Annotated in this window: 41 protein-coding genes and 1 pseudogene (1 of these 42 cut by a window edge); 25 read left to right on the plus strand and 17 right to left on the minus strand. The window is 71.7% G+C overall.

Annotation, left to right across the window (positions count from 1 at the left end; all coding sequences use genetic code 11):
- The 7 genes from ACIOGZ_RS28555 to ACIOGZ_RS28585 form a co-directional block, all read left to right on the plus strand.
- Positions 1-169, plus strand: partial view of a hypothetical protein gene (locus ACIOGZ_RS28555; protein WP_400987969.1) — the end only. Its footprint begins 401 nt before the window's first position; 169 of the gene's 570 nt are visible here — the last part of the coding sequence; its start codon lies off the left edge, out of view; it ends in the stop codon at positions 167-169.
- A 2-nt stretch (positions 170-171) separates the two neighbouring features.
- On the plus strand, positions 172-1,110 hold the full coding sequence (locus ACIOGZ_RS28560) for a phosphotransferase (RefSeq protein WP_400987971.1): 939 nt from the start codon (positions 172-174) through the stop codon (positions 1,108-1,110).
- Positions 1,107-1,796: a hypothetical protein gene (locus ACIOGZ_RS28565; protein WP_400987973.1), complete on the plus strand. Its 690-nt coding sequence runs from the start codon at positions 1,107-1,109 to the stop codon at positions 1,794-1,796. Before ACIOGZ_RS28560 ends, ACIOGZ_RS28565 begins: the two co-directional genes overlap by 4 nt.
- A gap of 78 nt (positions 1,797-1,874) precedes the next feature.
- On the plus strand, positions 1,875-2,861 hold the full coding sequence (locus ACIOGZ_RS28570) for a hypothetical protein (protein ID WP_400987975.1): 987 nt from the start codon (positions 1,875-1,877) through the stop codon (positions 2,859-2,861).
- Positions 2,849-3,031 (plus strand): hypothetical protein, encoded by a 183-nt coding sequence (locus ACIOGZ_RS28575; protein WP_400987977.1) that lies wholly within the window; start codon positions 2,849-2,851, stop codon positions 3,029-3,031. Before ACIOGZ_RS28570 ends, ACIOGZ_RS28575 begins: the two co-directional genes overlap by 13 nt.
- Positions 3,028-4,944, plus strand: coding sequence for a hypothetical protein (locus tag ACIOGZ_RS28580; protein WP_400987979.1), 1,917 nt, complete (start codon positions 3,028-3,030; stop codon positions 4,942-4,944). The genes ACIOGZ_RS28575 and ACIOGZ_RS28580 overlap by 4 nt, the downstream gene beginning before the upstream one ends.
- Positions 4,945-5,504: 560 nt before the next feature.
- Complete coding sequence (locus ACIOGZ_RS28585; protein ID WP_400987981.1) at positions 5,505-6,479, plus strand: hypothetical protein; 975 nt, start codon at positions 5,505-5,507, stop codon at positions 6,477-6,479.
- Positions 6,480-6,596: 117 nt separating this feature from the next.
- On the opposite strand, the gene ACIOGZ_RS28590 is transcribed toward ACIOGZ_RS28585, so the two are convergent.
- Positions 6,597-7,649, minus strand: coding sequence for a hypothetical protein (locus ACIOGZ_RS28590; protein ID WP_400987983.1), 1,053 nt, complete (start codon positions 7,647-7,649; stop codon positions 6,597-6,599).
- Positions 7,650-8,019: 370 nt separating this feature from the next.
- Between ACIOGZ_RS28590 and ACIOGZ_RS28595 the strand changes: the two genes are divergently transcribed.
- Both ACIOGZ_RS28595 and ACIOGZ_RS28600 read left to right on the plus strand, forming a co-directional pair.
- On the plus strand, positions 8,020-8,175 hold the full coding sequence (locus tag ACIOGZ_RS28595; protein WP_400987985.1) for a hypothetical protein: 156 nt from the start codon (positions 8,020-8,022) through the stop codon (positions 8,173-8,175).
- Positions 8,176-8,481: 306 nt separating this feature from the next.
- Complete coding sequence (locus ACIOGZ_RS28600) at positions 8,482-8,697, plus strand: hypothetical protein (RefSeq protein ID WP_400987987.1); 216 nt, start codon at positions 8,482-8,484, stop codon at positions 8,695-8,697.
- Positions 8,698-8,942: 245 nt separating this feature from the next.
- On the opposite strand, the gene ACIOGZ_RS28605 is transcribed toward ACIOGZ_RS28600, so the two are convergent.
- Entirely contained in the window at positions 8,943-9,161 is a 219-nt protein-coding gene (locus tag ACIOGZ_RS28605) for a helix-turn-helix domain-containing protein (RefSeq protein ID WP_400987989.1), read from the minus strand.
- Here ACIOGZ_RS28605 and ACIOGZ_RS28610 point away from each other — a divergent pair.
- On the plus strand, positions 9,151-9,384 hold the full coding sequence (locus tag ACIOGZ_RS28610; RefSeq protein ID WP_400987992.1) for a tetratricopeptide repeat protein: 234 nt from the start codon (positions 9,151-9,153) through the stop codon (positions 9,382-9,384). The genes ACIOGZ_RS28605 and ACIOGZ_RS28610 overlap by 11 nt on opposite strands.
- 57 nt (positions 9,385-9,441) lie before the next feature.
- Here ACIOGZ_RS28610 and ACIOGZ_RS28615 read toward each other — a convergent pair whose 3' ends face one another.
- Complete coding sequence (locus tag ACIOGZ_RS28615) at positions 9,442-10,200, minus strand: hypothetical protein (RefSeq protein ID WP_400987994.1); 759 nt, start codon at positions 10,198-10,200, stop codon at positions 9,442-9,444.
- Positions 10,201-10,630: 430 nt separating this feature from the next.
- Here ACIOGZ_RS28615 and ACIOGZ_RS28620 point away from each other — a divergent pair, with 430 nt between their 5' ends.
- Entirely contained in the window at positions 10,631-11,215 is a 585-nt protein-coding gene (locus ACIOGZ_RS28620) for a hypothetical protein (protein ID WP_400987996.1), read from the plus strand.
- Positions 11,216-11,635: 420 nt separating this feature from the next.
- Here ACIOGZ_RS28620 and ACIOGZ_RS28625 read toward each other — a convergent pair whose 3' ends face one another.
- Positions 11,636-13,027, minus strand: a complete 1,392-nt coding sequence (locus ACIOGZ_RS28625) for a transcriptional regulator (RefSeq protein WP_400987998.1) — start codon at positions 13,025-13,027, stop codon at positions 11,636-11,638.
- Positions 13,028-13,429: 402 nt separating this feature from the next.
- On the opposite strand from ACIOGZ_RS28625, the gene ACIOGZ_RS28630 reads away from it, so the two are divergent.
- Genes ACIOGZ_RS28630 through ACIOGZ_RS28640 form a run of 3 tightly spaced genes read left to right on the plus strand, consistent with a single transcriptional unit; the run spans position 13,430 to position 15,385 of the window.
- Positions 13,430-14,131 (plus strand): 6-carboxytetrahydropterin synthase, encoded by a 702-nt coding sequence (locus ACIOGZ_RS28630; protein WP_400987999.1) that lies wholly within the window; start codon positions 13,430-13,432, stop codon positions 14,129-14,131.
- A complete protein-coding gene (locus ACIOGZ_RS28635; RefSeq protein WP_400988001.1) occupies positions 14,128-14,847 on the plus strand; it encodes a 7-carboxy-7-deazaguanine synthase QueE in 720 nt (239 codons plus the stop codon). The genes ACIOGZ_RS28630 and ACIOGZ_RS28635 overlap by 4 nt, the downstream gene beginning before the upstream one ends.
- Positions 14,837-15,385, plus strand: a complete 549-nt coding sequence (locus ACIOGZ_RS28640) for a phosphoribosyltransferase (protein ID WP_400988003.1) — start codon at positions 14,837-14,839, stop codon at positions 15,383-15,385. Before ACIOGZ_RS28635 ends, ACIOGZ_RS28640 begins: the two co-directional genes overlap by 11 nt.
- A 177-nt stretch (positions 15,386-15,562) precedes the next feature.
- Here ACIOGZ_RS28640 and ACIOGZ_RS28645 read toward each other — a convergent pair whose 3' ends face one another.
- Both ACIOGZ_RS28645 and ACIOGZ_RS28650 read right to left on the minus strand, forming a co-directional pair.
- A complete protein-coding gene (locus ACIOGZ_RS28645) occupies positions 15,563-15,808 on the minus strand; it encodes a hypothetical protein (protein ID WP_400988005.1) in 246 nt (81 codons plus the stop codon).
- A 796-nt stretch (positions 15,809-16,604) separates the two neighbouring features.
- Complete coding sequence (locus tag ACIOGZ_RS28650) at positions 16,605-17,417, minus strand: leucine-rich repeat domain-containing protein (RefSeq protein WP_400988007.1); 813 nt, start codon at positions 17,415-17,417, stop codon at positions 16,605-16,607.
- Positions 17,418-17,983: 566 nt separating this feature from the next.
- On the opposite strand from ACIOGZ_RS28650, the gene ACIOGZ_RS28655 reads away from it, so the two are divergent.
- Positions 17,984-23,380, plus strand: a complete 5,397-nt coding sequence (locus ACIOGZ_RS28655) for an SNF2-related protein (RefSeq protein WP_400988009.1) — start codon at positions 17,984-17,986, stop codon at positions 23,378-23,380.
- 71 nt (positions 23,381-23,451) lie between these two features.
- Entirely contained in the window at positions 23,452-23,814 is a 363-nt protein-coding gene (locus tag ACIOGZ_RS28660) for a hypothetical protein (protein WP_400988011.1), read from the plus strand.
- Positions 23,815-24,022: 208 nt separating this feature from the next.
- Here the strand turns inward: ACIOGZ_RS28660 and ACIOGZ_RS28665 are convergent, their stop codons facing one another.
- The 4 genes from ACIOGZ_RS28665 to ACIOGZ_RS28680 form a co-directional block, all read right to left on the minus strand.
- Positions 24,023-24,931, minus strand: coding sequence for a hypothetical protein (locus tag ACIOGZ_RS28665; protein WP_400988013.1), 909 nt, complete (start codon positions 24,929-24,931; stop codon positions 24,023-24,025).
- 190 nt (positions 24,932-25,121) lie between these two features.
- Positions 25,122-27,368: a hypothetical protein gene (locus ACIOGZ_RS28670; protein WP_400988015.1), complete on the minus strand. Its 2,247-nt coding sequence runs from the start codon at positions 27,366-27,368 to the stop codon at positions 25,122-25,124.
- Positions 27,369-27,515: 147 nt separating this feature from the next.
- Positions 27,516-27,794 carry a hypothetical protein gene (locus ACIOGZ_RS28675; RefSeq protein ID WP_400988017.1) on the minus strand — a complete coding sequence of 93 codons (279 nt, stop codon included), beginning with the start codon at positions 27,792-27,794 and terminating at the stop codon, positions 27,516-27,518.
- A gap of 164 nt (positions 27,795-27,958) precedes the next feature.
- On the minus strand, positions 27,959-28,153 hold the full coding sequence (locus tag ACIOGZ_RS28680; protein WP_400988019.1) for a hypothetical protein: 195 nt from the start codon (positions 28,151-28,153) through the stop codon (positions 27,959-27,961).
- Between the two features lie 414 nt (positions 28,154-28,567).
- Between ACIOGZ_RS28680 and ACIOGZ_RS28685 the strand changes: the two genes are divergently transcribed.
- Complete coding sequence (locus ACIOGZ_RS28685; RefSeq protein WP_400988021.1) at positions 28,568-30,703, plus strand: HEAT repeat domain-containing protein; 2,136 nt, start codon at positions 28,568-28,570, stop codon at positions 30,701-30,703.
- Between the two features lie 30 nt (positions 30,704-30,733).
- Here the strand turns inward: ACIOGZ_RS28685 and ACIOGZ_RS28690 are convergent, their stop codons facing one another.
- On the minus strand, positions 30,734-31,012 hold the full coding sequence (locus tag ACIOGZ_RS28690; RefSeq protein ID WP_400988023.1) for a hypothetical protein: 279 nt from the start codon (positions 31,010-31,012) through the stop codon (positions 30,734-30,736).
- 99 nt (positions 31,013-31,111) lie between these two features.
- Entirely contained in the window at positions 31,112-32,197 is a 1,086-nt protein-coding gene (locus ACIOGZ_RS28695) for a hypothetical protein (protein ID WP_400988025.1), read from the minus strand.
- Between the two features lie 787 nt (positions 32,198-32,984).
- Here ACIOGZ_RS28695 and ACIOGZ_RS28700 point away from each other — a divergent pair.
- Positions 32,985-33,146, plus strand: a complete 162-nt coding sequence (locus ACIOGZ_RS28700) for a hypothetical protein (protein WP_400988027.1) — start codon at positions 32,985-32,987, stop codon at positions 33,144-33,146.
- 122 nt (positions 33,147-33,268) lie between these two features.
- On the opposite strand, the gene ACIOGZ_RS28705 is transcribed toward ACIOGZ_RS28700, so the two are convergent.
- Together ACIOGZ_RS28705 and ACIOGZ_RS28710 are read right to left on the minus strand one after the other, a co-directional pair.
- The gene (locus tag ACIOGZ_RS28705; protein WP_400988029.1) at positions 33,269-33,829 is read right to left on the minus strand and encodes a hypothetical protein; all 561 of its coding nucleotides are present in this window, start codon (positions 33,827-33,829) and stop codon (positions 33,269-33,271) included.
- A 219-nt stretch (positions 33,830-34,048) separates the two neighbouring features.
- A complete protein-coding gene (locus tag ACIOGZ_RS28710) occupies positions 34,049-34,615 on the minus strand; it encodes a hypothetical protein (protein ID WP_400988031.1) in 567 nt (188 codons plus the stop codon).
- 158 nt (positions 34,616-34,773) lie between these two features.
- Here ACIOGZ_RS28710 and ACIOGZ_RS28715 point away from each other — a divergent pair, with 158 nt between their 5' ends.
- The 7 genes from ACIOGZ_RS28715 (at position 34,774) to ACIOGZ_RS28745 (ending at position 40,664) form a co-directional block, all read left to right on the plus strand.
- Positions 34,774-35,040: a hypothetical protein gene (locus tag ACIOGZ_RS28715; protein WP_400988033.1), complete on the plus strand. Its 267-nt coding sequence runs from the start codon at positions 34,774-34,776 to the stop codon at positions 35,038-35,040.
- Positions 35,041-35,241: 201 nt separating this feature from the next.
- Entirely contained in the window at positions 35,242-37,875 is a 2,634-nt protein-coding gene (locus ACIOGZ_RS28720) for a TOTE conflict system archaeo-eukaryotic primase domain-containing protein (RefSeq protein ID WP_400988035.1), read from the plus strand.
- Between the two features lie 42 nt (positions 37,876-37,917).
- Positions 37,918-38,271, plus strand: coding sequence for an ASCH domain-containing protein (locus tag ACIOGZ_RS28725; RefSeq protein WP_400988037.1), 354 nt, complete (start codon positions 37,918-37,920; stop codon positions 38,269-38,271).
- 175 nt (positions 38,272-38,446) lie between these two features.
- A complete protein-coding gene (locus ACIOGZ_RS28730; protein ID WP_400988039.1) occupies positions 38,447-39,061 on the plus strand; it encodes a hypothetical protein in 615 nt (204 codons plus the stop codon).
- 190 nt (positions 39,062-39,251) lie between these two features.
- A complete protein-coding gene (locus tag ACIOGZ_RS28735; RefSeq protein WP_400988040.1) occupies positions 39,252-39,542 on the plus strand; it encodes a hypothetical protein in 291 nt (96 codons plus the stop codon).
- A complete protein-coding gene (locus tag ACIOGZ_RS28740; RefSeq protein ID WP_400988042.1) occupies positions 39,476-39,991 on the plus strand; it encodes a hypothetical protein in 516 nt (171 codons plus the stop codon). Before ACIOGZ_RS28735 ends, ACIOGZ_RS28740 begins: the two co-directional genes overlap by 67 nt.
- Positions 39,992-40,103: 112 nt before the next feature.
- Positions 40,104-40,664 (plus strand): AAA family ATPase, encoded by a 561-nt coding sequence (locus tag ACIOGZ_RS28745; RefSeq protein WP_400988044.1) that lies wholly within the window; start codon positions 40,104-40,106, stop codon positions 40,662-40,664.
- A 17-nt stretch (positions 40,665-40,681) separates the two neighbouring features.
- On the opposite strand, the gene ACIOGZ_RS28750 is transcribed toward ACIOGZ_RS28745, so the two are convergent.
- From ACIOGZ_RS28750 to ACIOGZ_RS28760, 3 genes and pseudogenes are all read right to left on the minus strand, one after another.
- A complete protein-coding gene (locus tag ACIOGZ_RS28750) occupies positions 40,682-41,086 on the minus strand; it encodes an Lsr2 family protein (protein WP_400988172.1) in 405 nt (134 codons plus the stop codon).
- Positions 41,087-41,203: 117 nt separating this feature from the next.
- Positions 41,204-41,992, minus strand: a pseudogene (locus ACIOGZ_RS28755) (transposase domain-containing protein); the annotation flags it as partial.
- Positions 41,993-42,292: 300 nt separating this feature from the next.
- Positions 42,293-43,639, minus strand: coding sequence for a M14 family zinc carboxypeptidase (locus ACIOGZ_RS28760; RefSeq protein ID WP_400988046.1), 1,347 nt, complete (start codon positions 43,637-43,639; stop codon positions 42,293-42,295).
- Positions 43,640-43,821 lie beyond the last annotated feature (182 nt).

A 43,821-nucleotide genomic window follows, 5' to 3' on the forward strand; every position in this document is an offset into this window, starting at 1 on the left:
GAAAGAGAAGTCCGTCTCCGGCCACATGGCCAGGCTCCGCACCCTGCTCGGCGCCGCGAACACCCCGCACGCGATCTACTCGCTGCACGCCCTGGACCAGCTACCGGCACACCACCCCTGCCCGTGCCGTTACCCGTTCGCCGCCCACCGCTCGCAGGACAAGCGGTGACCATGACCCCGGAAGAAAGCCGACGCATCGTCTACGGCGCGGCCCGGGCCCAGGGCCTCGACCCGACCGGCGCGCAGCCGCTCCAGCCGGAACACGACCACGTGTACCGGCTCCCGCACGCCGGAGCCGTCGCCAAGGTGCACGGCCCCTCCACCAGCCGCCGGGACGCGCTGCGCCAGCGCCGTGCCGCCCGCTGGCTGCGCAGCAAGGGCATCGCCACGCCCCGGCCCGCCGGCATCCACGTCAACCCGATCCAGTGCGACAGCCCGCTGGGGCCCCTCCAGGTGACCTTCGCCGACGACCTGGGAGACACCCCGACGACCCCCGGACAACTCGGCGCCCTCCTACGGAAACTGCACAGCCTCGACAGCCCCGATTTCGAGCTGCCGGTCTTCGACCCCTTCAAGCGCGTGGCCGACCGCATCGAGGCGCTGCCCGCCGCTGTGCTGCCCTCCAGGGAGCGCACACGCCTGCACCGGTTCCTCGCCACTGCCCGCACCGCCTGGCAGGCCCTCGAGTGGCCCGACCACGGCGGTCTTCTCCACGGCGACGTCGGCCCGGCCACCAGCATCCTGGCGCCTTCCGGCGCGCCCACGCTGATCGACCTGGAAACGCTGTCCGTCGGCGGGCCCTGCCTGTGGGACGCCGCCGCGATCTCCTGGCGCCGCGATGTCTTCGGCGCCCCGTCCAGGGAGCATGCCGAGTTCACGGCCGAGTACGGCATCGACGCGTCCCGATACGACGGCGGGCGCCCCTACGAGGTGATGTCCAGGATCTTCGCGCTCCGCGGGTACCTGACGGCCGCCGAGTACGCGCTCACCGAACCCGACCGGCAGTCCCAGGCCGACCTGCGGCACAGCAGTGTCGCCGACCCGCTGCCGCCGTTCCCCTGGAACTGGAGCCTGGACAGCCGGCTCCCGGAACCCAAGCCCGCACCGTGACCGCTGCCCCCGATCGACGCGGCTCCGCGAAGCCGAGCGCCGCTGGGTCGATGTTCCTGGCCGGCCCCGCGCGCCAGCAGCCGGCGCGGCAAGGGTGGCCGTCGATGTTCCTGGCCGACCCCTACTCCCACGACCGCGATCAGCCCTCCTCCGGGCACCGCGCGTCGGTTCCACCGCAGAAGGTCTCCGGTACCGGCTGCCCGATCTGTGGCGCCCGACTCCACATCTCCCGCGGCGCGCTGCACCTCCTGGCGTTGACGGCCCAGGGACTGACGGCCCGAACGATCTGCCGCCGCTCACGCCAATCCCTGGACCGGGTCACGCTCGACCTCGCGGCCGCGGCCGCCGAACTGGGCGCGGCCAATCCCGAGCACGCGGTCGACATCGCCCTGCGAGGCGGTCTCCTGCCCTTCGGCAGGCACTGGCTCTCACAGGCGAAGCCGCTGTCGCAGGCGGACCTGACGGCCCTGCGTCTGATGGCCGACGGCCTGACCTCCCGCGAGATCGGCCAACGCACCAGACGTACCGCCCGCGCCGTCGACACCGGGCTGCAGCGGATCCTCACCCGCCACGGCTGGCGCACGAGAGGGCAGGCCGTGGAGAGACTGCACGCCGCCGACCTCCTCGACCGGACCCACCCGTGCCGGTGCGTGAACGACACCAGCCCCGGAACAGCAACCACATAACGACCTCCACCGAACCCCAACAAGCCGACGGACGCTCAGACCCCGTACTCCGCTTCGCCCCTCCGGAAGGCCCTTGCCATGACCACTGACGCCCTCCCCGCACCGCCCGGTCCGCTGGAACGGGTTCTCGGCCTGCACCTGGCCCACCTCCACGCCACCGTCGAACCGGGCGTCACTTCTCAGCTGCCCTTGCGACCAGACGCCCTGGAGTCCGGGCGCAGCACCGCGCTGCGTGAGGCCGTGGAGGCGGGCTACAGGCCCGCGATCGCGCGCTACTACGGTGCCGGGCGCCGAGAGTGCGACGAGTGGCTCTCCTGCATCATTGAAAACGCGCCCGGGCGTGGGTTCGTCGACTCCGGCCCGGGGTCGGCGCACCGGTACCAGATCGTCGAGGAGCAGGCGGCCGACGTGCTGCTCGCTGCTACCCATGTCCTGGACTTGCCGGTGCTCACCGATCGCACGCGTGAGTACCTGCACGTGCGGTTGGGCTCGGTCAAGCATGAGGTGAAGGCCGGGCGCCCGGCGCCGCCGGTTCCCGGACGAGGTCGCGTCCCGGACGTGGCCGGGGCGCCGTGCCAGCTGTGTGCGCTGGTGCGCAGTGCGCTGCTCGACCGGGGCGCCCCGATGGCGAGGCGCAAGAGCGAGTGGTGCGAGCGGGAGTGGCGCGGCCGTGTCGCCACGGCCCGGGCTGAGGCGTTCCTGGAACGCATCGGCCGGCCGGGCCCGCCGACCGCGACCGTGCTGATGGACGCGCAGATCATCGCGGAGATGAGCGCCGTCGAGGAACACACCGGCCAGCTGGCCCACCTCGTCGAACTCGCGACCACCACGTCGCTGCGGCTGCGCTGCGTCCCCACCCGGCATTCGCTGCTGGTTTCCCGCGTTCTGCTCACCCTCGACGGCGGCACTCTGGTCGCCGAGCTCTCGCCCAAGCACGTCGCCTACGACACAGGATCGCCCGACGACCTCGACGACCGGGTCCGAGCCGCGTTCTCGGCTGAGGCCACCCTCACCCTGCGGCGGCGCGCCGCCGCAGGGCCGTTGAGGCAGCCGTGGCTGTGGTGACCCGGCGGCCGCTCGCCGCCCGGGCCTGGCCCTACCAGCAGCAGGCCGACAGCGGGCAGCACGCCGCCGGGATGGCCGCCGCCGGCGAAGGCGCCCCGACCCTCCCGCTCGCGGGAGGACCGGTGCGCTACCGCCTGCGCGCTCTGAACACCCGGCTGGAGGCGCGGTGAACGCCGCTGCGCACCTGCCGGACGGCTACGCCTGGGCAACCGGCCTCGACCACGCCCAGGCCCTGCTCACCGACGCGACCATCCCCCTCCTGGCCACCGGCGAGCAGGAGCGCGACGAGCGGATCGCCGCCGTCCTCACCCGCTACGGGCCCGCCGCCGGGCCGCTCCCGCGCCCGGCCCGGGCGTGCGCCCGCGTCGTGTCCACCGGCGACGACCCGCGCCTGGGCCGGCTCGCCGCCACCGCGCTCGGCCGCCCCCACCACCACTACCCGACCCTCACCCAAGCCCTCACCGACCCCGGCCCGGCCGGCGGCAGCGTCCTGCTCACCGCCGACCCCGCCCACCTGACCCTCGCGCATCTGCTGCCCGCCCTCGACACCTGGACCCGCCACGGCACCCGCCTCGGACTGCTCACCGGCCGCGACACGCCCGCAGCCCTGTTCCTCCTCGCCAAGATCCTCGCCGCCCCCTCGACCCCGGACGGGACTTCCGCGCTGATCGACGGCACCACCGGCCGCTCCCGCCACCTCCACCGGCCCGGCGCGCCCCGGCTCACCACCGCCGACGCGATCGGCTCCCCCTGGCGCACCCTCCTGATCGACGCACACGGCTCCGCCGCCCACGCCCACCTCGGCACCGCCGTCCTGTGCGGCCTGCCCGGCGACGCCGAACGCACCCGCACCGGCCACCTCGTCCCCGGCGGCTGCACCCCCACCCAGTGCAAGACCGCCCCCTCCAGCGGCCTCACCGTCCACCACCCGCACGACCTGCACGCCGACGCCCTCGGCCTCTACATCTGCAACGCCATCACCCTCGGCCCCGACGAGCAGTACCCCACCACCGTGAACCTCGCCCTGGACGCCGTCGACGGACACCCGGCCGCCATCTTCGGGCTGCTGCGCGGCGACGCCGACACCACCACCGAAGACCCCCACGCAGCCGCCGACCTCCTCCACACCGGGGCCGACCTCGGCGCCGTCACCATGGACGCCAACCGCCGCGCCGCCGAACGCGGCCTCACCGGAGGGGCCGCGATCCTCCTCGGCGACCCCGACCACCACCCCCACCCAGTACGCAGCGACCGCCCCGCGCCTCCCGCGCCCCGCACCAGCCACCCCCGCCCACCCGCCGCCCCCACCCCCGAGCGGGACCGGGAACTGACCGACTGGACGCAGCGCACCGCCGAGGCCACCCTGTTCGAGGCCGCCCTCGGCGACTCCCTCGCCCACCGTCCAGACCCGGGCCTCGACCAGTGCCTACGCTCCATGGCCGACGTACGCGCCGCCGCCCAGACCCTCCTGCGGCGCACCGCCCCCACCAGGCGCCTCGACCACGAGGAACTGGAACGCCTCGCCCACCAGTGGGCCGAGCACGCCCTCGCCCTGCTCACCCGCACCCGCGGCGGCGCGTTCGGCCGCCAGCTCACCGCGCTGCGCGCCACCCACCGCATCCACGGCACGACGCCGGCTCCCCCGTGCCCGCACTGCGCGATGCCGCTGACCGCGCAGCACCTCACCAGCGTGCTCGGCCCCTGCGACCGCATCGCCGTCACCTGCCCGCGCTGCGGGCCCGCCCACAGCCACCCCACCGGCCAGCCCCCGCTGACCGTCCACGCCCCCGCCGCCGTCCACCCCGGCCGACCCTTCACCCTCACCGTCGACGGCCCCGAACGCGGCCTGCTCGCCGTCCACTTGAGCCCGCGCAGCAGCCGCTCCGGCAGCTACGCCCACACCACCACCGACCTCGCGCCAGGGCCACTGACCGTCGGCCTCGACGTCCCCACCGGCCTGGTACCCGAACTCGACCGGCTCTGGCTCGTCCACGCCGACCGGTTCCGCCTCTCCCTCCACCAGCGGCGTGTGCCCGTCCTACCCACCGAGTGCAACCCTGGCAGGACCACCCGCACGTCGTAACCCCCGGCCAGCGCCCGCAGTTGGCCCAACACCACGTGCCCCGCTGGCCGTCGACGCGGACCGCATCCTGGAGCATCTCGGAACGCCCGGGCCCGTCCTTGCGGTGGACACCCTGGCTCAGGCACACCGCCACTGGCCCAGCCACCTGCCGCCATGGGACCTCGTGATCGTCCACAACCCGCTCCTGGCCGACGACGCACGATCGGGTCTCGAGCAGGTGCCGGCACGCACCCGCCTGTACCTCACCGCCGTCGAGGAAGCGGTGACCCGTGACCGCGGGGCCCAGACCGGCCTGGAGGAGTCCCATGTCGGGCCGCCGCCGCCTTGGTCGGCCTCCACGGCGACAGCACGGCGCTCACCCACCTCCTCGCAGCCACCGCCGAGCGGGAACCGTGGCTCGCCGACTACTTCTGACAGCGCCGACCACACCCCGCCCATCCCGCCGAACGTTGAACTCGCAGAAAGGAGAAGCCGGTTGAACCGCAGCCCACCCCGCGCGACCGCGCACGCCTGGCCCACCCAGTCCACCCGCTCCCACGCCCGTTCGGAGACTCACCGCCATGACGCCCGCCAAGCACTTCCCGCCCGAGCTGCACGACTGGGTCGCCGGCCATCTGCCCGGCCTGGCCGCGAGCGAGGACCGCTCCTGGCCGCGCAGCAACTCCCTCGTGTGGCACGTGAGGGGCGACTGGGACGCCTACGTGAAGATCAGCCCCAACGACCTCGACTTCGAACGCGAAGTCGCCGGATACGCCTACGCCGAAGCGCACCTGACCGACCAGGAGGCACCGCGACTGCTGGCCTGCGACCCGCACCTGCGCACGATCCTCAGCTCGCCGCTGCCCGGCCGCGTCGTCCGGGACCTGCCCCTGGAGACCAGCACCGAGCTGCGCCTGCACGAGGACGCCGGGCGGCTGCTGCGGCGCTGGCACGACGCGTCCGAGCCCGGCACGGACGCGGACCGCGCCGCGGTGCGCTCCGACATGCAGGACAAGGCCCAAGAGGCCGCCTTCCGGCGCTACTTCGCTGAAACACGGAATCCCGGTACGAGTTCACCACCGCATGCCGTCCGTCAACTGCCAACGGGTCCAGACCGGAGGCCGCCCTCGCTTCTTGCCCGCCGCCAGCACCGGCTCCAGCCGGACCCACTGCCCCGACGACCAGCAGCCGCTCTGCTTCCTTCGCGGCGTCACCCTCGAACGGGGCGAGCTACTGCTCGACCGGCCCGAAGTGGTCGTGCATGGCCGCGCCTTCCCCTTGCAGGGGCTGCATCGGCTGTCCGGGCCTGCTCGGCCGCGTCCTCCCACGCCGTGCCGGATTCGCGCGCGTTGGCGACGGAGGCGACCCGGACGTGGTGGGTGGAGGGGAAGTTTCTGATGCTCTCCAGCTCGGTCCACCGGAGGGGCGAGAGCCTCGTCACGGCCACGTTTGCTCCGACCTGCTGGGCAGCAGGCGGGCCCGCAGATCCGCGACGAAGGCTGACACGAACCCCGACTCCGGGTACTCGGCGGATCCGCCGCTGGGCCGCGCAGTAGTAACCGTACGACACTCGCCAGTCATCGGGCGCGGTGCTCGTCACCCCCGCCGTCCCACCACCGCGGCAGGCACGCGGGTCCACCCGTACTGGGCCGGGGCGGTTCTGTGCGGGTTGGTCAGGAGAGGTGATCGGGAAGCACGCCGTCGAGTACTCCGCGCACGACTCCGGCGACCGCTCGGGCGCCGTCGGCACTGACCGCGCCGTGGACGGTGACCGGCATGCTGCTGGGCGACTCGTCGGCAGGCAGGTCGGGGCGCAGGGTCCAGATGCCGCCGTGGATCTCGACCCACAGGCCCTCTCCGTTCCCCCACGTGCGGCCGTCCGGCAGCGGGGCGACCCTCAGGCCGACCGGCCCGGAGTAGGAGGCGATGCCGGATTCCTCAAGGGCGGCGCGCAGTACGGTGATGGCCTGCGCCCTGGTGGGGAGGTCGGGTTGCATGGGTTGCGGGTCGTGCAGTGCGAGGGTCGCCGCGATGAGGGCGGCATCGGTGAGGGACTCCCTGACCGCGTCCGGCGCCGGTCGGCCCTGGCGTTCGGCTGCGGTGAGCCACGTGTCCAGTACGCGGGCAGCGTCCTCGACCACCGGCACGGTGTAGTAGGCGGCCTCGTCCTCGGCACAGAGCTCCATCACGCTCTCCAGGGAAGCGTCGCTCGGCGGGGCCAGGTCGGGCTGGGGTGCCGCTGCCGGGGCATTGCCGGGGCGCGGCCCGAACGTCTCGCGGAGGTAGCGGATCTGTGCGGCGACGGTCTCGGCGATGGTGTCGGCGACGCCGGGCCGGAACTTCTCCCAGTCCGTTTCGGGGTCGCCGCCGCGGGGGTCGCCCTGCTCGTAGGGGTCGACGTGGACCTCGGCGGTCTGGTGGTAGTGGTCCGGGTCGTTGCGCGTCTTGTACTGGCTGGTGACGGTCACGGTGTCAGGCCGGAGGCCGGGACTGAGCTGGATCTCGATCCGGTCGAACCGCTCGGGTGCGTCGGGGGTGGGGAGGATCTCCAGTTCGAGGATCCAGCGGTCCTCGGCCGGGTCCTCGCTGTACCGGAAGTCGGGGTCGTAGGCGTCATGGAGCCACTCGGTCAGCTCGTGCGGGGGTCCGGCCAGGTCGCCCAGGACTTCGTGCCGCTTGATCGCGTCGGCGCCGGTGAGGATCGCGTGGGCCTGTCGCAGTCGCATGTACATGATCCGTTCGGTAGAGCGTTGATGGGGTCACACGGTCGCCCTCCGGTTGCCGGAGACCGACCACACTGCGCCTGGCTCCGAGCTTTACCGAGCGTACCGAGCTGTGCGGGCGCCTGCCCGGATTCCGGTGAACTCTGGTCCCGGCCAACTGGTTTGGCCAGACCGTCGCTCACCCCGAGATTGGCGACCCCCGCACCGAGGAGGAGGTGAGCAGCAGTCGAGCGGGAGTACCTGGCCCTGCTGTCCGACCTCCCCGACGACAGGCTCCGTCGCTCCGTGACCGGCGCGCGGGTCTTCGCTCAGCAGCGCCGGCCGACACACCAAGGCCGAAGCCCTCGCCCGGAAGGCATCGGCCCTCCAGTCCGTGACCTGTCTCGCCGCCGGTCTCGCCCGCAGCCTCAACGTCCTCGGCCGGCCCGCGGAGGCGCTGCAGGTCCTCACCGACGCCAATGCGGACACCCCCCAGGACCGGCGGGCCCGCGCCTCGGCACGCAGCTCAACGGACAGGACGGTCACGTAGGACGACCCCGCCCCCACCGGTGGCCGCGATCAGGGCCCCGGCACGGCTGAGGATGAACCGCGGACGGATGCCACGGAGCAGGACGGCGTTCCCACCCGCCCCGAACCGGCGGCGTCCGGTACGGCTTCTTCGGCGTCGCCGTTCAGGGAACCGGATGCGGATCCCAGCTCGGCAGCCGAGAACACACAAAGCTCGGATCAAGGCGCTGGCGCACTCAGCGATGCCCAGGCTGCGCCATCCTCGCAGGACACGACCCGGACCCTGCAGGAGCTCTGCCTGCAGATCCTCGCCACCGCGCAGGCCCCGATGCGCAGTGGCGATGTCCTGGCGGTCATCCTGCACCTGCAGACCCTAGGCCGGACCACCAAGCTCCTCAAGGTGAAACACCAGAAGGAGACCGTGCGCACGGCACTCAAGCGGCTGGCGGAGAAGGGCCAACTGGTCAAGACCGAGCCCGGGCTGTACGCGACCGCTCGCGACGATGCGCCGTTCGGTGCAGCGCAGAAGGCGGAGGCCGCCTAACGAGAGGCCGAGCGACAAGTCCCCTGATACGAGACGTCAGAGGGGAGAGGTGCCGCCGGCTTAGGCCCCGGCGGCACCGAGCGGTCCCCTGATACGTGGTCCGCATGCCCGAGCGTAGCCGAGGGAGGTTCCGCTCGGGGCCCGTGCGGCCTAATTCGCGTTTCCCGGGTTCCGGCGGCCCCAGCCGGTCGCCCGTCCGGGCGCGCGGGAAGGCGCTTTCACACATGCGTTCCTTGCGTTCCCTTTCAGAGCGCGGCGGCGGGGGCTCGGGTGGTGGCCGCAGGCCACAACACCGCGTCGAGTCCGTCCTCCAGCAGGCTGATGGTCACCACGCCCGCCCAGCTTCGACCGGCCAGCAAATTGGCGATCACCTGACGGTTCACCCCGGTGAGCGCCGAAACCTCCCACAGGCTCCAGCCCCGCTCGTCGATGTGCCACCGGAGGCCGCGCGCGATGAACAGCATGACGCGGGCGCGGGGGCGCAATGGCCCGGACTACCACCCGGACAACCACCGGGCCCTGGAGGCCGCCACCGCCCTGGGCCGCGCCCTCGCCGTCCAAGGCCGACGCCCCGAGGCCACACAACAGCTGACCCGCTGCGCCACCGCCTGGCGCGAGCACTTCGGCGCCCGGCACCCGCACACGGTGGCCGTCGAGGCCGACCTCGCGGCGCTGACCCGCCTCTGACGGCCGGTCCGCAGACAGGGCCCACACCCTCAGCCTGCGGACACCGGGCAAACCGTCCTACCGCTGTACCCGGTTGTCGGTCGCCAGCACGTCGCCCGGCACCGTCGAGCCCACCTGGCGCCGCAGCGCGCCGATCGCCGGATCGGAGATGGAGACGGTGAGCCGGTAGGGCGGCTGGCCGGTGATGGTGTTGTGCGAGTCGGTCGGTGCCATCAGCCGTTGCTGGACGGCGAAGCCGTCGAAGCCCGGGCACAGGGCCTCGGTCGGGAGCGTCACCTGTACGAACGCGCCTCCCTCGGGCCCGGCGTGGACGGTACCGCCCGGGTCGGACGGGGCGTCGTCGTCGCCGTGCGTCAGCGGGAGGCCGCGGGCCCCGCCGACCAGGCCGTCCGGGCCCTCGATCTCCACCGCCACGCCGTGCGGACCCAGTGGCGCCGACAGGTCCAGCGCGCGCTCGCCGGCGCCCGGGCCGAGACCCAGGCCAATGGTGAAATGCCCGGGGTCCTGTGCCGCGCCCCGCGAGAACCCGTAGGAGCTGAGGACGAGTTGGGGTCCCGGCGGCGGGGCGTCGGCCAGTGACCCGGCGAAGGTGAAGGACGCGGGCGCCGGCTCGAAGTGGTGGAAGCCCTTGGTACCGCACCTGGTGCCGTCGGAGACCCCGCCGCCGGGCAGCGCGACGTCCACAGTCGGCCGGGGCGATCCGGGCACCGGCCGCGGGCTGCGCATCGACAGGCCGTCCCGGTTCAGCACACCGGCCGGGTCCGTCCCGACCGCGACGGCCAGCAGCGCCGCGAAGACAGTGGCTGCGATCAGCACGGTGCGCCGGCGCCCGGGCCGGATCCACCGCGAGCGCGCCGCGCCGCGGGCCGCCCCGGGCGCGGCCCCGGGCGCCCAGCGGCGGCCGCCCAGGTCTACCGGCGGCTCTTCCCGCCACCGTGCGGCGAGCATCCGGGTCCGGGCGGTCGCTCCTCGAACCGGCCTGGTTCCTCACTCTTCTCGCACTGTGACCCCGCGCTGGCGCAACAGCGCCACCACCTCCTGGTAGTAGGTCAAGCCGCGGTTGTCCACCGCCCCAGAACTGGGCTGCGGATGGACCTGGGAGGCGATTCACCGGGTCCGGCCTCGTGTGCCGCTCAGCTGCCCAGAGTGCGGTCACGGTCTCCACGGGAAGGTCTCCCCCGCGCCACGGCGGCTGAAGTACTTCGCCCATGACCCTGGTGCCCCGCGATGCGAGCTTGCCGAACAGATGCTCGACCACCACCTGCTGAAGTTGGAGATCGTCACCACTGTCCGGGCGGCCGGGGCTCACGCCGAGCTGGAAGCCGCCAGCCGGGGCTGGCGCACCGACGTGCTCGCCACCGCGGCGGACGGCCGCCGCGTCGGCTGGGACGTGCAGCTCGCGTCGATCACCGCAGCTGAGATGGAGCAGCGCGCCGCGCGGATGGCCGCCGATGAGGTGACGGCATGCTGGGTGGCGCTGGGCACGGGCGAGCGGTGGCTGGGGCAGCAACCCGCCATCGGCGTGCATCCGCCTGACGAAGGCGACGGGCAGTGGCGGATCGCGGCGGGTCTGCTGCGGCTGGTCGGGCAGAGATCCGACCCGGCCCGGGGACTTCCGCCGGTGTGCTGGAATCAGGTCCAGGACGCCACGTTGCAGGACTTCGTGGGGTGGGCGCTGGCCGGCCGGGTCGTTCCGCGCAGGTTCGCGGAGTGCGAGAAGGTCTGGGTCGGCGGCTGGACGGCCCCGGCCTACCTGGAGCGTGCCCGGGCTGTGCTGATTGGCGAACAGGCGGCACGGCGGCCGATCGGCGCTGCTCGCCGCGCGCGGTGAGCCGGTGGAATGGTTGGTGGAGGGGATGCAGCGGGAGGTGGAGCAGCGGGAGGTGGAGTCGCTGGACGGCATCGTCGAGCGGATCTTGTACGTCGGCGGCGGGTTCACCGCGGTGCGGCTGGGTGTGGAGGGCGGCGAGAGCATGACGGTCAAGGGGGAGGCCCTTAAATGGGCGGCGTCGAACCGGTGTCGGGCTCCGCAGGTGATTTCCGGAACACGCCCGACCTCGGCTGTGGGCGCCGGGCGTCCGGGGTGCCTGTCACAGGGGGCCGGTACGCTCTCGACCGGCAGAGAAAGCCGTGTCGGGGTCCGGGGGAGGCACCTCCCGGACCCACTCTGTCGAGGCTGGTCCTACCGAACCGCTCCTCGTCGGCTCGGTCAGCCGCCACACGGTGGCCCGAGGCATGGGGCCGGCCGCAATCACGCGGCGCCTACATAGGCGGTGCTCTCCAGGAACTCGCGGACGATCGGCACTTCCCGTCGCGCGGTGAACTTCGAGCGGAGGTCGGCGAGCGTGGATGTGCTGCGGGCGGAGGTGATGCCGCCCATGTGGTCCACCGCCCGGTGGGCGGTGTCGATCGCTCCGTCGAGGTCGTCGAGGGCGATCCGGGCTTCTGCCTCGCGAGCCAGGTAGATGGCCGCTCCACGCGGATATTCGTCCTCGCGGTAGGTGTCGGCGGTGCTCAGCCCCGCGGACGCGTCCTCGAAGTGGCTGATGGCCTCCTTGGGCCGGCCCAGGTTCAGGGAGCAGGAGCCCTGGAGCATCCTGATCTCGCCCAGGTTCAGCCAGTAGACGCAGTCGGGGTCGGCGGCGGTGTCCTGGTCGCGTGCTCGGTCGTAGGCGGCCATCGCGGCATTCTGTGCGTGGGCTGCGGCCTGGCTGTCGCCGGCGTGCGCGTGGGCGCGGGCGAGGCGGGCGAGGAGCATCGCCTCCATGCGGGCGGAGCCGATCTGCCGGGTGTTGCCCAGGGCGCCGTTGACCAGGTCCACGGCGCCGTTCGCGTCGGCGGTGCTGTAGCGCATGATGGCCCAGAACGCCAGGGTGTTGGCGGTGACGACGGGGTCGCCGGATGAGGCGGCCGCCCGGAGCGCGACGAGGTAGTGCTCCTCGGCGAGTGCGTGCTGGCCGGAGTCGTAGGCCGTCCAGGCGCAGATCCGGGCGGCTTCGGCGGCTGCCGCGTACAGGCGCCGGCCGGTGGCCTCGGTGTAGGAGGCGGTCTTGAGCTGCTTGGTGATCAGGGCGAGTTGGGCGCGCGCGGAGGCGTGGACCTGACCGGAGCCGAACTGGTCGTCCTGGCGTCGCAGGATGGCCAGGGACTGCTCGAAGAGCGCGGGCACGCTCGCGCCGATCCTGGAGCCGGTGGTGCGGGCGGGTGCGAGCGGGGCGGTGGCGGCTTGGGCCAGGACGGGCGCCAGTCCCGCGACGATGACGAATCCTCGGCGGTCCATTCCTTGGCGGTCCATCAGTCCTCCTACGGCGGCGGCGTGGTCGAGCAGCTCGATCGCGGCCTGGGGGGTCCACCTGGCATGCAGCAGGTCTCGTGGGCCCATGCAGGCCAGCGAGAGCCATGCCGGCCACGGGCGGTCGGCGACCTCGCTCTGGGGGATGTTGTGCAGGACCGCCATCGCTTTCTGCGCACTGGGCTCGGGTGTGGTTCCGTGCCGGGTCCAGCGGGTGATGCGCTTGCGGTCCGGCGGGATGGCTCCGTAGCCGAGTCGTTCGTGGACGGTGCTCAGGCGCGCGAGGTACTGGGTCGCGGTCCAGTTGTTCTGATGGAGCAGGTAGGTCAAGGGGTGCTGGTCGATCTCCAAGCCCGCCACCTCCGGTTGCCCGTTCCGCTCATGATGCCCGGTCAGCTGCGGGTTGAGTATCTCCAGGCGCATGGGTGGTAACACGTGGGAACAGCCTGGGCACGGTTGGGCACCGCCGCGCTCTTCCGCGACCCGGCGGTCGGCGTGATGGTTGACCGTGCTGGACACGGCGGCCCTGGATCGGGCCCCGCTCGGCCGAGTCTCGCAGCAGCGCTGCCGGACTGAACCGTCGTCCGCCACTGCTGCGCCAACGCATCTCCGGCCCGGTATCGCCGGCGCGGGAGCCCGCACCACCCAGAGAGGTGACCGATGGCTCGACAACGCCTTCACCCCACCGCATCCCCGCCTCCGCCCGCGGCGGCAGCCCCGTCACGCGGTCCAGCTCGTGTTCTGGAGGGCGTGATGGTGACCGGGACCTACACCATCGGCAAGCGTGTGCGCTTCGAAGCGGCCCGGGAGCTCGATGGGGTGGACGCCAGCGACTCATTCACCGCGGAGGTCGTCCTGACAGCACGTGAGCTGACCAGGCCGGGCTTCGTCTGCGACTTCGGCGAGCTCGCCGGGCTCCAGGAGCACGTCGACGCGGTGCTTGACCACCGGGACCTCAACGCGGTGCTGGCCGATGCCAGCGACAAGGGCATCGCCGAGCACCTGCACGCCAGCGCGGAGGCGACCCTGCCCGGCGGCGCCCGCGAGCGGCTGAGCGAGGTGCGGATCCTCACCGGCCGACCCGTCTCGGTGGTCGAGCCGACGGCCGTCCGTTTCCGGGCCCGGCACTGGCTGTGTGGCCTTCCGGCCGGGCACAAGTGCGGCCGCCCGCACGGGCATGCCTACGTCGTCACCCTGCCGTTCGAACTGCGGGGCGACCAGATGCTCCCCATCCCCGGCCAGCTGCGCGCGTACCTGCTGGCCGGCTTCCACCAGCAGGTGCTGAACGAGGTGCTCGACGTGAACCCGACGTCGGAGCATCTTGCCGCGCACCTGGCCCGCTGGCTGACAGCGCGCGGCCTGGCGGATCCGGCGGGGCGCCCCTTCATCGTGCGCGTATCGGAGACGGAGAGCACCTGGGCCCAGTTCGCCCCGGACGCGGGGGCGTCTACGTGACGGGGCGGGGCCTGCTGCCCGTCGCGAGGACGGATGTGCTGCTCTGCGAGGTGTTCGGCCCGACCCTTCAGGGCGAGGGCCCCTCGGCCGGCCAGATCGCCTCGTTCCTGCGGACCGGGGACTGCAATCTCGCCTGTACCTCCTGCGACACCCCGTACTCGTGGGACTGGCAGCGCTTCTCGCGCGCCGAGCAGACGCGCCGAGTGCCCGCCGCGGATGTCGCCGCCGAACTGCTCCAGCACCCGACACGCCTGGTGGTCGTCACCGGGGGCGAGCCAATGCTGCAGCAGAGCCAGCTGGCGCCGGTGGCCGCCCGGCTCAAGAAGGCCGGGCGCCGCGTCGAGATCGAGACCAACGGCACCATCGCCCCAGCCGGCGGCCTGGACGAACACGTCGCCCTGTACGTGGTCTCCCCGAAGCTCGCCCACATGGGCGGCCCGGAGCACCGGCGGATCCACCCCGAGGTGCTGATCGCGTTCCAGGCCACCAGGCGCGCGGTGTTCAAGTTCGTCCTCGACAGCCCCGCGGACGCCGAGGAACTCGCCACCTTGCAGGACCAACTCGGCCTCGAACGGGTGTGGGTCATGCCCGAGGCCACCACCGCCGCTGCCGTCGTCGGCGGCATGCGGGCGCTGGCCGACGTCGCGATCGAGCGCGGCTGGAACGTCAGCTCCCGCCTTCACGTGCTGCTCTGGGAGGACGAACGTGGCCGCTGACCCGACGCCCCGGCAACTGACCTGGGACGACATCGACCGGCATGTCGACCGGATCGCCCGGGCCACGGGCGAGATCGGCACACCGCAGACCCTGGTGGCCGTCGTGCGCGGAGGCATGGCCCCGGCCGTGCTGCTGGCGCACCGGCTCGGCGTGCGGGACGTGCGGGCGCTGGAGGTGACCCACACCGTCGACGACAGCGCCAACACAGCGAAGACGGCCCGGCCGCAGGCCCGCAACACCGCCTCGCTGGGTGATCTGTCTGGCCTGGACGTCCTGGTGGTCGACGACGTCGCCGGCACCGGCGAGACGCTTGCGGCCGCCGTGCGCCTGGTCGAGCTGGCCGGCGCGGCCAGGGTTCGCAGTGCGGTGTGCGTGGTCAACGAGGCGAACTGGACCGGTGTGCTGGCGCCGAGCGAGGCGGTGACCGCCATCGGCGAGACGGTCTCGGGCTGGGTGGTCTTCCCGTGGGAGCGCGGGGCCTTCGAGGGCGAGTCGGCGGCGCCGCTGGCGGCCGGACCGAGGAAGGGATCTTCGTGAGTACGATCGCGTTCTGCCTGCTGTCCTACCGGCCCGATCACCCTTCGGGGATCGAGCGGTCCATCGCGGCCCTGGTGGAGGGTGTGCGCAGGCTCGGCCACACGCCGCTGATCCTGGCGGCCGGCCCCGGCCGCCAGGAGGACGTCAAGGAGCCTGGTCTGATCCGGCTGGAGACGATCACCCTGCCGCGCCCAAGTGCAGCGGGCCCGCCGTCTGCTGGGCCCGAGCCCGGTACAGGCCGGAGACGGAGACGCAGCGGACCGGCTCGCCCCAGCCGTCCGACGCGAACAGCTCGACGTGGTCGACCAACGGCGGGGTATCCCCGACCTCCTCCTCCGGCCTCACGCCCGCCGCCACCACCACGTCCCACAGCCCCTGCCCCGCGCCGCTGGGTGTGCGGGCCAGCACTTCCGCGTCCACCACTCCGGGCGTCCGCCGGACCACACCTCCACCAGTACGTCCCCCAGCCCGCCCGCAACCGTCCACGGCCCCTGCAGCGGGCAGCCGCGCACCGTCAGCAGCTCGCGCGGATACCGGACCGGCTCGACGAACCAGCCGTCCAGCCCCGCACACCGGCCCCACAGCGGTGCGTCTTCATCCTCTGCTCCGCCGACGAGCAGTGCCCGTATCGGGTGGGGGCGATTCCAGTAGGCCGGGTCGTCAGCGATCACCGCGGCAGTCTGTCACAGCGTCAGCAGCGCGGCGCTCGGCCGCCGCGGGTCACTCCTCGACAGTCGCCATGGTGTCGGCCTGGCAGGAGTGGTCCGCGTTGCAGCTCACCGCGGCGGCCGTGAACACCACTGAGCGAGAACGGCTGCGGGACCGCACAGGCCGCGAACAGCTTGAGCGACACGCCAGTGCCATAGATGCCACCGCGGCAGATCAGCTGAGCCTGGGACACCGCTGAACGCAACGACCTGGAACAGGCGAGAGAAGCAGTGCTAGGCATCCCAGTCCTGGTCCCTGCTCAGAGTTCGTAGGGGTAGAGAGCGATCCTCTCGCGCTCGATATGGAGCTCGACCCAGGTGCCAATGGAACCCGTCGGGCAGATCCGCGTGCTCGGTGTCGACGACTTCGCCCTGCGGAAGGGCGACTCGTACGCCACGATCCTGGTGGACCTGGAGACACGCCGCCCTCAGCGCTGATCTTGTGATGGCCCGGATGCCGACCTGGGCCGGCATCCGGTAGCTGAGCCGCGGCTCGTTGGCATGATGGGAAGTCAGGCGTAGTCAGCGGTGGGTTGGGCAAGTCCGGGGCCGCCCGTGTGCGGGGTCTGGACGTAGCCCTCGGGAGGCTTGGGAAGGATCTGCAGGCAGGCTGCGGAGCAGGCATTTACCAGGAGCGGCAAGATGTCGGTGGCAACTCGCAGCGAGATCCATGCCTGGTGGATCTTGGCTCCTTCCAGCGACTGGTCACACACGCTGCACCTGCGGAGTGCCGTAGTACCCCATTCTGCGGGGTCGACGTCGTCGAGGCTGAGGTCTGCGGTCTCCACGCCGCCAGGTTGGAGCGGGGGGAACGGTGGGCGGAACTTCTCGTTGCCGTACAGAGCGCGTGTGCTCACAGTGCTGCGTTTCAGGCTCGGGCACCTGGTCAGCTCGTACGGGAACCAGTGCAGCCGGCAGGAGGTGTACGGGGTGAACTCCTGCAGGCTGCTCATGGCGCCGATCTCCGGAGGGATCCGAACCAGGTTGCTGCCGTAGAGGATGAACTGCTTGACGGCGGTGAGCTTCGCGATGCTGGGCGGCAGGGTGACGATCTGGCGTCGTTCTCGGGGGCTCATCTCCACCAACGGCCGAAACACCTCCCGTCCGTCGGCGGCGGCTTCCTCGATCAGCGCCAGGAGGTGCTGCCAGGCCGCCGAAGATGTGTCCTGACGCTCACTGTGGAAGTGCACCCGTCGCCGGTTGCTCACCTGGCCCTGGTCGAAGCACGTGCAGACGTCCCGGTAGGACTCGCTGCTGCCCGGGACCGAATTCGCCGTGTTGCCCCACCGATTGGTGTGCGGTGCCGGCTCTGCTTCATTCGCCATGGCACCAAAGATACGAAGACGCGGGCGAGACGGATCAGTGGGGCCTGCGGCTTGGCCCGATCACAAGATCAGCGCCAGAGCCGACTTTCTGGATCCGTTCGTCGCGCCGGGGGCCGGGGTCGGTGAACCGGTCCTTGAGGTACGCGAACTCGTCCGGGCCGGTGCAGTCCTCAACTGGGCGTCTGTCGGCGCCGTCCACGCACCTTGCGCGAGCGGCGAGGCCCGGTCCGGGGAAGCGGCACTCAACGGTGGCAGTGCGCCGCCACTAGGCCTCGGCGAGGGCGTTGTGCCACGAGCCGGGCCCGGGCTCCACCCCGGCCATGACCATGTGCCGCCGTCCAGGGCCGATTCGGAGTTCGAGGCCTTCGTGTGTGCTCCCGCAGGCGGCGGTGGGCACGCGCGGGCCGAGAACCGTGCTCCTCAGGTGCCCGCCCGGACCGCCGAGCAATGCGGCCGGGGCGCGCCGTTAGATCGCCCCGGCGGCGGGTGTCAATACAACGGCCGGATCTTCATGCGTTCGGGTGCTTCCTCCCTGGAGGAGTAAAACAGTCGGGCACGATGTCGCCATGTCCGAGATGTTCACCGCACTTTGCTGCACCGGCTGCGGCCGTGGCTACGGCACCGCCGCCGATCGCGACCAGTGGCACAGCACGGTCCAGAGGGGCCTGCAAAGTTCGGTGACCTGCCCCGACTGCCGCGCTGCCGGTCCGCTCATCGAAGGGGTGGTCAGCGGAGCGATCCGTTCCCCGCCGGGTCCTGCCGCCCCCGGCGCCAACGCCGCCCGCATCACCGGAACCGGCGAGTGGTACCTCGTGGAGTCCGGCATCGATCCGATCGTGCGGAACGACCCGGCCACCCACCTCGCAATCCGCATCGTCGACAGCGTTTTGCGGCTCGCGGTGGCCCCGCACAGCGACGCGGCCCTCGTCTCCATCTTCGCCCCGGGCACATGCGCCGAGATCGCCACCGCCGCACTGGCCGACGAGGGTGCGAAGGCGACCGGCCGCCGGGTGATCGTGCAGGCGTCGCCCGACTTGCCGCCCGAGGTGGTGATCCTGGCGGCCGATCACGCATCACTTCAGGACGGTGAGGACCGTGGTGAGCTGGTCCTCCTCTTCCATCCCGACATCTCACCCGGCCTGCTCCGGGCCTTCGCTCCCCACATCACTGACAGGATGCGACGTCAGCGTGCCGCGTCGGCGCATGGTGACTGGTCAGCTGGGTTGCTGGCCCGGCTGGTGTCGGACGACGTCGTTCCGTGGATCACCGCGTCGTGGATGTCCAGCCTTCTGGCCCGGCCGGGGGCCCTGCCCCCCGGGACGGACCTGGCGCAGTTGGACAGGAGGGTGCTGCGCTCGCTGCAGGCGTCGAACACCACGCCCGCCGACCTGGTGGTCACGGCGTGCAGCTCCTACGGGCTGTCGAAGGCGGTGTCGTTCGCCTGGAAGGTCCTCGCCGCCGACCTCGGGATCGCGTGGACGGCTCTGGAAGTCGCCGCGTGGGCGTGTGGCATGCAGGTGGCCCGTCGTAGCGCGTGTGCCGGACCGGGCGTGGAGGTCTGCCAGTTGGCGCTCCGTGGTCAGGGCCGCAGTGTGCTCGGTCCAGTCGGCGTTGCCGGCAGTGCCGGTGAGGCGCTCCATCGCGCGGCGCTGACGCTGCTGGAGACTCTCGCGGAGAGCGAGCCGACGAGTGAGGTGCTCGCGCCTGAAAGCTGGGCCGGTGTGCGCGGCCTGGTGGCGTGGGTGGACGAGACCCGGATCGATTCGGTGGTGTCTGCCCTGGTCGCGCAGACGCAGCTGACGCCACCTGCCGAAGGCAAGAGCGGCGGGAAGCGCAGGCAGGCGAAGGGCTGGCACGGCGAAGGGGCCTCGTCCACTGATGCGGCGCGGTTCGCGGAGGACTTCGCCGCGGAACTGGTGCACCAGCAACGTCTGCTGGAGGTGGGTCGGCAGGCTCAGGGCGACACCGAGCGGTGGATCGAGCAGTGGCGGGAGCGGATCGGCAAGCTTGCCGAGGACGTGGAGCGGACCGAGGCCGAGATCCTCGCCGCCGGCGCGGAGTGGGACGCCGCGGCACTGCGGGGCATCGACTTCCCTGACCGGCAGGACTTCCAGTGGGCAGAGCTGCAGCAGCGCGTCCGCGCTGGCGGGGCCGAGCTGAACGGGACGGCCCACCGGGTGGGCGAGGCGGATGGGCAGGCGCTGTGGGTCGGGCGGATCCGCCCGGAGACCGGGGGTGCCGGCGAGTTGCTGGTGGAGGGGCCGGTGCAGTTGTCGCAGGATGCGGCATTGAACGCTGCGGCGGTGTGTGCGGCCGTGGAGCTGGGTGTGGAGGTCGGGGAGGTCGCGGACCTGCTGCGGGTGTGGCACCTGGTGCCGCCGCCGCGGTCGCTGCCGTTGGTGGCGGAACTCGCCCGGGCCGGGGTGTTGCGCGGGTGGGAGACGGCCATCGAGGGAGAAGGACCGTTCACCGTGACGATGTCCGCCGACGCGCACGGCGGACCGGTGCGTGTGCGGGCTTCGGGTGATACCGAGGAGGACGGGGTGGAGAGTTGCGCGCGGGCCCTGCTGGCAGTGCTGTCCGGCGAGCGCGGCTTCGGCCCACTGGAGTGGACGGCGCAGGCCGCTGAACGATGGCTGCGGGATGCGGGCGCCGAACCGTGGCTCGGTGGGTGCAAGCGCCGCACGACCAGGCCCACAGGTGGCGGGCGGCAGGTGCGGCTGCGGGCGCGGGTCGACGGGTATGACGTCTGGGCTTCGACGGTCGCCGAGGTCGAGCCGATCGCCGAACTGGCGACGCGGTGGCTGCTGGTGCAGAAGTTCACCCGGCTGGCACCGCCGGCCGCGCTGGAACTGGAAGCGGCACGCGCACGGCACGCCGCGGACGCCCTGCGCGAGGCGGGCGTCCTCGGTGAGGTCGAGTTCGCGGACCGCCCGGACGGCGGCAACGCGGTCGTGGCCCGGGCGGCCTTCGCAGGCGGGCAGTTGTGGGCGGCGGGCCCCGACCGAGACCGGGCGTGCGCGGACCTGCTGGCCGCGGTGCGCTGCCGCCTGCTCGCACCCGGGACAGCCGACAGGTCCGGCGTCGGTGCGCCCGCGCCGGGCTGGGCCGCTCTCTTCGAGGTGGACCCCGACGACGACGGTGACGAACTGGAGGCCGGTGAGCGGCTGCTGGCCGCGGTGCGCTCCGGTGCGCGCCTGTGCGTGGTCGGAGTGGACGGCCCGGAGCCCGGCTTCGTGGCTGTCGACCAGGCCACGGCCCGCAAGGCGAAACCCGGCCGGGACAGCGAGGGCTTTCGGGTGTGGTCGGAGCGCGGCGCCCTGCTCGTGCCGGGGCCGCCGGTGCCGGTCGTCGACGCGGCCCGGCACCTGCTGGCCGCCGACCCCGAGCCCGGATGGGACGCCTCGGCCGCGGCCTGGCGCGAGATCCTGCGCTACGGCTGCCAGGTGGTGGCCGCAGGCCACGTCCGCCCCGGCATCCGGACCGACGGCACCGCCCTGTGGCGCCCCGGCCCGCTCGACGACCAGCAGCAGGCACTGCTGGAGCAGTTGGCGGCCGGCCTGCCGCCGTGGGGGCACAGCGCGGCCCTGCCCGGCCGGCGCGAGACGATGCTGTCCGCCCACGCGGCGGCCCATCTCGTACTGGCCGAGCTCACCAACGCCCTCGCCCGAGGCCCGGGCGTCGCGGCGATCTGGGGCCACAACCCGCTCACCGCCCGCACCGGCCAACCGGTGCGCGCCGACGCCGCCCAGTGGCTCGACGCGCTGGAAGAGCTCGCCGACCCCACCCCGCCGCCCGGCGTCGTCATCCAGGTGATGCCGCCCCCACGGGCCACCGCCCCAGCGCACACCCTGCAGGTCACCATCCGCCTGCGCCCCGCCGAGCACGGCACCACCCTGGTGACGCTGCCCGACCTGACCGAGCGCCACGGCCCCCAGCACCCCGCCGTGCTGCGCGCCCGCCGGGCTCTGCGCAAGGCCGCCGCACTGTGGCCCCCACTGGCCGGCGCCGACGACGGCGACCGGGTCAGGGTCCGCCCGGGCGAGGCCGCGCTCCTACTCGGCCACCTGGGACGCGTACTGCGCCACGCCGGGGTCCAGGTGGTATGGCCCGAGCAGTGGGCTGCCCGCCTGCGGGCGACCGTCGTCGCCTCCGGGCCGCCCGGCGCGGGCCTGGCACTCGACCAGCTCGTGGACTATCGCTGGCAGCTGCGCCTCGACGGCACCCCGCTGAGTACCGAGGAGAGCGAACGCATCGCCGCGGCGGCCGGCGCCCTGTTGTGGCTGCGCAACCGCTGGGTCCTGGTGGACGAGATCACCGCCGAGCGCGCCCGCGGCCGCCGGCTGCGCCGCGGTGTGCCGGCGGGTGAGGCGCTGCAGGCGGTACTCCTCGGGTCGGTGGAGCTGGAGGACGGCGAGCATGCGGACGTGGTCGCCGACGGCGGCCTCGCGGACCTCGCCGGCCTGCTGACCGGCGCCTCCCACACCCCGGTCGAACCGCCGCCGGGCCTGGCCGGCACGCTGTGGCCCTATCAGAGGACCGGCTTTGCCTGGCTGGCGGGGGTGACCTCGAACTTCGGGGCGGTCCTCGCCGACGAGATGGGCCTGGGCAAGACGATCCAGGCGATCGCGTTGATCTTGCACCGGATCCACTCCGGGCAGTCGAAGGGGCTGCCGGTGCTGGTCGTGGCGCCAGCCTCGATGGTGCTGACCTGGGTCCGCCGCCTCGCGGAGTTCGCCCCCACCGTACCGGTGCGCGGCTACCACGGGCCGCACCGCTCCCTGGAGCACCTGGCCGCCGACGAGGTCGTCGTGACCAGCTACAGCACCCTGGTGGAGGACCGCGCCCTCCTGGCCGGCCAGGCATACTCCGCGGTGGTCGCCGACGAAGCGCAGTTCATCAAGAACGCCTCCTCCCAGCGGTCCCAGGCACTCACCGCCGTGCCGGCCCTGACCCGCCTCGCCCTGACCGGCACCCCCGTGGAGAACCGGCTCAAGGACCTGGCGGCGCTGCTGAACTGGGCCAACCCCCACCTGTTCGCCCAGGCCGCGTTCATGCGGGCCTTCGGCAGCCTCGAGAAGAACCCCGACCCGCAGACCCAGCGCGCGTTGAACCGGGTCGTGGGCACGGTGATGCTGCGCCGGCGCAAGGGCGACCCCGAAGTGGCCCTCGACCTGCCGGAGAAGATCACCTCCCGCCACGTCCTCGCCCTGACGCCCACCCAGGTCGGCCTCTACACCCGCGCCACCAGGATCGCGACGGAGGTGATCCGTACCGCGGCGGGCCGCGAGCGCTCGGCGGCGGTGCTGCGGCTCATCACCCAGCTGCGGCAGATCTCCAACAGCCCCCTGCACCTGAGGATCGGCTCCGCGACGTCGGACCGCCTCGCCACCGGCCTGGCCGGCTACGACCCTGCCCGCGCCAGCAAGGAAGCCTGCAAGTTCGCGGCCCTGGACGATCTTGTACCCACGGTCCTCGACAGCGACCCCGAATCGGCGGTGGTGATCTTTACCGAGTTCGCCACCATGGCGATGGTGTTGCAACGGCACGCCGCCGCATGGGGCTGCCGGCCGCTGCTGTACCTGGGCTCGATGACATCCGGCCAGCGCGACGCCGTCCTGGCCAAGTTCAGCGGGCGGCGCAGCAGGCTGCTGATCGCCACCTACGGCTCGGGCGGCACCGGCCTGGACCTCACCACCGCCAACCACGCGGTCCTCGCGGACACGCAGTTCAACCCCGCCCGGGTCAACCAGGCTGTGGACCGGCTCCACCGTCCCGGCCAGAAGCACACCGTCCACGTCCACCACCTGCAGGCAGCCGGAACCATCGAGGAGAAGATCGAGCGGCTCCTCGCCCGCAAGAGCGGCTTACTCGACGCTCTCAGTCCCGTCAGCGCCTTCGACCCGACGCTGCTCAGCAACGACGAACTGTTCGAGCTCATCGCCCTGGGGGCCGCCGCGTGACCTCGCCCGTGAACCCCGTTCCCCGCCCGCGGACACCCGCCCGGCAGCCGGGGGACGCCGAGCCTGCCGCCGTGACGACGTACACGACAGCGCTCCAGCGCTGGGGGGAACCACGTAGCAGCGACCCACAACCACCGGTGACCAGCCCGGTCTCCGGCCACCGGTTCCTCCAGGAGGACCTGCCCCAACCGCCCGCCGGCCTCCCCTCCCAGGGCGACCTCCTGGAAATCGTCCACGCTGCGGCAGACCGTGCCCAGGCCCTGCTCGACGCCAAACCCCTGCCCATCACCCCGGTCGACCACGCCGTCCGCATCGCCGCCCTCCGCCCGGGCACGCCACTCGAACCTGCCCACCGCCTCCACCTCGACATCGGCCACTGGCGCGAGCTGCTCACCACCTACCGCGAAACGACGGCGAACTCCACCGACTCGTGACAAGCCAGCACGACCACGCCCTGCTTTCTCCGCGGTCCACGTCGGCTGCGGCCTCCGTCCTCGTCGGGTCTTGGCGGTCGGGAAGCTTCCCGGCCGGGTGCCGCCGCGGCAGCCATCGCGTTAACAGGCCCCTGCTGCCAAGGCGTCGTCGGTGGCCAGGCATCGGTCCGGCCGTCGTGGACCGGTCCGAGCGGACCTGCCGTCGCGATCAGACCGGCCCTCGAAGTTCCAGGAATGCAGTGCCGAACGTCACCCTGGGGACCTGACGGTGGATGTGGAGCTCCGCTCCCTGGATACCGATGACGGGGTGGGTGAACGCTCGGGCAAGGTCTGGACGGTAGGGGTAGCCGTTCCAGCGCAGCACCCACATGTCGCCGCGGCCGGACAACTGCCGTTCAACGGGGCCATGGTCGGCTGCCGCACCCCAGCCGTTGGCCCGGCCGAACGGGTCTCGGGTCCAGCTCGTTGCCCATCTTTCGGTGTGGTCCTCAAGGTTGTACCGGCAGGTGAGGCCAGCCAGCAGGACTGCGGCGTCGGGGGAAACGGGGGGTGAGCCGTCCAGCCGTGCTCGCTCGTCGGCGGTGAGTTCGTCGGCGGTCCCGTGCGGATCCTGTCGGCGATCCGCCTCGGGTCGGGGTGGCTTCGGTCCGCCAGGGCGTCCGGTGACGACCAGCCGTGCACCGGTGGGCTGGTGCTGGAGGTGGAACGTCGAAGAGTGGTTCCCTGGCGATGCCGCGACGAGCAGAAGGCCTGGGGCGCGTCCGGGGCCGTCGCCGAGGGTGCCGGGGATGAGTGCTGCCACAACGTCCGCCGGCGACCGCTGCGCGACGATCACCAGCTCGTTCCAGCGCGGTGAAATCACCGCATCGTGTGCGCCGAGGTTGCTGACAGGGCGCGCGGGTGCCTCGCCTGGGGCCGGTGCGCGGTTGAAGAGGCTGAGCGCGAGCAGGGCCCGGAACTCGCGCTGGGCTGGGGAGCACGCGTCGAGGCCGATCGTGTTCTTGCGGCCGATTCCCGCGAGTGCGACCTCGAGGGTCTCCCCGGTGAAGTCCTTTCGGACGTGCGCGGCACGAAGCCGTGCGGAGCTGCGGTTCCCCGCGGTTCCTGCGGAGGGCATGGCGAGGTCTCTCCTGTCGTGTGGATGGTGGTCCTCGAGATGGTGTGCCGAGGCTGGCTCACGCCGGGCCGGGTGCCGCGCACCCTCGCGGTGAGTGTGGGCGCACCATCATTCGCGGGTCGGGTGCCTGCGTCGACCATCGGCGGTTTCACCGGCCCGGGCGCGTGCCCGGGCCGGTCCGGGTGCGTGGCTATGCGCCGTGGCGGCGGTGCCTGGCGAGGGCCTGGGTGAGGGTGCGGGCGAGGTTGGCGATGCCGTCTGCCGACCGGACGCTACCGGGTGCGTCGAAGAGCGCGGACATCAGGGCGTCGGACTGGGGGACGACGGCCGTGCCCGCGAGCCCGCGTGTGCGCAGGGCCTCGGACACCGCACTGACGCGCTGCGGTGCCAGGGACTTCGGTGCGGCGTTGACGGCCAGTACCGTCACCGCGTGCGGGCTGCTGCGGTGTCGCAGTTCCTGTTCCACGAGCGCAGCTGTCTCTTCCGGCTCGCGGTCGACGGGGACGAGGTGGACCCGGTCGTCGTAGTTGCCGATCGAGTCCAGCGGTGAAGCCGCACCGCTGGTCCATGCCTCGGCGGCGTCCTGCCACAGCGGTCCCCACGCACTGTCGGCGACGGGAGCGATGGCCGCGGCGAACTCCTCCATCAGAGGCTGGAGTTCCACCGCGTCGAGCTCATCGGCGGCCAGGTCGGCGAGGTTGCGTTCCCGGTTGCGCGGCGCCCACACCCTGCGGACCCGCTCCCACAGAACGGGATGGCGTCGGGCGCCGTCGGCGTCGATCTGCTCCATGAACTCCGCCCGCCACGCATCGAGAGGCCCTTCGTCCTCCTCGGGCATCGGTGCGCCGCTCTTCAGGGCCTGATCGGCCGACCACCAGGCGTCGTTGGATCCGTCGTCCATGCCACGGCGCCACACCGCTGCCGCGCCCGGGCCGGGTGAGGAACCGAACGATCCTGCGGTCCCGGCAGCCGGACCCGACAACACCGGGTAGGGGTCCAGGCGCCGGTCGGCGTACTCGGCGAAGCGCAGGTCCAGGACGAGCAGCAACGTGGTGAAGGCGTCCCTGGAGGCTGCGGCCCTGAGGTCGGCGAAGACCGTGAAGGTCGACTCCAGCCAGCGGTGGATGACCGCCGACCGGAACAGGTCGTTCATGTCGGCCAGGTCGTTGCCCCACCTGCGGGTGGCCTCGTCGGCGATGGTCGGCAGGAACTCCTCGATCATGTGGTGCAGTTCGGCGGCCGACGGCTGGCGGGGCTGGAGGTGCTCCAGGTTCCGGCGCCGGTTCCGGTCCGCCCACTGCCTCGCTACGAGCGGCCACAGCGCGGGATGCCGCTCGTGCCCGTCGGCGTCGATGAACGCGAGGAACTGCGCCCGCCACTCGTCCAGGGGCTGCTGGTCCTCCGCCGGCAGGCGCTCCTCGCCCCGGTTGTAGTCGAGCTCGTAGTCCATGGCCCAGAAGCCGTCGACGTCCGCCGGTACGGCCCGGTCGTACACGTTGGCCTCACCGCGGCGCGCACGGCCGTTCACGTACGCAGTGAAGCTGTCGTCGAGGTAGGCGAGGAGGTCGCGCAGCTCGCGCTCGCCGGGCTCCACCAGGCCGTCGGCGGCGTCGCGGTAGTGGGTGAACTGCTCGTCGAACCATTCCAGGACCCGGATGAGGCGGGGCCTCTGGTCGTCGACGAGGTGGCCCTGCCAGTGCTCGTCTCGGTAGCGGGAGACGGCGACCTCGGCGTCCACCGCCACGGTCCCGGGCCGGTAGTCGAACTGGGTGTCCAGGAGCACGACGTCGGCCTGCTTCCGGGCCTGCTCCACCAGAACAGTGTCGCCGCGCTCATCCCAGAAGGCCACCGCCACCATGCCCCGCTCCGGGCCCTGGGTCTGGCTGTCTGCCGGCCACGGTGTGACGCCTCGGCGCTGCAGCGCCTGGCAAGCGAACTCGTCGGCACTCAGAAGCAGCACGCTGGAACCGACCCGGGCCAGTTCCTCGGCGAGAGCGAACGCGATGGTGGAACGGCCTTCGCCTCCACGCCAGCTGGTCACGGCGACGGTCGCCTTCACACGGACGGGGACGGCCGGTCCGTGGGGGCGGGCGGCAATCCGGTCCGCTGGCACCTCGGTCTCGGCCGCGGACGGCGCCCGCACACTCCAGTCCGGCATCCGCTCCAGGAACAGGCCGATCCGGCGCAACGCGGTGCTCCACTGCGGCGCCTCGTCCGCGAGCTCGTTTCGAGTCTGTCGCCAGGCGACCTGTTCGCCTTCGTCGGGGGTTGCGTCGAGCAGCCTGGCGCCGAGGCCGTCGAGGAGCGCGCGGGCGGCGCGGTAATCGCCCTGCGTGGCGCGGATGAGCACTCGCCCGGGGCCGTCGGCGCGCAGGGTGAGATGTTTACCGGGGCCGTCGGTGGCGCGCAGGGTCGGGATTCCGGTGCGTGTGTCCACACCCGCCTGCTCGGACACACCGCCCTCGACCGCCCTGCCCTCGACCCACGGGCCGACACCGGCCACCAGGCCGTGCGCGACCTCGCCCGCGACGGCTGGCGGATCTACTGGATGTGGCCCCAGCCGAACCTGCCGGAGAAGATCACCTCACGGCACGTGCTCGGGCCAGGTGGAACTGGCCGCCGCACGGTCCTGGTCGTCCCAGGCGGCGTGCACGACCCGGTGGACGCGGGCGTCGGCATCGAGGCTGAAGAACGAGGCCTCCGCGGGGTCCGGTGGCCAGGTGTCGGTGTGCGCGGTGAAGTAGTCCACCGCCCCGGCGTCGACCCGGCCCGGTGCAGGGTGGTAGGTGCGGGTGAGGCGGATCGGGGTGACACCCAGCGCCAGCGAGGTGTGGGCGGGCCGGGTGAACACGACGGCGTCCACCAGCGCGTCGTGCGCCGCTTGTTCGGGTTTGTGGCCGACCGTGCTGCGGCATCTCAGCGGACGCCGGTCACACGGTCACCCCGGGTGCTGCCGAGGCCCCGATCGGACCGTCATGTCGCCCTGACCCGCTTGGGTCTCGATCCCCCTACGGGGTTTCCGCGTTCCTACCTCACCGCCGTGTTCGCCCGGTCCTCCCAGAGGCGTTCGTACGCCTCGTGGCAGGACCAGTACGTCCAGCCGGTGACCCTCAGGCAGGCGGGCAGGAGGCCGACGGCCTCGTCCCAGTCGTGGACGACCGCGCCGTCCGGGGTGCCGTCGTCAGGGACGTACGCGACCTCGAACTGGGCGTGGCCGTGCACCTTCGGTGCGGTGCCGGTGAGGGCCCAGCGGCGGCGCAGGGTCCGGCCGTCCGGCCCCTCCTTCGTGGGTGATTCGGGCAGGAGACCGAAGTACCCCAGCGTCGGGTCGGTGAGAGCGGAGTGGTCGATGGCCGTGCTGGAATTCTCCTGCCTCGGGCGGGGCTACGTCCCCGGATCGGCTGGTGACAGGACGCAACGCGGCTCGGGCGCGCTGGTTGGTGCGCCCCCGAGCCACGCCGAACATCGAGCTCGGCAGCTCCAACGATGCTGACCGCGTTGCTGATGAGAGCTCCGGGTACTGCACGGCAATCAAGCGGTGACGCCGTCCTCGGACAGGTTCCACCTGACCGAGCAGCAGATCGCACCATCGGTGCACTGGTGGCTGTGTCAGTGCCCCGTGCCACCGTGCCACCCATGATCAACAATCTTGAGGGCCTCGACCGCGTCGACTGGTCGTCCATGGGCCACGCCTACGGTCCGGCCGACGACGTCCCGTTGTGGCTGGAGCAGATGGCCTCGCCCGACCCCGACGTCCGGGAGGGCGCCTTCAGCAGCTTCTACGGCTCGGCCCACCACCAGGGCGACGTCTACTCGTGCACGGCGGCGAGCCTGCCGTTCCTGTTCGCGCTCGCCGACGATCCGCAGACGCCCGACCGCGCGGCCGTCATCCGCCTCGTGCTCAGCATCGGCAGCGCGGCGCTGGACTGCGACCCCGACGGCGTCTACTACAGCCCGTCCGGCCACGCGTCGACGCCCCATGCGGAGGTCGTGCCTCAGCTGCGAGAGCGCGCCGAGGACTTCGTCCGCCACGCGGCGGACCCGGACCCGCAGGTGCGGCGGGCCGCCGTCCCGGCCCTGGGACTGTTCCTCGACGACGCCGACCGCGCGTTCGCCCTGCTGCGCGACCGGCTGGCGGCCGAGAGCGGCACCGCGGAGCGGCTGCTGCTCATCAAGGCGTCCGCGACACTGGCCCAGCGGCTGCCGGCCGCGTTCGGCCCGGTGACGACCTGGCTCACCGCCCTGGCGGGCGACCCAGCGCTGGACCCCGACATCCGACTCGCCGCCCTCGTCCACCAAGCAGCCAGCACACCGGAGTCAATCGGCGCCGGCCTCGTCCCGACAGCGACCGGCCTGCTCCAGCAGCTCACCCCCGAACCGGCACCGGAACCCGAGCCCGAGGACAAGGCCCGGCCGGCGCACTGCGGTCCCTGCGCCTGCGCGGACAACCCCACCACGCCGGCACCGGAGCACACCGTCCCCCCGCAGATCGCCGCCGCCTTCGCCGACCTCGACCGCCATGGCCGCGTCCACGCCCCCACCACCGAACTGCTGACCACCCTCCACCGGATCCTGGACGCGCGCCTGTCCGAACGCACCGCACTGCTCACCGCCCAACTCCGCAGCCCCGATGCAGCCACCCGCCACGACGCCATCGCCATGACCTGGGACCTGATCAGCTCCTGGCGCGGCGACCACACCGGCCTCGTCCTCCTGCTCGCCGACTGCCTGCTCCCCAACGACCCGTACACCGCCGCCGAAGCCGCCGAAACCCTCGGCAAACTCCCCGCCGCCCTCGCCGAACCCGCACGCGAAGCCCTCGCCACCCTCGCCGAAACACACCGCACCACCCACGGCCAGAACGTCTGGGACACACCGCACCCGCTGCTGCGCCGCGCCCACCAGGAGGCGGTCACGGCACTGGCCCGCCTCGGCGACGAGCGGGCCCTGCCCGGCCTGCTGACGGCGCTCGACACCGGCACCGATGCCTGGCGCGCGGTGCAGGCCGCCGGCCACTTGCCCCAGGCCGCCGGGAAACTCCTGCCGAGGCTGACCCGGCGTCTGGCCGAGGCGGACTTCTCCCAGGACTGGTACCGGTCGGACGTCAGAGCGCTGGTCGCTGCCCTTCGCCGGCTCGGCGACCCGGCGGCCGTACCCGTGCTCACCGCGGCCGTCACCGCCTCCGTCGAGCAGGAGCAGTGGCACACCGCCGCCGTGGCCCTCCTCGCGCTCAGCTCCATCGGCAGCGCCGCCGCAACCGCGCTGGAGACGGTCCGGACGCTCACCGACACCGACGACCCGAACCTGCGCTTCGCGGCCGCCAAGGCCCTGTGGCACATCGAGAGCGACCCCGCCGAGGCCGTGCCGCTGCTGACCGCCCTGCTCGACACCGGCAAGGACAGCGACGCCGCCGACGTCCTCGGCCGGATCGGAGCGCCGGCAGCCGACGCACTGCCCCGCCTGCGGCAAATGCTCCAAGCCGGCCATGTGCTGACCCGCACGCACGCCGCCGCCGCGATCTACGACATCGGCGGCCCGGCCGAGGCCGAGGCCGTCCTGCCCGTACTGCTGGATGGGTGGGAGAAGAACGACTCGACGGGCAACCACGTACTGGAGTGCCTGCAGCGGATGGGCCCCGCTGCCGCGCCCGCCCTTCCCCGGATCCGCCTGGAACTTGCCCTGGCCCGCCGCAGTGGAGGCTTCTTCAAGAGCGTCGAAGACGACGAGGCACTGCAGCGCGCCGGCCGGGCCGTCATCAAGCACTTGACCTGAACGGATGAGGTGGCGGCGGTGCACCACGGTCTAGGGCTGGGGGAAGGCGTTCGGTTCGACGTCGGTGGTCTTGGCGTTGCCGTCGGCTGTCTGCTGGAGGGTGATGGTCCAGGAGGTCGCGGTCCGGCCGGTCTCGAACGCCAATGTGTCGTCGAACTTGCTGTACTCGCAGTCCAGGGTGAAGCCCTTGGCCTCGGTGTCCCAGTCGGATCCGTAGGAGACGTACACCTCGTACGTCCCGTCCTCCACGCCCTCGATGTCGGCCTTCTGCCCCTTGGCGGCGAACACCGAGTGCACGGCCTTGCGCATGCGATGGCCCGGCGCTGCGCGGCCTCGACGGTCTGTGTCGACAGGCTTCGGGTGTCGACCAGGCCCTGGGCACGGGCGGTGGCCAGGATATAGGCGGGGTCAGGGGGTTCCATGGTGTTCCTTGTGCCCGCGGCGGTGCAGGTGTTCTGGTGCCTTGGCATCCTGCCGGTTCAGGTAGACGGGGTGGAGGTAGGTGACCCAACCGATGCGGTCAACGATCAGGTTGATGCCGATCTCCAGGCGGTACGGCGCGTACGGGTCTGCGTCGAGCCCGATCAGGTCTGCGAGCAGGCGGGCGGCGGCCGGCCAGCGGGACCGTTGCAGTTCGGCGGTGAGATCCGCGCGGTCGCCTTCCACGAGGACACGTTCGGCCAGGTGGTCCTGACGGCTGCGTTCGCGGACCCGGGCCTCGCCGATCCGCTGTACGGGGTCGCGCTCCGGCGGAACCTGCGGCATGGTCGGGCGGCGCCGAAGCCGGGTGTAGGGAGCGAACTCCTCGACCGCCTTCATCAGCATGCCCGCATCGATCCACACGGTCGGCGGATCCGCCACAAGATCGGCACCGAACTGACCGAGCAGGGCCAGCGGGGCGTGCCGGGCGGCCTCAAGGTATTCCTCCGCGCTGAGCACGGCAAAGTCGAGGGTTCGTCCACCTTGTTCGACGATCCGCTGGATGGCAGCTGCCAGCGCCCGCTGGTAGCGCTGCTCGGCGTTCAGCAGCGCTACTGCCTGGTAGTCGAGGGCGTGATCGTTCGGGAAGTGATCGGAGACTTCCTTGTTGAGGAACTCCACCTTCTCGGTCAGGCCCGGGAAGTTGTGCTCCCGCTGCTCCTCGGCCAGTTCTCGGATGCTGGCGACGGCAACCAGCCGCTCCAGGTGAATCGCGTAGAGGCTCAACATCTGTCGGCAGTAGTCCAGGCCAGCCTCGATGGCGGCCCGGTCACGGGAGCGCTGCTTGATCAAGGATCTGGTCTCGTCGAGCAGCGCCGCCAGTTCGTCGATGCCTCGGTGTCGGCGCAACCGCTCATGGACCAGAATGGCCGGCCCAACGGCGGGGTGCAGCGCGTAGCGCTGTTGGTGCTTCTTGGCGAGGTAGGGCTGGATCGCCCCGTAGTGCTCGAAGACCACCCACCGAGCGCCAAAGAAGCCTTCGCCGTACTGGGGTGAGCGCTGCTCGCTGATCAACGTCCAGACGTCACTCCTGGTCGGCCCCCCGGACACCTCGCTGTCCGCGAAGGCGGCGACGATGTCACGGGCGACAGCGAGAGCGTCCGGCCCCTCCAGGAGTGCTTCCTTGAACTTGGCGACTACCGCGCTGAACGCACGTACGTTCAGAGCCTGCTGGCGCGGACTGAGGCTGCCTGGCAGTTCGTCTGGCCCGGGAGGCGGCTTGCCTCTCGGTGGATCAGTATTCACATCCGGCACTTCCGAGAGTCCAGCGCGAACGAGTCCATTGTCCGCTTAAGCCACTTTCACGACAAGTGGCCCTATTCATCCTTTGTGGCCATATCCTGAGCCCGAATTGAACGGTTCCCGCGACTACAACCTTGCTGTGCGATCAACACGGAGAAGTCAACCGAGTCGGCCCGAGATCGGCGCGGTGCAAGGTCACCATGAGCGGCACCGAGGCGTCCACGGCTCCCGTCACACCGCCGACCGGCACCGGATCCCACGTCCGCCACCGATCCACCGCTTTCCCGCCATCCGCTTCGACCCGACGACCCCGAGCCGCACCGGTTGCCCTACGATCAGCGCGCATGGACCCAGCCCCCGCTCTCCGGCGTTCCGGCCCGGCGCACACCTACCAGTCCCCCTCCCCTGCGGTGCGCACTGTTCGACACCTCGGCACTGACCTCGGATGTGATCGCCGCACGGCCAGGGCGAGCGGCTGCGGCGGGAGGCGGAACGCGGTACACCTGGCGAGAGCCTGCTGCACCACGTCGCCCGCCTGCTCGCCGAAGCGCCCGACCCGATGAACCGCACCCGGATCATGGAAGAGATCGGCACCGGTAGCAGCGGGCACAAGGCGCGGATGGCCGAAGTCCTCGACATCCTGGCCCAGTACCCGGCCTTCTGCGAAGTCGAACGCGGACGGTGGCGGCTGGGGCGGCGCGTCACCGATCCCGCTGGTTGAGGACCAAGTCCGCCGTTCGGACCTCCGCCGACGGCGTTTACCGAACGCTGCCCGACTCGGACCAGGGCGGGGTCCTGTGCACCGTCGCCCTGGTCCGGGACAGTGACTGGGCTGGCCGCCGGTCAGCGGCGTTCGACGCTGAACCCACTGTCGTGGAGCGCGGCAGTCCACGCCGTCCGGTCGAACCACTTGGTGATGTCCGGCTTGAGCGAAGTAATGGTCGCCATCCGGGCGTCCCAGTCGTGGCCGGTGTCACCGCGGGAGCCTTCGCATCCTGTGCAGCCGTCTTCTCCGTGGATGTGGCCGGCCATCCAAGCGTTCACCGCCACATTGACGATCACGCTGTAGAGGTCACCGCCCGACTCGACGAGCGAGTCTGGCACGCCCGCGAGGATCAGGGCCAGCTCGGGGTTGTCGACCGGGGGCATCGGCGCCTGTCCTACTGCGTCGATCTCTGCGCTTTCCTGCACTTCCTGGTACCGCTTGGCAATGGCATCGGCGAGTGCGTCGGCGTTGAAGTACCTCCAGGCAGAACGCACCTGGACACCCAACTGCTGGGCGACCCCCGTCATCCTCTCCTCGATGATGTCCTCCACCGCCCCGGGCCGGACGGTGACTCCTCGACGGGCCAGCGCCGCCAGGGTCTCGGCGACTGCTTCCTTGAATGCCTTCGTGTTCCTCACCCGCGACAGCGTAGAGGTGATTCTGCAGGCCGCGCCGTCCCCGGAACACACGGCCTGATCCGGGAACAGGTACCCGACGCCCACCAGTCCATTACCGGCGTCGCCAGATTGCTGAGCGTCCAACGCAATACGCTCTACGAGGAGATCCCCGGTCTCGCCTGCACGCGTGCTCCGCGGAAGTCCGCGAGCTCCGTCGGGCCCGCGGGCAGCTGACGTCGATCAAGCCGGCTCGAAGAAGTTCACCGTGTACCCCTCGGATTCCAGGTAGGCGGCCGCCGCGCGTACCTGGCCGGCCGCGGTGCCCTCGAACGGGACGAACGCGTAGTCGACCACGCCCTGGACCGGCGGGAACAGCTCCGCTCCGGGCACCGGGCGCAGAGGCATCTTCCACAACGGCTTGACCGACGCGCGACCGTCCGGCAGCACCCCGGCGCGAGCCTCGGCGTAGGGGAACTGGTGCAGCACGTGGCCGGCCGCAGTGGCGACCAGAGCGTTCAGGCAAGGCCACACCCCGAGCGGGACCAGGTTGCAGGCAACCGCGATGTCGTGCGTCTCCCAGACGAACAGCAACTCGTCCGCCTCGGCCGCCGCCACCAGCGTGGACATCTCCCCCAGGGCGGAGAGCGCGTCCTCTCCGACATGCATCGGCCGGACCTGCACGCGGGCGACCAACTGGCCCTGGTCCACGACGTACACGTGCGGAACGGTGGTGAAGCCCTGCTCACACATGGCGACGTGAGCCGCCTTCGACGCTCTGACCAGCCCGTCGAACAACTTAGCGTCCACCAACACTCCCCAGCCTCTTGAACTTTGACAGGCTCCACTTTGTCCGGCCGGGCCCCGGCAGCGCCAGGCGATGAACGAGGCTTGCCCTGAACGCATGAGCGTGCGGACCGACGCAAGGGACTGCGCGCCCTACTGCCTCTGGTGGGAGAATCCCGCCCATGACTGAGCCCGACCCCTCCATGCTGCAGAGCTTCCTGATCGACATCGGGGAGAACGAGCGCACCGCCCAGGAACTCGTGCTGACCGCTCTCAGCAAGGACGCCGACGCACTCCTGGACGAGATCGAGACGATGCCGCCCGACTACCAGCGCGGCGTCATCGCGGCCCTCGCCACCCTGGCCGGCAACTACCCGGCACTGGCCTGCGGCAAGGACAAGGGGCGGGCCAGCGCGTATCTGCGCCAGCAGCTGGCTCCCGGCAGCTGACGCGGGCCGGGGACCGCGCTCACCGCGGGATCGCATGTGCTGGTCCCGGCCTGAGACCTTGCTCTGCCCGATCAGCAGACCGTTGACGGTCGCTCCGCAAGGAGGCCAGCCGCCGACCGGATGCCGCCGGGCGACGGAGGCGGGGGCTGAACTTGGCGCGTTCGGCTGCGCGGCGCCCGCGCAGTCTGGATCATGACAGGTGTGGAGGACTGGTCCGACTGCTTCGACCCCGACGAGTTGCGTATCCGCCTCGACATGGCGCTCGAGGAGAACGCGCAACTGCGCGAGGAACTCGCTGGCGCACAAGCGGAAAACACCCGCCTGCGAAGCCGTCTGAGCTGCGGCGCACCAGTCAGGGCCACGTCGCTGCCACCGGTTCCCGAACCGGGCCCGGTGGTGCCGGCCACGGGGGCGAACGGGCTGCCGTACGCGGACGGTTCCTCCAGCGCGGAGGCGAAGATCGCCCTGTTCCGGGCGCTGTTCGCGGGGCGCGAGGACGTCTACGCGAAGCGGTGGGTGAGCGCCAAGTCCGGCCGAACCGGCTGGAGCCCGGCCGAGGACAACCCGTTCGACAGGAACAAGGCCGAGGAAGACCGGGTGTTCTGGCCGCTGACCGACGACACGGTGTACCACCACCTGGACCCGTCCCGGCAGGGCCGCGACGAGGTGCACCTCGGCCTGTACCCGCTGCTGGCGGACGACACCTGCCGCCTGCTGGCCTGCGACTTCGACGGTAAGGACGGCAGCGACTGGCGCGGTGACGCCGCCGCGTACGTCGAGGCCTGCCGCGACGCGGGAGTCCCCGCCCTCCTGGAGGTCTCCCGCTCCGGGGCCGGCGCGCACGTATGGACGTTCTTCACCGCCCCGGTCGCCGCGACCAGCGCCCGGGCGCTCGGCATGGCACTGCTGCGGCGGGCGATCGACGCGCGCGGGCAGATGGCGCTGTCCAGCTACGACAGGCTCTTCCCCGCCCAGGACTTCCTACCGATCAAGGCCAAGGGCAGCTTCCGGTTCGGCAGCCTGATCGCCCTACCGCTGCAAGGCGTCTCCCGCGCCAAGGGGAACACCGTCTTCGCCGACCCCGACACCTGGGAGCCGCACCCGGACCAGTTCGCCCACCTCTCGCGGACCGAACGGCTGACCCCGGCCGACGTCGAGGCTCTCGTCGACAAGCTCGGCCAGGTCAAGGCCGGCCCCTCACCGACCGTCCCGGAGCTCGGGCCCAGGCCCCGCCGCAAGGCGGCCCTTGGGAAGGCGCCCTCGCGTGTCGAGGCGCGGCTGTCGGCGATGCTGGCGATCGCGACCGCAGAGCTGTCCCCGCAGCTGCTCGCCGCGCTGAAGCACACCGCGGCGTTCCACGACCCGGAGTTCTACCGCAAGCAGAACCAGCGCTTCTCCACCTTCAACACCCCCCGCTTCGTCTGCTGCTTCGACGCCACCGACCCAGAGTGGCTCAAGATCCCCCGCGGCCTGGCGGACGAGGCCGCCCAACTCATCGCCGCTGCCGGCGGCACCCTGGAGATCGTCAGCGAACTCCCCGATCCGCCGCCGATCACCGCCCGCTTCATCGGCGAGCTGACCGCCGTTCAGCAGCAGGCCGTGTCCGCGATGGCCGACCACCGGGCGGGCACCCTCGTCGCGCCGCCCGGCTCCGGCAAGACGGTCATGGCCTGCGCCCTGATCGCCCAGCAGAGCACGCCGACCGCCGTGATCGTCAACCGCTCCGAGCTGCTCGCACAGTGGAAGGAACGCCTGGCGACGTTCCTCGACCTCGGCGACGCGCAGGTCGGCTCCCTGGGCGGGGGCAAGGACCGCCGTGGCCAGGTCGTCGACCTGATCATGCTGCAGACGTTGTCCCACCGGGACGCCCCCGACGACCTGCTCGACGGCTACGGGCTGGTCATCGTGGACGAGTGCCATGCCGCGGGCGCGCCCGGCGCGGAGGCCGCGATCCGGGCGGCGAAGGTGCCGCGTTGGGTGGGGCTGTCCGCCACGCCGTACCGCGCGGACCAGATGGATCCGCTGATCACGATGCAGTGCGGCCCGATCCGCCACGAGATCGAGGACGCCAGCACGTTCGCCAAGCACCTGATCGTGCACTCCACGGCCTTCACCACCGACGAGCCGGGTAACGACGGGGCGTCGATCCAGGCTATCTACAACGAGCTCGCCCACCATGCCCCGCGCAACGAGCTGATCGCGGACCACATCGCCGACGCCGCCCGGCGCCGCCGGTGCAGCCTGGCGCTGACCAACCGCGTCGAACACCTCCACCAGCTCGCCGGCGCGCTTCTGCCGCACGGCATCACCCCACTGATGCTCCACGGCGGCATGCCTCCAGCCGAGCGGGCCCGGGTCCGAGCAGCACTGTGCGAGGAGACCGACGAGCCGTTGGTGCTGCTGGCCATCGACAAGCTCGCCGGCGAGGGCTTCGACGAGCCCCGGCTGGACACGCTCTTCCTGACCAGCCCGATCTCGTTCAAGGGGCGCGTCATCCAGCAGGTCGGCCGGATCATGCGCAACACCGAGACCAGGAAGTCCCACGTCGAGGCCCACGATTACCTCGACGCCGGCGTTCCCCAGCTCGAGCGCATGCACCACAAGCGCCGCCGCATCCTCGAACGCCGCGGCTTCACCACGACCACGCCCGCACAGCTGCCACCCACACCCCCACGCCCGGCGCAGCCCGCCACCCGGCAGCAACGACAGACCACGCCGCCGGCGACCGCCGAGGTACGGGCCTGGGCACGCAGCCGCAGCATGGACGTGCCCGCCCGAGGAAAACTCCGCGCCGAGATCTGGGAAGCATGGCACACCGCCCACCCGACCAGGTGATCACCGGCACTTCCCTGGCCACCGATACCCGGAGGATGAACGATGATTCAGCAGCCGTCAGATGCCGTCAGCGTGCGCGAGATGTCGCTGTACCAGCAGTACTACGACCTGGTGGCGGCCGGCCGGAAGCGAGTGGAAGTCCGTGTCGCCTACCCCGCGCTGCTCGACCTCGCGCCGGGCCAGCGGATCAGGTTTCGCTGCGGGCAGCAGTCCACATTGACCCAGGTCACGAGAGTGACTCGCTACGCGAACTTCGAGGAGCTGCTGGACAACGAAGGTGTGGAGGCGGTGAACCCCACCGCCTCGCGCGATGACCAGCTGAGGGCGATCCGCGACATCTACCCGCCGGCGAAAGAGGAGCTGGGCTGTCTGGCGATCGCGATCGAGAAGATCTGATCCAGCGCTTCGACCGCTCGACGGTGTCGCGGTTCGTGTCGACAGCTACCCGCCGCGGGTCCTGCAGCAGGGCACGGGACCCAACCTCACCCTCGGCGGCGACGAGGGCAACCGGATTGCGCTCGGCGGGTGAAACGGGCCACGCAACAGCGGCGGGAGGAGGCAGACTGATGCAGTGTCAGGATTCATCCGGGATTCGAAGTACTACGGCGACCGTCTTGTATACGAGCCGCTGGAAAGCAAGTGGCGCCGCTACCACGCCACCCATTGCGGGTGCGGTGGTGACTGGCTGGAGGACCACGCCGTGCCGGCGGGCTTCACCGTCCTGCCCCGGGGCAAGAGCGGCTACTACGGCCTCGTGGGTCCGGGGCTGACGGAAGGCGTCGACGAGTCACGGCTGACGACGAACGCCCTCTGGGAGGCGGTCACCCGCCAGCCGGGCACCCAGGACTGGTTCGAGAGCGTCGAGGTCGTCGACCGCAGCGAGGCCGCCGAGGCCCAGCGCAAGGCGCACAACGACGCCTACTACGGTCAGCGGCGCGAGGAGAGCGCGGCGCGCAAGAAGGCCGCAGCCGCCACCTCCGCCACCCCGGCCCAGGCCCGCTACCTGCTCACCCTGGCCCAGAAAGCCGGCGACGAGCAGTTCACCGCGCAGTTCGCCAAGGCCATCAAGGGCACCGTCATCAAGCCGCGCGGTCCGAAGGAAGGCGCCCAGGTGGCGATCGCGCGGCTCACCAAGGCCGCGGCGACCAAACTGATCTCCGCGCTGGCCGACGGAGACGCTTCGTGAACGCTCAGGGCCCGCCCGTGCCGCTGCTGGTCGCCAGGCTCAAGGGCTTCCTGAGCGAGGTCGAGTGCAAACTGCCCGCAAACGGGGCGGAGCAGGCCGTGCTCGGCGAGACCGCGGTGGAGCAGGCCCGCTCCCTGGTCGCCGACGAGAACGCGGTACTGCCTGCGAGGGTGCTCACCGGCTGGAGGCGGTGGCCCGCGACGCCGCCGGGTACCGCAGAGGCACTACCGAGCGGTGCGACTACCTGGACCGGCAGGCCAAGGTGCTGCACGACATCGTCGACGTCATCGACGACGAAAGCTCACGCTGGATCGCCCAGGACGCCGAAGACCGGGCCGACCGGGCCCGCGAGACGGCCGAGATCGACACCCGCTTCGATGCCACCCCTCCACCCCCGGCGCGCACGGTGACTCCGTGGCCGCACCCGACCACCACGGCCATGATCCAGGCACGGACGGCTACCTCGGGCCGGGGCCGGTGACCGGCCGAGGCGCCCGCGGATGGAGAGAGGATCTGGAGCGGCAGAGCGCCTACGCACTGGACCGCTGTATCGCCGGCCCGGGCGAGCTGCCTCCGGGCCTGCGCGCGGACGCCCTGACGGTGGTGGAGTCGCTCCTGCTGGCGGGGCTTCCCGTCTTCAACGTGGAGGCGGCCGCCGACGGCGACGACAACGGTGTGGAACTCGTCGTCGAGGACGAGCCGGGCGGCCCGGTGCCGCTGGCGGTGTGGCGCCAGCATCCCGCGGTGAGCATGCTCGGGGAGCCGTTCGCCAGCGTCCAGGCAGCCATGCACCAGGCCGTCCGGGGGGTGCTCTCCGCGTACGGGCACCGTCTGCGCGCGGAGCAGGATGAGGGCCGCGCACCGACGATTCTGCCGGCCGGCCCGCGGGGTGAGGACATGGTTCGAGGCGGGGTGGCGGGCGGAGGATGATGGTGGACGTGAACGGCGATGAGTTCGGCGAGCTCACCGCAGACGAGGTCAACGACCTGCTGGACGGCCGTACGGACCTGGCGCGGTGGGACGACGAGGACGAGGGTTACGAGTGGCAGTGCTGAGCCCGGCTGGCGACGTCGGGGCCGAGGTGCCGACGGTGTTCCTGCTGGTCGGGCTGACCGGCTCGGGCAAGACCACGTACGCCACCCGGGTGCTGGAGTCGGCCGGTGCGGTGCGGCTGTCGGTGGACGAGCGGTTGCACGCCCGGCACGGGCGCTACGGCGTCGACTACCCCGAGCAGCGGTACTTCGAGCTGCAGGCGCCGGTGGTCGCCGAGGTCCGCGAGCACCTGGTCGAGCTGGTCGCCTCCGGCAGGGATGTGGTGGTCGATCACGGGCTGTGGCTGCGACACGACCGGGACGAGTGGAAGCAACTGGTCGCCGAGGCGGGCGGCCGGTGGCGGCTGCTGTACTTCCCGGTGCCCAGGGACGAGCTGCTGCGACGCCTTCAGGAGCGCAACCGGCGCGAGGACGCCAACGCGCTGACCCTGACCGCCAGCGCACTGGACGACTTCTACGCCCGATTCGACGTACCCGACGACGAGGGCGAGGAGATCATCGAGCCGGATTCGTTGAGGTGGATCCGCGACAGCTCCACCGTTGTCTCCTGAGCCGAGTCCAGCCCGTTCTACGCGGCGCGCCCGTTGTATGCCTGGATAAGCCACTGGGGAAGCCGTCCGCGCGCGCTGACCTTCCGGCCGGTCGCCCGCGCCCAGGCCCGGATCTCCTGCGCGTCCGCAGCGGAGATCGTTGCCTGGACCGGCCGGTGCGGGCCGGACTTCGGAAGCCGGCCGCGGACCCTGCGGGCCCGGGCCATGAACGGGGCAAGCGACTGGCGCAGGCTCTCGGCGTTCGCCTCGGCGAGGTCGATCTCGTACCGCTGGCCGTCCAGCGCGAAGAAGACCGTCTCGTCGGCGCGGCCGCCGGTGAGATCGTCCTCAACAACAATCTGGATGCGCTGGACCACTGGTCGATCTTCCTTACGAGAAACTTGTTCGTCGGCGCATCGTATCGGTCGCAAAATCGTTCGCACCAATTGATCGCCGACAATACGGGTGCGGCCGCGGGGCCGGCGGCGGTAGCGTCCGGTTCGTGCCGCAGCTGAGCCTTCCGACAACGCGGGTCCACGCCTCCTTCCTCGGCGCCCTCGCCGAGTACCGCTGAGATACGAGCCATCGGGGAGCACGGCGAGGATGGCAGGACGTCGGCGAGCGGTGATGCGGATGACGAACTGGGCTCCGGTGGCCGCGGTGTGCGCCAGGAAGTCGTCCGCGTCGAAGCCCCGGTCGGCGAGGACGAGCATGCTGGCGTTCACCAGCGGCAGGAGACACCGCGCATAGGTGGTCTCGTACTCGCTCGTCGGCCCGAACACCGCGCCGAGCAGACCGCGGGAGCCGGTTTCGCAGAGCGCCATCAGCCGCAGGAGGGGGTAGCCGGCCCATCCCAGCCGAGCTTGGATCCTGCCGAGCCAGGCCCGGTTTCGCTCGCAGTCGGGCACCTTCACCGCGCTGTATCCGTCGAAGGCCACGGTCCGCCAGCGTCGGTAGCGGACGCCGACCGTGGTGGATTGCGCGAGCGGCCCGGCCAGCACCTCGAACAGGGCTTTGAGCGGGGCGGGTCCCACGCGTCGACGCAGGCATCGAAGGGCCCTCTCGCTCGGGCGGGCGATCCCAGGCGTGGTGAGTCCGGCGGTCAGCTTGTCCCAGACGCGCAGGTAGCCCAGGGCGGGGAACAGTGACAGGGCCAGGACGAAGTACACCCCGACGCGAGAGGGCAGGAGTCGTCGACGACGCTCCACGGCACGGTTCTCCTCGAGCACCGCGTCCACGAGTTCGACGGGAAGGTAACGGGTGAGCTCGCCCAAATGGCCTGGGGCGAGAGCGGAATCTCCGCCTCCTCCAAGGCGATCGGGCCGATCGGTGGCAGACTGGTCAGTCAACGGGACCTCTTCAGCACGCAGATCTTGGTCGATCCCTTGCTCTATAGGAGGTCCCGTCCTCATGCCTGCAAACCAGGCCGAGATCACTCTCTTGACGGACGCGAGCGGGGCTTAACTCCGTGGCCTTGCCTCGACACCACCTGACAATGCCCTACCAGACAACCGCGACCGACCGGCCGCGCACCTCGAAAGGGCGGGTGTCGAGGGTCATGTCCCACGTGCCGTCGACACGAGCGGGGCTGACGGCCGTCATGTCTCGTCGTGTCCACGGTGCCAGGAACGTCTGGTCGACCGGGGTGGTCAGTGGACGGCTCGGCTGGGCCTCGTGCGGGTCACCTCGGCGGCGGCCAGCACGGTGTTGGCCTGGTGCGCGGCCTGGTCGGCCACAGGGATCCAGGCCGGGCGGAAGCGCTGCTCGTACTCGCCGATCCACTCCCGCAGCAGGTGGTCGATGCGGTCGGCGACCGGTGCGGTGCGGGCGTGGGTGGGGTCGAGGGCGCGCCGCAGGAGGGCGGCTGTACGCACCGGGAGGCGGTGTGCCCACAGTTCGATGCCCTCGAGGCGGGCTGGGGTCATGAGGCCGGAGCCCAGAAGCCGCTGGCCGCCGACGCCGGGGTCCCACTGGTCGGCGAGTTGGTTCAGGGCGGTCAGGGGGGTATGGACTGCGCGCAGGAGAGGGGTGTCCGCCAAGTGGGGGCCGGCGGTTTCGAGGAGTTCGGTGATGACCTGTCCGTGGCGACGCAGGTGGGCGGCGCAGGTGGCAAGGCGGGTGCCGGGGTCGGGGGTGGGGCGCGCAGGGTCGGGCTGGGAGGCCCAGACGGGGACCTCGATGATGAGGGTGTCGCCGCCGTGGCGCTGGGGGGTGAACCACGTGGTGGCCCGGACGCCGGTTTCGGTGGTCTCGGCTCCGTCGCCGGGGTGGGCGGTGAGCATGCCGGTGGTACTTTCCTGGCGGTCGATGTCGTGGGGGTCCATGACGAAGACGGCGGGGCCGGGTTCCTCGAGCCAGAAGGTGTCGAAGGAGCCGGAGTCGAGGGGAAGGCCGTGGTCGGCGGCGGACTTGGCGAAGGGTTCGGCGAGTCCGGGCAGGTCGCGGGTGGTCTGGATGAAGGTGCCGCCCACGTCGGTGGAGTGGAGGGAGAACTGCAGGCGGGGGCGCAGGTCGTCGATCAGGTCGAGGAGGATGCGGCTTTCGGGCAGGTTGGCGCCGATGGCCGGCGCCCATTCGGGCTGTTCCTCGGCGGCGGGGCGGAAGAACGTGGCGAAGTAGTGGGGCAGGGTGCGGGCGTGGCGGCTGTCCTCGGCCAGGTGCGCGCCGTCGGGGTCCAGGCAGAGCAGGAAGTTCCAGGTCGTCGCGGAGTGGAGCCCGGGTTGGGCGAGGACGCGGTGGGCCAGTTCGAGGATGCTGGCGCGGCCGGAGAACTCGTCGGCATGGGCACCCGAGACGACCAGGACGTGGTCGTCCGTGCGGCCGATGGTCAGCAGGTGCAGGGGGCGGCCAGCACGGGAGGTGCCGAGGGTACGCAGGGTGCACAGGCCGGGGTGGCGGGCGGTGAGCTGGCGGGCCGCGTCGGTGAGCTCGTCGAGTGCGGGGTAGCAGTCGCTGAGCACGGCCTGGCCCGCGGCGGTCGAGGTGTCGGTGTGCATGGCGGTCCCTTTCCCATGAATGTGTGGTGGAGGTTTGCCTCCATACGAAAGGGGGGCGGGGCCCCCCCGGGGGGGGGGGGCGGCCCCCCCCCCGGGCCCGCCCCGGACGCTGCCCCCCACCCGGGGAGGGAGCCCCCCCACCGGGGGCGCTGCGAGCCCGGGTGGGGGGCTGGTAGAGGGAG

Origin of the sequence: Kitasatospora sp. NPDC088160 (assembly GCF_044741445.1) — a bacterium.
Taxonomy (GTDB): domain Bacteria; phylum Actinomycetota; class Actinomycetes; order Streptomycetales; family Streptomycetaceae; genus Kitasatospora.

What these genes read in the sequence shown, in the direction of transcription:
- ACIOGZ_RS28700 (WP_400988027.1), top strand. Translation starts at nt 32,985, where the DNA reads ATGAACCGCACCCGGATCATGGAAGAGATCGGCACCGGTAGCAGCGGG.
- ACIOGZ_RS28665 (WP_400988013.1), bottom strand. Translation starts at nt 24,931, where the DNA reads ATGCCCTCCGCAGGAACCGCGGGGAACCGCAGCTCCGCACGGCTTCGT.
- ACIOGZ_RS28610 (WP_400987992.1), top strand. Translation starts at nt 9,151, where the DNA reads ATGAACAGCATGACGCGGGCGCGGGGGCGCAATGGCCCGGACTACCAC.
- ACIOGZ_RS28715 (WP_400988033.1), top strand. Translation starts at nt 34,774, where the DNA reads ATGACTGAGCCCGACCCCTCCATGCTGCAGAGCTTCCTGATCGACATC.
- ACIOGZ_RS28590 (WP_400987983.1), bottom strand. Translation starts at nt 7,649, where the DNA reads ATGCGACTGCGACAGGCCCACGCGATCCTCACCGGCGCCGACGCGATC.
- ACIOGZ_RS28630 (WP_400987999.1), top strand. Translation starts at nt 13,430, where the DNA reads ATGGTGACCGGGACCTACACCATCGGCAAGCGTGTGCGCTTCGAAGCG.
- ACIOGZ_RS28725 (WP_400988037.1), top strand. Translation starts at nt 37,918, where the DNA reads ATGATTCAGCAGCCGTCAGATGCCGTCAGCGTGCGCGAGATGTCGCTG.
- ACIOGZ_RS28650 (WP_400988007.1), bottom strand. Translation starts at nt 17,417, where the DNA reads ATGGCGAATGAAGCAGAGCCGGCACCGCACACCAATCGGTGGGGCAAC.
- ACIOGZ_RS28570 (WP_400987975.1), top strand. Translation starts at nt 1,875, where the DNA reads ATGACCACTGACGCCCTCCCCGCACCGCCCGGTCCGCTGGAACGGGTT.
- ACIOGZ_RS28760 (WP_400988046.1), bottom strand. Translation starts at nt 43,639, where the DNA reads ATGCACACCGACACCTCGACCGCCGCGGGCCAGGCCGTGCTCAGCGAC.
- ACIOGZ_RS28600 (WP_400987987.1), top strand. Translation starts at nt 8,482, where the DNA reads ATGCGCAGTGGCGATGTCCTGGCGGTCATCCTGCACCTGCAGACCCTA.
- ACIOGZ_RS28685 (WP_400988021.1), top strand. Translation starts at nt 28,568, where the DNA reads ATGATCAACAATCTTGAGGGCCTCGACCGCGTCGACTGGTCGTCCATG.
- ACIOGZ_RS28620 (WP_400987996.1), top strand. Translation starts at nt 10,631, where the DNA reads ATGCTCGACCACCACCTGCTGAAGTTGGAGATCGTCACCACTGTCCGG.
- ACIOGZ_RS28585 (WP_400987981.1), top strand. Translation starts at nt 5,505, where the DNA reads ATGACGCCCGCCAAGCACTTCCCGCCCGAGCTGCACGACTGGGTCGCC.
- ACIOGZ_RS28655 (WP_400988009.1), top strand. Translation starts at nt 17,984, where the DNA reads ATGTCCGAGATGTTCACCGCACTTTGCTGCACCGGCTGCGGCCGTGGC.
- ACIOGZ_RS28605 (WP_400987989.1), bottom strand. Translation starts at nt 9,161, where the DNA reads ATGCTGTTCATCGCGCGCGGCCTCCGGTGGCACATCGACGAGCGGGGC.
- ACIOGZ_RS28690 (WP_400988023.1), bottom strand. Translation starts at nt 31,012, where the DNA reads ATGCGCAAGGCCGTGCACTCGGTGTTCGCCGCCAAGGGGCAGAAGGCC.
- ACIOGZ_RS28560 (WP_400987971.1), top strand. Translation starts at nt 172, where the DNA reads ATGACCCCGGAAGAAAGCCGACGCATCGTCTACGGCGCGGCCCGGGCC.